Annotated in this window: 53 protein-coding genes (1 of these 53 cut by a window edge); 23 read left to right on the forward strand and 30 right to left on the reverse strand. The window is 59.6% G+C overall.

Going from position 1 to position 57,322, the window contains the following annotated elements:
• Window positions 1–126 precede the first annotated feature (126 nt).
• Window positions 127–924: a Cof-type HAD-IIB family hydrolase gene (locus EKM85_RS05045; protein WP_125585186.1), complete on the reverse strand. Its 798-nt coding sequence runs from the start codon at window positions 922–924 to the stop codon at window positions 127–129.
• 186 nt (window positions 925–1,110) lie between these two features.
• Between EKM85_RS05045 and EKM85_RS05050 the strand changes: the two genes are divergently transcribed.
• The 9 genes from EKM85_RS05050 to phnE (EKM85_RS05090) all read left to right on the forward strand — a co-directional run bounded on the left by EKM85_RS05050 (window position 1,111) and on the right by phnE (EKM85_RS05090) (window position 8,843).
• Window positions 1,111–1,863: a lysophospholipid acyltransferase family protein gene (locus tag EKM85_RS05050; protein WP_125585187.1), complete on the forward strand. Its 753-nt coding sequence runs from the start codon at window positions 1,111–1,113 to the stop codon at window positions 1,861–1,863.
• Window positions 1,860–2,693 (forward strand): glycosyltransferase, encoded by an 834-nt coding sequence (locus EKM85_RS05055; protein ID WP_125585188.1) that lies wholly within the window; start codon window positions 1,860–1,862, stop codon window positions 2,691–2,693. The genes EKM85_RS05050 and EKM85_RS05055 overlap by 4 nt, the downstream gene beginning before the upstream one ends.
• A gap of 9 nt (window positions 2,694–2,702) precedes the next feature.
• Window positions 2,703–3,644, forward strand: a complete 942-nt coding sequence (locus tag EKM85_RS05060; protein ID WP_125585189.1) for a glycosyltransferase family 8 protein — start codon at window positions 2,703–2,705, stop codon at window positions 3,642–3,644.
• A complete protein-coding gene (locus EKM85_RS05065; protein WP_125585190.1) occupies window positions 3,641–4,501 on the forward strand; it encodes a lysophospholipid acyltransferase family protein in 861 nt (286 codons plus the stop codon). The genes EKM85_RS05060 and EKM85_RS05065 overlap by 4 nt, the downstream gene beginning before the upstream one ends.
• Window positions 4,502–4,503: 2 nt before the next feature.
• On the forward strand, window positions 4,504–5,133 hold the full coding sequence (locus tag EKM85_RS05070; RefSeq protein WP_125585191.1) for a TetR/AcrR family transcriptional regulator: 630 nt from the start codon (window positions 4,504–4,506) through the stop codon (window positions 5,131–5,133).
• Between the two features lie 337 nt (window positions 5,134–5,470).
• On the forward strand, window positions 5,471–6,415 hold the full coding sequence (locus EKM85_RS05075) for a phosphate/phosphite/phosphonate ABC transporter substrate-binding protein (protein ID WP_125585192.1): 945 nt from the start codon (window positions 5,471–5,473) through the stop codon (window positions 6,413–6,415).
• Between the two features lie 70 nt (window positions 6,416–6,485).
• Window positions 6,486–7,256, forward strand: coding sequence for a phosphonate ABC transporter ATP-binding protein (gene phnC, locus EKM85_RS05080; RefSeq protein ID WP_125585193.1), 771 nt, complete (start codon window positions 6,486–6,488; stop codon window positions 7,254–7,256).
• 1 nt (window position 7,257) lies between these two features.
• Window positions 7,258–8,043, forward strand: coding sequence for a phosphonate ABC transporter, permease protein PhnE (phnE, locus tag EKM85_RS05085; RefSeq protein WP_125585194.1), 786 nt, complete (start codon window positions 7,258–7,260; stop codon window positions 8,041–8,043).
• Entirely contained in the window at window positions 8,040–8,843 is an 804-nt protein-coding gene (phnE, locus tag EKM85_RS05090) for a phosphonate ABC transporter, permease protein PhnE (protein WP_125585195.1), read from the forward strand. Before phnE (EKM85_RS05085) ends, phnE (EKM85_RS05090) begins: the two co-directional genes overlap by 4 nt.
• Before the next feature lie 92 nt (window positions 8,844–8,935).
• Here the strand turns inward: phnE (EKM85_RS05090) and recA are convergent, their stop codons facing one another.
• Window positions 8,936–10,057, reverse strand: a complete 1,122-nt coding sequence (gene recA / locus EKM85_RS05095; RefSeq protein ID WP_125585196.1) for a recombinase RecA — start codon at window positions 10,055–10,057, stop codon at window positions 8,936–8,938.
• A 163-nt stretch (window positions 10,058–10,220) separates the two neighbouring features.
• Between recA and EKM85_RS05100 the strand changes: the two genes are divergently transcribed.
• The gene (locus tag EKM85_RS05100) at window positions 10,221–11,108 is read left to right on the forward strand and encodes a magnesium transporter CorA family protein (RefSeq protein ID WP_125585197.1); all 888 of its coding nucleotides are present in this window, start codon (window positions 10,221–10,223) and stop codon (window positions 11,106–11,108) included.
• 89 nt (window positions 11,109–11,197) lie between these two features.
• On the opposite strand, the gene EKM85_RS05105 is transcribed toward EKM85_RS05100, so the two are convergent.
• Window positions 11,198–12,136 (reverse strand): diacylglycerol/lipid kinase family protein, encoded by a 939-nt coding sequence (locus tag EKM85_RS05105; protein ID WP_125585198.1) that lies wholly within the window; start codon window positions 12,134–12,136, stop codon window positions 11,198–11,200.
• Window positions 12,137–12,331: 195 nt separating this feature from the next.
• On the opposite strand from EKM85_RS05105, the gene EKM85_RS05110 reads away from it, so the two are divergent.
• Entirely contained in the window at window positions 12,332–12,868 is a 537-nt protein-coding gene (locus tag EKM85_RS05110) for a TetR/AcrR family transcriptional regulator (RefSeq protein ID WP_125585199.1), read from the forward strand.
• A 370-nt stretch (window positions 12,869–13,238) separates the two neighbouring features.
• Here EKM85_RS05110 and EKM85_RS05115 read toward each other — a convergent pair whose 3' ends face one another.
• Complete coding sequence (locus tag EKM85_RS05115) at window positions 13,239–14,216, reverse strand: aldo/keto reductase (RefSeq protein WP_125585200.1); 978 nt, start codon at window positions 14,214–14,216, stop codon at window positions 13,239–13,241.
• A 188-nt stretch (window positions 14,217–14,404) separates the two neighbouring features.
• Here EKM85_RS05115 and dhaS point away from each other — a divergent pair, with 188 nt between their 5' ends.
• From dhaS to asnA, 3 genes are all read left to right on the forward strand, one after another.
• The gene (gene dhaS / locus EKM85_RS05120; protein WP_164510668.1) at window positions 14,405–15,001 is read left to right on the forward strand and encodes a dihydroxyacetone kinase transcriptional activator DhaS; all 597 of its coding nucleotides are present in this window, start codon (window positions 14,405–14,407) and stop codon (window positions 14,999–15,001) included.
• Window positions 15,002–15,037: 36 nt separating this feature from the next.
• Window positions 15,038–15,682, forward strand: coding sequence for an SDR family oxidoreductase (locus EKM85_RS05125; protein ID WP_125585202.1), 645 nt, complete (start codon window positions 15,038–15,040; stop codon window positions 15,680–15,682).
• 492 nt (window positions 15,683–16,174) lie between these two features.
• The gene (gene asnA, locus EKM85_RS05130) at window positions 16,175–17,182 is read left to right on the forward strand and encodes an aspartate--ammonia ligase (protein ID WP_125585203.1); all 1,008 of its coding nucleotides are present in this window, start codon (window positions 16,175–16,177) and stop codon (window positions 17,180–17,182) included.
• 185 nt (window positions 17,183–17,367) lie between these two features.
• On the opposite strand, the gene EKM85_RS05135 is transcribed toward asnA, so the two are convergent.
• A complete protein-coding gene (locus tag EKM85_RS05135) occupies window positions 17,368–17,679 on the reverse strand; it encodes a hypothetical protein (protein ID WP_125585204.1) in 312 nt (103 codons plus the stop codon).
• A 13-nt stretch (window positions 17,680–17,692) separates the two neighbouring features.
• The gene (locus EKM85_RS05140) at window positions 17,693–18,475 is read right to left on the reverse strand and encodes a tyrosine-protein phosphatase (protein WP_125585205.1); all 783 of its coding nucleotides are present in this window, start codon (window positions 18,473–18,475) and stop codon (window positions 17,693–17,695) included.
• A 156-nt stretch (window positions 18,476–18,631) separates the two neighbouring features.
• Between EKM85_RS05140 and EKM85_RS05145 the strand changes: the two genes are divergently transcribed.
• The gene (locus EKM85_RS05145; protein WP_225418937.1) at window positions 18,632–19,975 is read left to right on the forward strand and encodes an MFS transporter; all 1,344 of its coding nucleotides are present in this window, start codon (window positions 18,632–18,634) and stop codon (window positions 19,973–19,975) included.
• Window positions 19,976–19,986: 11 nt separating this feature from the next.
• Here EKM85_RS05145 and EKM85_RS05150 read toward each other — a convergent pair whose 3' ends face one another.
• Window positions 19,987–20,454, reverse strand: a complete 468-nt coding sequence (locus EKM85_RS05150) for a phage tail protein (protein WP_125585207.1) — start codon at window positions 20,452–20,454, stop codon at window positions 19,987–19,989.
• Window positions 20,455–20,576: 122 nt separating this feature from the next.
• On the opposite strand from EKM85_RS05150, the gene EKM85_RS05155 reads away from it, so the two are divergent.
• The 3 genes from EKM85_RS05155 (at window position 20,577) to EKM85_RS05165 (ending at window position 22,440) form a co-directional block, all read left to right on the forward strand.
• Window positions 20,577–20,996 carry a MarR family winged helix-turn-helix transcriptional regulator gene (locus EKM85_RS05155; protein ID WP_125585208.1) on the forward strand — a complete coding sequence of 140 codons (420 nt, stop codon included), beginning with the start codon at window positions 20,577–20,579 and terminating at the stop codon, window positions 20,994–20,996.
• Window positions 20,993–21,871 carry an NmrA family NAD(P)-binding protein gene (locus EKM85_RS05160; protein WP_125585209.1) on the forward strand — a complete coding sequence of 293 codons (879 nt, stop codon included), beginning with the start codon at window positions 20,993–20,995 and terminating at the stop codon, window positions 21,869–21,871. Before EKM85_RS05155 ends, EKM85_RS05160 begins: the two co-directional genes overlap by 4 nt.
• A 65-nt stretch (window positions 21,872–21,936) precedes the next feature.
• Window positions 21,937–22,440, forward strand: coding sequence for a hypothetical protein (locus EKM85_RS05165; RefSeq protein ID WP_125585210.1), 504 nt, complete (start codon window positions 21,937–21,939; stop codon window positions 22,438–22,440).
• A 176-nt stretch (window positions 22,441–22,616) separates the two neighbouring features.
• Here the strand turns inward: EKM85_RS05165 and EKM85_RS05170 are convergent, their stop codons facing one another.
• Window positions 22,617–25,145, reverse strand: a complete 2,529-nt coding sequence (locus EKM85_RS05170; RefSeq protein WP_125585211.1) for a M1 family metallopeptidase — start codon at window positions 25,143–25,145, stop codon at window positions 22,617–22,619.
• A 323-nt stretch (window positions 25,146–25,468) separates the two neighbouring features.
• Between EKM85_RS05170 and EKM85_RS05175 the strand changes: the two genes are divergently transcribed.
• On the forward strand, window positions 25,469–26,089 hold the full coding sequence (locus EKM85_RS05175; protein ID WP_125585212.1) for an ECF transporter S component: 621 nt from the start codon (window positions 25,469–25,471) through the stop codon (window positions 26,087–26,089).
• Window positions 26,090–26,154: 65 nt separating this feature from the next.
• Here the strand turns inward: EKM85_RS05175 and pnuC are convergent, their stop codons facing one another.
• Complete coding sequence (gene pnuC, locus EKM85_RS05180; RefSeq protein ID WP_379882785.1) at window positions 26,155–26,910, reverse strand: nicotinamide riboside transporter PnuC; 756 nt, start codon at window positions 26,908–26,910, stop codon at window positions 26,155–26,157.
• A 293-nt stretch (window positions 26,911–27,203) separates the two neighbouring features.
• Between pnuC and EKM85_RS05185 the strand changes: the two genes are divergently transcribed.
• Both EKM85_RS05185 and EKM85_RS05190 read left to right on the forward strand, forming a co-directional pair.
• A complete protein-coding gene (locus EKM85_RS05185) occupies window positions 27,204–28,415 on the forward strand; it encodes a trypsin-like serine peptidase (RefSeq protein ID WP_164510670.1) in 1,212 nt (403 codons plus the stop codon).
• Between the two features lie 380 nt (window positions 28,416–28,795).
• Window positions 28,796–30,076 (forward strand): trypsin-like serine peptidase, encoded by a 1,281-nt coding sequence (locus tag EKM85_RS05190; RefSeq protein ID WP_125585215.1) that lies wholly within the window; start codon window positions 28,796–28,798, stop codon window positions 30,074–30,076.
• A gap of 284 nt (window positions 30,077–30,360) precedes the next feature.
• On the opposite strand, the gene EKM85_RS05195 is transcribed toward EKM85_RS05190, so the two are convergent.
• Complete coding sequence (locus EKM85_RS05195) at window positions 30,361–30,714, reverse strand: DUF2200 family protein (protein ID WP_125585216.1); 354 nt, start codon at window positions 30,712–30,714, stop codon at window positions 30,361–30,363.
• A gap of 193 nt (window positions 30,715–30,907) precedes the next feature.
• Here EKM85_RS05195 and EKM85_RS05200 point away from each other — a divergent pair, with 193 nt between their 5' ends.
• Entirely contained in the window at window positions 30,908–32,392 is a 1,485-nt protein-coding gene (locus tag EKM85_RS05200) for a glycoside hydrolase family 1 protein (RefSeq protein WP_125585217.1), read from the forward strand.
• 71 nt (window positions 32,393–32,463) lie between these two features.
• Here EKM85_RS05200 and EKM85_RS05205 read toward each other — a convergent pair whose 3' ends face one another.
• The 18 genes from EKM85_RS05205 to EKM85_RS05290 all read right to left on the reverse strand — a co-directional run bounded on the left by EKM85_RS05205 (window position 32,464) and on the right by EKM85_RS05290 (window position 53,190).
• Window positions 32,464–34,971, reverse strand: a complete 2,508-nt coding sequence (locus EKM85_RS05205; RefSeq protein WP_164510671.1) for a TIM-barrel domain-containing protein — start codon at window positions 34,969–34,971, stop codon at window positions 32,464–32,466.
• A gap of 39 nt (window positions 34,972–35,010) precedes the next feature.
• Entirely contained in the window at window positions 35,011–35,688 is a 678-nt protein-coding gene (locus EKM85_RS05210; RefSeq protein ID WP_125585219.1) for a hypothetical protein, read from the reverse strand.
• A gap of 101 nt (window positions 35,689–35,789) precedes the next feature.
• A complete protein-coding gene (locus tag EKM85_RS05215; protein WP_125585220.1) occupies window positions 35,790–37,292 on the reverse strand; it encodes a glycosyltransferase in 1,503 nt (500 codons plus the stop codon).
• Window positions 37,289–38,923 (reverse strand): glycosyltransferase, encoded by a 1,635-nt coding sequence (locus EKM85_RS05220; RefSeq protein ID WP_125585221.1) that lies wholly within the window; start codon window positions 38,921–38,923, stop codon window positions 37,289–37,291. Before EKM85_RS05220 ends, EKM85_RS05215 begins: the two co-directional genes overlap by 4 nt.
• 151 nt (window positions 38,924–39,074) lie before the next feature.
• Entirely contained in the window at window positions 39,075–39,947 is an 873-nt protein-coding gene (locus EKM85_RS05225) for an aldo/keto reductase (protein ID WP_125585222.1), read from the reverse strand.
• Between the two features lie 64 nt (window positions 39,948–40,011).
• The gene (locus EKM85_RS05230; protein ID WP_125585223.1) at window positions 40,012–40,881 is read right to left on the reverse strand and encodes an NAD(P)-dependent oxidoreductase; all 870 of its coding nucleotides are present in this window, start codon (window positions 40,879–40,881) and stop codon (window positions 40,012–40,014) included.
• An 82-nt stretch (window positions 40,882–40,963) separates the two neighbouring features.
• Complete coding sequence (locus EKM85_RS05235; RefSeq protein ID WP_125585224.1) at window positions 40,964–41,608, reverse strand: TetR/AcrR family transcriptional regulator; 645 nt, start codon at window positions 41,606–41,608, stop codon at window positions 40,964–40,966.
• A gap of 9 nt (window positions 41,609–41,617) precedes the next feature.
• Window positions 41,618–43,234, reverse strand: coding sequence for an ABC transporter permease (locus tag EKM85_RS05240; protein ID WP_125585225.1), 1,617 nt, complete (start codon window positions 43,232–43,234; stop codon window positions 41,618–41,620).
• Window positions 43,227–44,132: an ABC transporter ATP-binding protein gene (locus EKM85_RS05245; RefSeq protein ID WP_164510672.1), complete on the reverse strand. Its 906-nt coding sequence runs from the start codon at window positions 44,130–44,132 to the stop codon at window positions 43,227–43,229. Before EKM85_RS05245 ends, EKM85_RS05240 begins: the two co-directional genes overlap by 8 nt.
• 398 nt (window positions 44,133–44,530) lie before the next feature.
• Window positions 44,531–45,532: a tagatose 1,6-diphosphate aldolase gene (locus tag EKM85_RS05250; RefSeq protein WP_125585227.1), complete on the reverse strand. Its 1,002-nt coding sequence runs from the start codon at window positions 45,530–45,532 to the stop codon at window positions 44,531–44,533.
• 44 nt (window positions 45,533–45,576) lie between these two features.
• Window positions 45,577–45,969 carry a PTS sugar transporter subunit IIA gene (locus tag EKM85_RS05255; RefSeq protein WP_125585228.1) on the reverse strand — a complete coding sequence of 131 codons (393 nt, stop codon included), beginning with the start codon at window positions 45,967–45,969 and terminating at the stop codon, window positions 45,577–45,579.
• A 73-nt stretch (window positions 45,970–46,042) separates the two neighbouring features.
• Window positions 46,043–46,864 (reverse strand): PTS system mannose/fructose/sorbose family transporter subunit IID, encoded by an 822-nt coding sequence (locus EKM85_RS05260; protein WP_125585229.1) that lies wholly within the window; start codon window positions 46,862–46,864, stop codon window positions 46,043–46,045.
• Window positions 46,851–47,756, reverse strand: coding sequence for a PTS mannose/fructose/sorbose/N-acetylgalactosamine transporter subunit IIC (locus tag EKM85_RS05265; protein ID WP_125585230.1), 906 nt, complete (start codon window positions 47,754–47,756; stop codon window positions 46,851–46,853). The genes EKM85_RS05260 and EKM85_RS05265 overlap by 14 nt, the downstream gene beginning before the upstream one ends.
• A 2-nt stretch (window positions 47,757–47,758) precedes the next feature.
• Entirely contained in the window at window positions 47,759–48,250 is a 492-nt protein-coding gene (locus EKM85_RS05270) for a PTS system mannose/fructose/N-acetylgalactosamine-transporter subunit IIB (RefSeq protein WP_125585231.1), read from the reverse strand.
• A 3-nt stretch (window positions 48,251–48,253) separates the two neighbouring features.
• Window positions 48,254–50,053 (reverse strand): glycoside hydrolase family 35 protein, encoded by a 1,800-nt coding sequence (locus EKM85_RS05275; RefSeq protein ID WP_125585232.1) that lies wholly within the window; start codon window positions 50,051–50,053, stop codon window positions 48,254–48,256.
• Between the two features lie 34 nt (window positions 50,054–50,087).
• Window positions 50,088–51,248, reverse strand: coding sequence for an N-acetylglucosamine-6-phosphate deacetylase (gene nagA, locus EKM85_RS05280; RefSeq protein ID WP_125585233.1), 1,161 nt, complete (start codon window positions 51,246–51,248; stop codon window positions 50,088–50,090).
• Window positions 51,249–51,266: 18 nt separating this feature from the next.
• A complete protein-coding gene (locus EKM85_RS05285; RefSeq protein ID WP_125585234.1) occupies window positions 51,267–52,448 on the reverse strand; it encodes an SIS domain-containing protein in 1,182 nt (393 codons plus the stop codon).
• A 25-nt stretch (window positions 52,449–52,473) separates the two neighbouring features.
• Entirely contained in the window at window positions 52,474–53,190 is a 717-nt protein-coding gene (locus EKM85_RS05290) for a GntR family transcriptional regulator (protein WP_125585235.1), read from the reverse strand.
• A 363-nt stretch (window positions 53,191–53,553) separates the two neighbouring features.
• Between EKM85_RS05290 and EKM85_RS05295 the strand changes: the two genes are divergently transcribed.
• Window positions 53,554–53,898 (forward strand): acetyl-CoA carboxylase, encoded by a 345-nt coding sequence (locus EKM85_RS05295; protein ID WP_125585236.1) that lies wholly within the window; start codon window positions 53,554–53,556, stop codon window positions 53,896–53,898.
• A gap of 264 nt (window positions 53,899–54,162) precedes the next feature.
• Here EKM85_RS05295 and EKM85_RS05300 read toward each other — a convergent pair whose 3' ends face one another.
• A complete protein-coding gene (locus EKM85_RS05300; protein WP_164510673.1) occupies window positions 54,163–55,779 on the reverse strand; it encodes a helix-turn-helix domain-containing protein in 1,617 nt (538 codons plus the stop codon).
• A gap of 285 nt (window positions 55,780–56,064) precedes the next feature.
• Window positions 56,065–57,322 carry the 3' portion of an ABC transporter permease subunit gene (locus EKM85_RS05305; RefSeq protein ID WP_125585238.1) on the reverse strand. Its footprint extends 392 nt past the window's final position, so only the last 1,258 of its 1,650 coding nucleotides appear in the window; its start codon lies off the right edge, out of view — the gene reads right to left on this strand; the stop codon is at window positions 56,065–56,067.

A 57,322-nucleotide genomic window follows, 5' to 3' on the forward strand; every position in this document is an offset into this window, starting at 1 on the left:
TGAAGCTTGTTGGTGCCAGCGATGATATCGAAAATTGAAAGTTGGAGTTGACACGGGTCACTTCATAACAGGCTACCCATTCCCCTAAGTACGCGGCCCCTGCGCACCCTCCCCTGCGCACCTTTCCTATAAGTACTTCAGCATGCCATACCCGACGCCGTCTTCCACGTTGCTCTTGGTGATGAACTTGGCCACCGCCTTGATCTGCGGGGCCGCATTTGCCATCACGATCGGGGTCCCGACCATGGTCAACATTGGCAGATCGTTTTGCCCATCCCCAAACGCGGCAACCTCCGCGCGCGTCAGGCGCTCCTGGTCCAGGACGTGCTGAATCCCGCTCGCCTTATCCGCCTCACTGCTGGTGATCTCCAGCCAGGCGGCGTTAGACGTGTTCGCCGTGATCCCCGGGAAGTGGTGCGTTTGGAAAAATTCGCGGATTTGCGCCATCACGTCAGCATCAAAGTCGATCAGCATGATTTTCATGATCTGGCGCGGCTGCTTGAACACCTCCTGGTACGGGGCAAACGTCGGCATCAGCCGGGACACCGCCACCTCGCCTTTCAGGTTGTCATCCATGCGCTCCGCGTACCAGTCCGCGCCGTCGTAATAGCTGACGGATGTGCTGGGAAACTGCTGCAAAATTGCGCCGACAATGGTCCGCGCCGAGTCTGTCGGCATCGGCAGGGCAGACAGCACCTTGATGCCAGCACTTTGCGGTTCAAAAATCATCCCGCCGTTGTACGCGATCTGCGGCCCGCGCAAGTCCAGCGCGGCGATTGCCTCGGCCATTTCCTTCGGCGAGCGCGCCGAAACCAGCGTCAATGGTAACCCGCTTTGCTTGATCTTAGCCGCATTACTCGCCCGCACCCGGCCGGTCTCGTCCAGAAGCGTACCGTCCATATCGGTGAATACCCATGCTGTCATTGTCTCTCCCCTTTTCAGTCACTCTTGCTTATTTTAAGCCCTTCCCCCCGGCGGCGTGAAGCCTCGTTTGCAATCCCCGTCCAACGCGCCCTTTACCCATGCTTTTGAGCGGGTGATGGCTTGACTCACCACCTATTTTCTTTATACTTAGCAGAATAAAGTGAGTGCTCACTTAAAGGAGGTGGGATGGTGAAACCCCGCGTTCAAGAATACACCGACTTTGACACTGACCTGGTGACCAACCGGCGCCAACACACCCCGCTGCCAGCCACCTACCAGTGGGCGCACAGCGGTCCGTGGTACCGCCTGAAAAGTGCCGCGGTCTACCACACCATGAAACAAGTGGGCCGGCTCTATTGGTATGGCCGCCTGCACGTGCGGTTCGTCGGCCGTGAGAAACTGGCACCGTTTCGCCATCAGGCCTACTTTTTGTACGGCAACCACACGCAACCGTTTGGGGATCCGTTCATGCCGATGCTGCTGGCCGGCCCGCAGCGCGCTTCAACGCTCGGAGCGGCCGCGAACCTCGGCGTCCCAGTGTTTGGCCCCCTGCTTCAACTCGGCGGTGGCGTGATCCTACCGGAAACCGCCGCGCAAACGAGGCGCTTTTTAGCCTACCTGAAGACACTGGTCGCCCGCGGCCACCCAGTCGCGGTGTACCCAGAGGCCCACGTCTGGCCTTATGCCACTCAGATCCGCCCGTTTGCGCTTGGCGCCTTCCATTACCCAGTGGCCTTCAGCTGCCCCGTCTTTGCTTTCACCACCACCTATCAGCGCGGCCGCACGACCGTGTACGTCGACGGGCCGTTCCAACCGGATCGCACCCGCCCTGCCGCCGAGCAGCGGGCCGCGCTTGCAACGCAGGTGCACGAGGCGATGGCCCAGCGCGCTAAGGCCAGCACCGAGCACCACGTCATCTACCGGAGGCGACCCTCATGAACATTCTCTACTGCGGCGACGCGCGGATGCAAGACGGGGTCCTCTTATCAGTCCTGTCATTGACCCGGCAGACCCGCCAGCCCCTTCACGTCTACCTGCTGACGGCCGCTTTGACCGTCGATCACATCACCTACGCCGCGCTGCCGCAAGCGGCCGTCGCCGAGCTGCGGGCGGTGGTTTTGGCCCACAATTCCCAAGGCTCGGTCACGGTATTTGACGTGACCGACTTGGTCAACCAGGCGCCGCCCACCGCCAATTGGCACACCCGCTTCACCCCCTACTGCATGCTGCGCCTGTACGCCGATCTGCTCTCCGCCCTGCCAGAGCGGGTGTTATACCTTGACGCCGACGTCCTTGCCGTCAGCGATCCCCGCCCATTCTACGAACAGTCCTTGGCCGGAACGGAACTGGTCGGCGTCCTTGACCATTACGGCCAGTGGTACTTTCACCACGGCCCCCACCTGCGCGACTACCTGAATTCCGGCGTTCTCCTGCTTAATTTGCCGGAGATCCGGCGCACTGGCCTCTTTGCGCGCTGTCGCAAGCGCGTCGCGGAAAAGCGCATGTTCATGCCAGACCAAAGTGCCCTGAACAAGCTCGCCCGCGAAAAAAAGCTGGCGCCGCGGCGCTTCAATGACCAGCACGGACCCCATGCCGATACCGTGTTTCTCCACTTCTCAACGCGGCTGCGCTTTTGGCCCTGGTTTCACGCCGTGACCATCAAGCCATGGCAGCCCGCTGCGGCCCAGACGCTCCTCGGCCCTGCCGCTCCCCAAACTCACGCGGTGTACGAAGCCTACCAAACGCTTCGCGCCGCAAGAAAAGGATGATCCTACTCAATGACCTATTCAATTTTTTACGCGGTTGACGATCACTACGTCGACCCTTTGACCGTCTCCCTGCATTCGCTGGTCGCAAACGCCGATCCGCACAGCCACTACCAAGTGACCATCTTGACGGAGCACCTCACCCCGGCTCACCAAGCCCAGCTGACCAGCCAGGCCACCGCCAACGTGACGGTGGCCTTCGAGTCCATTGCTAAGCGCCTGAAAGCTCAAATCACCGACAAGAACAACAAGCTGCGCGCAGACTATTTCACCTTCACGATCTACTTCCGGCTGTTCATTGCGGAGCTCTTCCCTGACCTTGAGCGGGCCGTTTACCTAGACGCAGACACCGTCGTTCTCACCGACATCGCCAACCTATTTGCCGAAGACTTGGCCGGCGATCTGCTCGGCGCAGTGCGCGACCCCTTCATGGCAGCCAATCCCGAAACCACATCGTACACGACGGCCGCCGTGGGGGTGGACGTGCAGCGTTACTGCAACTCCGGCGTTCTCTTGATGGACCTTGCCGCCATGCGGCAGGCCAAGTTTGCACAGCATTTCCTCACGCTGCTCAACCAGTACCACTTCCACAGCTTGGCGCCTGATCAGGACTACATCAACGCGATCGCGCGGGACCGCTTGAGGCACCTTGACGAGTCGTGGAACGTCCAGGGCGACCGGCCGGTCAGCGCGCCCAAGATCATTCATTACAATCTTTTTGATAAGCCGTGGCACTATTCTCAGGTGCCAAACGGCGACTATTTCTGGCATTATGCCGCCGCATTACCGGCGCTGGCAGCTAGCCTGCACGCGACTCAAGCCGACTTCACGGCCAAGGAGCGCCGCGCGGACGAGACCCACAAGACCGAGCTGATGCGGCTGGCGGCCACGACTGGTGCTGAACCGGTCACGTTTGCCAGCGTCGCAGCCCAAGGGGGGCACGTGCAACTATGACCGCAACTGAACAATCCGATCCCCACACGCCGGTGATCCGCAACATTGAACAGGCGGTCCACGATGGCCGCTTCAACGATAAGGTCGAAGTGAATGATCCCACTTTGCCGCCCGCCGCAGAAAAAGGCGTCATTGACAATTACCTTGTGCGCCAGCACACCTGGCGCCATCACGTGAACAACGTTATCGTGCGCACGGGGATGAACCTGGGCGCACGCTGGATCGGCCACGGGATTCAAGTGACGGGCCAAGAACACCTTCAGGCCGTCCAGGGGGCTGCCATCGTCACCTCTAATCACTTCAGCCCGGTGGAAAATCTGATCGTGCGCAAAGCGCTGGGGCTGCCGCGGCTGTACATCGTCAGTCAGACCACCAATTTGGCGATGCCAGGCACACTCGGCTACGTGTTTAACAACGCTGACATTTTGCCGATCACGGCGGACATCGACTACCTCGCCCACGAGTTCCCGCACTTGCTTGAAAGCGTGTTAAAGCGCCGCCGCAAAGTGTTGATCTATCCTGAACAGGAAATGTGGTACAACTATCGTAAGCCCCGGCCCCCAAAGCGCGGCGCATACTACTACGCCGCCCGGTTCAACGTGCCGGTCATTTCCTGCTTTGTGGCGATCCACACCCTGGATAAGCAGGTCAGCCCGGCCTTCAACAAGGTCGGCTACAGCATGCAGATCCTCCCTCCGCTTTTCCCCGATCCGGCAAAATCGGTGCGAGAAAACTCACTAACCATGATGCAGCAGGATTACCTGCAGAAATGCGCCGCTTACGAGCGGGCGTACCAGCGCAAGCTCACGTATCAATTTGCCCCTGAGGACATCGCCGGCTGGCGCGGAAAGGAATAACCATGGCCGATCTCAGTTTGTTTGACTCCACCAACGCCTTAGGTAATCTGACCGCCAAGCAGCGCAAGATCCTCGAAAGCGCGATCGACGTGTTCGCCGAAAAAGGCTACGCCAACGCAAGTACCAACGAAATTGCCAAGCGGGCCGGGGTGGCAGAAGGCAATCTCTTCGCCCGCTTTGGCTCGAAACGGGGGCTGCTCAAGGCCATTATCCAGCCTGTGGCCAAGCGCGTCTTTCCCTTCGCGGTATCGGACCTGATCGATCGCGAGCTCGCGATCCCTTACGAAACGCGAGAAGCGTTTTGTGCCGGGCTGATCACCCGCCGGCTGGTCCTGCTGCGGGATAACTCCGCCCTGATCAAAGTCTTTATTACCGAACTGCTAACGCAGGAGGAGGTCCGGCAGCTGGTGCTGACGCAGATGACCACAGAGTACTGGGCGGCGCTTGACGAGGCACTCGATCGCCTGCGCGACCAAGGCCAGCTGATCGCCTGGGACAACCACACCGTGATCAAGTACCTCTGGTCGCTTGTTGGTGGCGTCGCCGCGTCGTTTCTGTACTTTAATCAGCCACTCGACGACACGGTGATCAAGCAAACGATCACGGCGGCCGACAAGGTCCTTGCGCCATAACCACTTCCCGGAAGACGCCCAACCGCCTTCCGGGTTTTTATTACCCTCAACCAGCACCTGCTAGTCTCATTGCATACAAATTTATTGTTCGTATATAATCACTATCAAGAATACAGAACGGTTTCTGAAAATCATCTGAAATTTTCAGGACAAAGCCGAACTTTTTGGTGATAATGTGAGGAGTCTGCATTGAATTTGAGAACTTTCTCGCCTATACTACACATTGGCTGGTAGGAACCGACTCATTGCTTGGTCGGCATCGGCACCTCAGATTGACCAGTAATGTTCGGGTTTCACCGGTAGGACAACCGACACTCACACTATGGGGGAGATATTGATGAAGCTCTGGAAGAAAATGGCAGCAGTCACTCTGACTGCCGTGGCAACCTTGGCGCTGGTCGCTTGCGGCAGCAGCAAAACCAGCACCAGCAGTTCCAGCAAGGATGGCTACACACCAAAGTCCTTGAACATCCAGTTCGTACCATCAAGCAACGCTGACACCATTGAGGCGAAAGCGAAGCCACTTGAGAGCCTGCTGAAAAAGCAGCTCGGGATCCCGGTCAAGGTTACGGTTTCGACCGACTATAACTCGATCGTTGAAGCCATGAAGTCCAAGCAGGTCGACGTGGGCTTCCTGCCACCTGACGGCTACGTCCAAGCGCACAAGCAAGGCGCTGCGGACGTTCTGCTGCAGGCTCAGCGTTACGGCATCAAGCAGCCAGGCGGCAAGAATACCGACAAACTGGTCGACTCTTACCGCTCTGAGATCTTGGTCAAGAAAGGCAGCAGCATCAAGTCTTACAAGGATCTGAAGGGCAAGAAGATCGCGGTCCAGGACGTCACCAGTTCCGCCGGCTACATCTGGCCCGTCGCAGAACTTTCCCAGAAGGGCATCGACATTCCTAAAGACGATACGCTCGTGACCGTCAAAGGCCACGACCAAGGCGTCATGTCCGTCCTGAACGGCGACACCGATGCGGCCTTCGTCTTCGAAGACGCCCGCAACGTGGTCAAGAAAGACGTGCCGAACATCATGACGGAAGTGCTGCCGGTCTACTTCACCAAGCCGATCCCGAACGATACGATCTCTGTTCGCACCGATATGAGCAAAGCCTTCCGCAACAAGCTCAGCAAGGCGTTCATCACCATTGCTAAGAGCAAGAAAGGCCACGAGATCATTTCCAGCATTTACACCCATGAGGGTTACGTCAAGGCGAAGGATTCTAACTTTGACATTGTTCGGAAATACGATAAGATTGCTAATGGTGAAACCAACAAGTAATGGATCGCACGCAGAAGCGCTAGCCCTCTAGCGCTTTTGCTGTACGTAGCGGGAATTGTGGAGGAAAGTTATGGCAGAAACTGTTAAACCGGTCATTGAGTTTGACCATGTGTCCAAGATCTACCCCAATGGGGTCGTGGGCCTCAAGGATATTAACCTGACCATTCAACCAGGCGAATTCGTGGTGGTCGTTGGGCTCTCAGGCGCGGGTAAAAGCACGCTGATGCGGGCCATCAACCGGCTGCACGACATCAGCGAAGGCGACGTGCGCATCGATGGCACCTCGATCACCAAGGCCAAGGGCAAGCAATTGCTGCACATTCGGCGGCAGATCGGCATGATCTTTCAGAACTTCAACCTGGTCAACCGGGCAACCGTCCTGAAAAACGTGCTGACCGGCCGGGTGGGCTACTACCCGACCTGGAAGATGATCTTTGGACTCTTTTCTGCCGAAGATAAGCAGCGTGCGTACGAGGCGCTGGGCACGGTGGATCTGCAAGACAAGGTTTACACCCGTGCTGACCAACTGTCCGGGGGCCAGCAGCAGCGCGTCTCGATTGCCCGCGCTCTGACCCAGACGCCGCAGATCATCTTGGCCGACGAACCGATCGCCAGCTTGGATCCGCAGACCACCAAGCGGGTCATGGATGATTTGCGCCGGATCAACCAGGAAATGGGGATCACGGTCGTCGCCAACCTGCATTCGGTTGAGCTTGCGCAGGAATATGCAACCCGCATTATCGGCATCCGCGCCGGCGAGAAGGTCTTTGACGGCCCTGTGGCCGAAGCGACCGACGAAGCCATCGCCGAGATTTACAGCGGCGAAGAACAGGAGGTCTGAGATGACGGCGCCAAGTTCTCTGCCTAAACGTAAACTGCAGTGGCGCAAATGGGCCCTTTCGGCGTTCATGGTCGTTGGCCTGATTTGGTCAGCCTGGATCACCCAAGCGCACATGGGCATGTTCTTCCAAAACATTGGCCAATTCACGGTGATTTTTCAGGAGATGGCCCATGTTGACTGGAGTTACACGTACTACACCGTTGACCCGATGATCCAGACGCTCAAGATGTCGATCATCGGCACCCTGATCGGTTCGGCCCTGGCCTTTCCCTACGCGCTGCTGGTGTCGCGCAACATCGTCACCAACAAGGTGGTCGTCGGGATCTTCCGGTTCATTTTAAACATCGTGCGGACGATCCCCGACTTGATGCTGGCCGCCTTGTTCGTGGCAGTGGTCGGCATCGGTCCCATCGCCGGGATCTTCGCTTTGGCCATCTTCACCTTCGGGATGGTCGGCAAACTGTTCTACGAAGCCATCGAAACCATTGACCCCGGCCCGCTTGAGGCGCTGCGGGCGGCAGGCGCTGGGCGCATCGAGATCATTCGCTTCGCCGTCGTGCCCCAAATCGCGAACTACTTCATCAGCTACGTGCTTTACGCCTTCGAGATCAACGTCCGGGCCTCCACGGTACTCGGGTACATGGGTGCCGGCGGGATCGGGATCTACCTGCAGCAGGCACTTTCAATGTTCCGTTACGACCGGGTGGGCCTTATTGTCTTGGTCATCTTCGCCGTCGTGCTGGTGATCGACTACATCTCGGGTAAAGCAAGGGAGGCGCTGCTATGACCAACTCAACCATGCTGCCGAAAGCACCGCTGACCCACCGCTACCGCAACCTATTTTTCACCGCGGCGGTCCTGGTGATCATCGGCTGGTCGTTCACGGGCATGCCGAGTTTTGACATCAAGCAAAACGCCTGGCTCGTCACCAAGTCTATCGTCAACGGGCTGGTCCACCCAGACTTTAGCTACGTCTGGACCGGTGACGGCGAAGACCTGACCTCTACCCTGCTGCAGACCTTGGGGATCGCCTTTTTAGGGACCTTCATCTCGGCCATCATTTCGCTACCGTTTGCCTTTTGGGCCGCAAATACGAAAAACAAGTTCTGGCTGACCACCCGCTCCGGCAAATTCCTGCTGACGGCGATTCGGACGTTCCCAGAAATTGTGCTGGCCCTGATGTTCATCAAGGCCGTCGGGCCCGGCTCCTTTGCCGGGGTCCTCGCCGTCGGGTTCCACTCCGTCGGCATGCTCGCCAAGCTATTTTCCGAAGCCATTGAAAACATGGATGGCGGGGCTGGCGAAGCGGTCACTGCCGCGGGCGGCAGTCGCCTGGAGGTCACGCTGATCGCCAGCTTGCCGCAACTGATGCCAGAATTCGTGTCCAACACCCTGTACCGCTTTGAACTGGCGATCCGGTCGGCGTCCATCCTCGGGATGGTCGGCGCCGGTGGGGTCGGCACCCCGCTGATCTTTGCCATTCAGACGCGGTCCTGGAGCCGGGTGGGGATCATCCTGTACGGGATCATCATCCTGGTCACCCTGACCGATTTCATTTCTGGTTCCTTGCGCAAGCGCCTGATCTAGGCCACTTATCGGGCCTGGCAGTCAACGCAAGCCTAGCCAGCATCCGGAGTAAAAAAATAGCGTTGCGCACCCGCGCAACGCTATTTTTTTACTCATTTGTCGCTACTGTCAATGTCCAGCGTCGTGGGGTCAGCTGTTTTGGTCGCGGCCCCTGCTTCGTCCTTGTCTTTGTCCTTATCCTTTGCGTCATCATCCCCGAAGAGGGTCTCCTGAAGCTGCTTGCGCAAGGTCTCGGTGATGTCGGGGTGAGCGATCAGGTACTGCGTCGCGTTGTCCGCCCCTTGGCCGATCCGCTCGCCGTTATAGGAGTACCATGAGCCGGCCTTCTCAACGATGTCGTGGTCCACGCCCAAGTTCAGCATGTCGGCCTCAGGGGAGATCCCGTGGCCGTAGCTCATGGTCGTTTCCACTGTCTTGAACGGCGGTGCGACCTTGTTCTTCGTGACCTTGATCTTCACGATGTTCCCCACCACGTCGGTCCCGTTTTTGACCTGCTGGGCCCGGCGCACCTCAAGGCGGATCGTGGCGTAGAACTTCAGTGCGCGCCCGCCTGGCGTAGTTTCAGGATTACCGAACATCACGCCGATCTTCTCGCGCAGCTGGTTGATGAAGATCACGATCGTTTGCGTCTTGAAAATCGTTGACGTGAGCTTCCGCAGCGCCTGCGACATCATCCGCGCCTGAAGCCCCACGTGTGAATCGCCGATCTCGCCTTCGATTTCGGCCTGCGGCACCAGGGCCGCCACCGAGTCGATGACCACGATGTTGACGGCCCCGGACTGGACCAAGGCATCGGCGATCTCAAGGCCCTGCTCACCGGTGTCTGGTTGCGAAAGCAAAAGGTCATCGATGTTGACGCCCAGTGCTTCGGCATACTTCGGGTCCATCGCGTTTTCCGCGTCAATGTACGCCGCGGTCCCGCCGTTCTTCTGCACGCTGGCCACCGCCTGCAGCGCAATGGTCGTCTTCCCTGAACTTTCAGGTCCGTAGATCTCGACCACGCGGCCCTTCGGAAAGCCACCGACGCCCAGTGCCAGATCCAGGGATAAGATCCCGGTCGAAATGACCGAGATGTTGGTCAGCGACTTGTCGCCCATCTTCATGACCGCGCCGTCGCCGAACTGTTTCTTGATCTTCTTCAGCGCCGCATCGAGCGCCTGTTCGCGGGCCCCGCCATCTAGTGACGTTTGCCCATTCGCAGTTTTTTTAACCATAGTGTCCGTCCTCTCTTTTTCGTAGCTTCAGTATACACCAAAACATACGTTCGGTGCCAACCCTCACCACTAATTAATTCCGCAAATGAACCACTTTATTCCTCACTGACGGCGCCTGGCGAAAGCAGTATGATAGAACCAATCGGAACTAGGGAGGTAAAGCATGCAGCAGCGCTGGACTTGGCACCATATTAATTTAGACGACCCCGCAGCGGTCAGAGCGGCCACTGCGCGCTACCAGCTTTCCACCGAGCAGACCGGTTACGCAGTCGACCGGCACGAGCGCGCCCACGTCGAGTACGACGGACTGGCAGAAAGCTTCCTACTGGTCTTTAACATCCCCGACGCCGATCAGGATGCCGCCCAGGCCGAGACCCACCAGATGACATTCGTGATCAAAAATGATGACCTGCTCACCTTTGGCCACCCCGACGCCGCCGGCTTGGTGCAACAGCTGACGCGCCGCTTTGATGCCCCGCAGACGTTGAGCGCCTACCAGTTTCTGCTGGAAAGCCTCTACCTGATCACCCAGCGCTTCATGCCCCTGATGGAGAAGGCCGATAACGAGCGGCACCACATTGCGCAGGTGCTGCGGGAAAAAACCACCCGCAAACGGCTGCTTGAACTGTCTGACCTGGAGACCAATGCGTTATATCTCGGCAACGCGACCCGCCAGAATCAAAGCGTGCTCGAGCAGCTCAAGGGGCTGTCGGTCTACCACGGCTTTTCGGTCCAAGAAAAGGAGCGCCTGGAGGACGTACTGATCGAAGCGCGGCAGCTGGTGGACATGACCAGCCTGGGCAGCCAGAACCTCGCCCAGCTCGAGGGGACGTACAATAACATCCTCAACAACAACCTGAATGACACCATGAAGTTTCTGACGATCTGGTCCATCGTCCTCACCGCCCCGACCATTGTCTCCGGCTTCTTCGGGCAAAACGTGCCGTTGCCGTTCATGCACACCCCCGGCGGCTGGGGCATCACCATTTTGCTGTCCGTTGCGCTCGCGGGACTGTTTGCCGTCTGGATGAATCACTACGTCAATAAATAAGGTACGTCAGCCAAAAGCCGGCCCCTCGCCATTGTTTCGTGCGGGGAGCCGGCTTTTAAAGTGGCGGGGCGCTCGGCCAGGCAGTGCCCCTAATGCGTGGGGCGCGGCAGCAGCATGCTTTGGTCCGTCTGACTGAGCGTGCCGTGGACTGGTGCGTTGTACTCCTCGCCATCAAGCTGAACGTGCTCATGGGCCGCGGTTTCAAACCGAAAGCGTTGACCAGTGAGGTGAGCCAGCTTAGGGTGCACCGATTGGCCGCTGAGGATCTTCGCCAGGACCTGAATCAGGATGCGCCATTTCTCCTTGCGGACCAGCACAAAGCTCAGCTGATGCCAGTCCTGCGCAGCATCGGGGAACAGGCGCAGACCGCCGCCCAGGAAGGGGTGGTTCGTGAAAACGCAAAGAAACGCATTATCGATGACCGCCTCATGCTGCACTGTGATCGCGGCCCGAAAGGCGTGCTGGGTCGCCACCGCCCGCAGAATATTGGCCGTGTAGGAAAGCTGGCCGAGGTGCATGGCATTGAGCATGGCCTTAGCCCGTGAATGGTTGGTGTCGTAGACAATGCGCGCGTCGACCCCGATCCCGAAGTTATTGATGAAGTACAGGGTCCCAAACTCCTCGGTTTCGGCCTTGCCGATTCGCGCCAGGCGCGGCCGAGCGTCCCTTAAGGCCGCAATTGCCGCAAACGGCTCAAGCGGGATCCCGTGGGCGCGCGCAAAGTCATTGCCCGTGCCGTTTGGGACATAGCCAACCGGAATGTCAGGGCGGCCCAGGTCCTGCAGGCCGTTGATCACATCGTGCAGCGTCCCGTCGCCGCCGATCACCACGATCTGCGGCTGCGGTGCGCTGGGCCCAACTACCGCCACGATGCGTTCGATCGCCTTCCGGGCATCCCCCGCCTCATGCGTGTAGGTGGTGGTGGCAAACGTGTACTGCTCGCCCAGCGCCGCGATCAGGCGCGGGATCATTTTTTTCGTCCGGGCATTGCCGGCATACTCGTTGACGATCAGTTCAATTGCTTTCACGGTTTACCCCCACCAGTGGCTGTCATCGCTGACATGAATTAGGTCTATTGTACCAAAAAGTGGCGAGTAAGCGGACCAATTGAGCCCGATTCTCCCCTCACTTTGTTGCGATAAAAAGGCTGCTGGCGCATCAGCCCGGTTGGCGTTACAATTGTCACGGCTAGGGGAATCAATGACACGAAGCGAGGTTAAACCATGACCAATCCGATCAATCAGACAATGGAACAACAAAGTTGCGAGCGTTTACGCCACGCCATGGCGGAACTGATCCGCACCGAGCCGTTTGCCGAGATCTCGATCACTGCCCTCACCAGGCGCGCTGGTCTTTCACGCATGGCCTTCTACCGGCACTACGCCAGCAAAGAGGCGGTGCTCATCGCCTACATGGCCGAACGGCTTGAACCCCTTTACGACTTCATGGGCCGCCTGCCGCACAAAGGCCCGCTGTTTCTCAGCCAGGCGTACTTCGAATATATTGACGCTCACAGCGACTTTCTCGCCGACCTGATCCACGCTCAGGCCGAGCTGATCCCCGCGGCGTGCTTTCGGGAGTATGTCGTCCGCTTCTACGCGGAACACGTCGAACAGGTCCCCTTCACTCCGCATTTCAAACGGTACTTCAACAGTTACGTTGGCGCAGGCTTGTACCAGATGACGCTGGACTGGATCCGCGACGGCAAAAAGGCCCCCGTGACGCTGATCGCCCAGATCGCCGCCAAGCAGGCCGTCTGATTGATACCCCGCTTTTACCCCTTATATATAAACAATGGGGTGGGCCAAGAGCGCCCATAATTGCCTTGTTTTCCCCTTTTTAGCAGCTTATACGCGTTTTTCGCGGCAGTACCAATGGGAATCAATACCAACCATCATGACGCCGCTGGGGCGCTGCACCGACCTAATATAAGTTTTTTTATCGCTGCATGCATGCCCTCGGGCCCCTCATCACCAGCCTGTGCGGCGACGCTGAGTCAAGCCGGCTTCGCCCTACTCAACCCGTCAAACCACGCAAAAAGCCCCCACCCGGCGACGCCAAAACTGGATCGTCACGCAGGGGCCAAGGGAAAATCAGCCAATCCCGCCTGATCACGCCAGGCGACAAGGGTTACCAGAGATAGTCCACAGGCTTTTTGATGTACTCGTCATACACGTCCTTGACGATCGCCATCTGGGCGGCCGTGAACGCAGGCAGTGCGGACGCGCGCGTGTTGCGCGCGATCTGCGTCGGGTTGCTGGCCCCAGGGATCACCGCGGATACGGCGTCGGCCATGAGGATGTACCGCAGCGCCATGCCGGCCAGATCCTCGGTCCCCAGCCGGCGTTTGAGCTCAGCGGCGGCTTTGACCCCCGTCAGGTAATCAACCCCGGAGAACGTCTCCCCCTTGTCGAAAAGCTCACCGTGGCGGTTGTTAGCGCGCTGATCAGTCGGCGCAAACTGCGTCTCTGCCGTATATTTGCCGGACAGCAGACCAGAGGCGAGCGGGACCCTAGCTAAGATCCCAACGTTGGCCTGCTTCGCCGCTTCAAAGAAGTGCTGGGCCGGCCGCAACCGAAACATGTTGTAAATGATTTCAACCGCGCTGATGTCGTACTGCAGCGCCTTCAGCCCTTCCTCGACCCGCTCCACCGAGACCCCGTAGTTGCGGATCTTGCCGGCCTTTTTGAGCTGGTCCAAGTGCCAAAACATCTCAGGGTCGTAGTAGGTCATCATCGGCGGGCAATGCAACAGGACCATGTCCAACGCGTCAAGCTTCATGTTCTTCAGCGACTCGTCCACGTAGCGGTCCAAGTGCGCGTTGTCGAAGTGGTCAACGCTCAGCGGCGACTCCTTGCGGCCCATCTTCGTGGTGAAATGCACGTCCGGATGACTGCGCACAAAATTACCCACGGTGCGTTCCGAATTGCCGCCCTGGTACCCATCCGCAGTGTCAAAGAAGTTGACACCTTGGGCGTAGGCCTCTGCCAGCGTGTCGTCGGCGTCCTTTTGATTGAACGGCGCGCCCCACTTACCGCCCAGCTGCCAAGTCCCGAGTGACACTTCGCTGATCTTAAAACCAGTCTTACCTAAAGTACGGTATTTCATGAATTAATACCTCCGTTTTCACTGTTCAGTATAACGAATATTATGAGTCAAGGAAACGCAGATCACCAGTCTGTGGCCGCTGCGCTGATCTTGCGCGAACCTGCCAGCGATCATGATCGCGGTTTTTGGCCGCGGCAAGCCGCAAGCTTCTCCTCGGGTGTTATCCTGAAACATGAGGAGGGATCCAGTTGTCAACAACCAAAACCGAAATCGCACAAGCGGCGAAACGGCTAGTCAGCACCGTGCCGTTTAAAACCATCACCGTCACCACCATCATGGCCGCCGCCCACCTGCGCCGGCAGACCTTCTACGACTACTTCCGGGACAAATACGAGGTCCTGGGCGACATCTATCGCACCGAAATCGACGCCCGCGTGTGGTACTGCGGCGATTACTTGCGCTGGCCGGAAACCCTCCACCGCATGCTCGCATACTTCACGGAGAACCGGTCGTTCTACCAAAAAGCGCTGGCCATCGACGATCAAAACGCCCCCAGTGACTACATCCACGGCCACCTGCAAGCGATGATCGACCAGATCCTGACTGACCTTGAAGCACACGAAAAGATCCTGGTCTCTGCCGCCTACCACCGCTACCTGACGCAAATGCTGGCGACCAATGCCTTTGCGACGATCCAACTGCTGCTCGCCGAACCGGAAGCAGACGCCGCCCAGATCGAAGACCACCTGCACCTGTTCCTGGCCGACGCCCTGGCTGGCCTGCTGGACCGCTTTCGCGTAACGGACAATCAGCCCAAAGTGTCCGGTTTGCTTACTAAACCATAGTGCTAAACTGGTCTTGTATCATTAAGGAGTGAGCACATGAGTAACGTATTAATACTTGGGGCGAACGGGCAAATTGCCCGCCTCGCCGAACAGCAACTGCTGGCAGAAACGAAGCATCACCTGACGCTGTTTCTGCGTAACGCCAAGCGCCTGCCAATCGCAGATGCCACCCGCGAGACGGTGATCGAGGGCGACGCCACCGATCCTGCCGCATTGAGCAAGGCCATGGTGGGCATCGATATCGTTTACGCCAACCTGGGCGGCGGCAAGACCATCGAGACGCAGGCCAAGGCGGTCGTTCAGGCCATGGATCTGGCCAAAGTGCAACGGCTGATTTGGATCTCCACGCTGGGCATTTACAATGAGGTCCCTGGGGCCTTTGGCAAATGGAATCACGAACAGCTGGACGGCGGCTACCTGGAGCCTTACACAGCCGCAGCGCGCGTGATCGAGCATTCCAATCTGGACTACACGATCATTCGGCCCGCTTGGCTATCCAACAACGACACGGTCGATTATGAGCTGACCCACCGCGACGACCTGTTTAAAGGCACAGAAGTTTCGCGCAAGAGTGTCGCCGATCTGGTCACCAAGTTGATCAACGACCCCAAGCAGGCCGTCAAAGATTCACTGGGCGTCAACCAGCCGCACACTGACGGGGCGAAGCCGTCATTCTATTGATGGCCTTTAGCAGTCAGCACGCTGCAAAGCGGTCGGCCAAGCGCCGGCCGTTTTCCGTCGCCTAATTTGCTGGCGCGCAACTGGCCCTGGCACCAAGAACATGAAAGTTTTTGGCGTTAGCCCCTTTTCAAACCGCAGCGCGCGTGCTAAAGTGGACCCAATCAATAATCGAAGACCTGCAAGACCAGTAACCAACGGCGCTCTGACAGTGAGGCGGGACCAGTGAAAACCCGCTCAGACCAAGCCCTTGGCGAATAACCCTTGCTCATGTCTCTGCCCCAAATGGCCCAAGCCAAAGTAGGCGCAGACGCGACCGGTGCGTTATTATCCGGAGCCGCATGTTAGTGCGGATTGAGGTGGCCTATTTCGGATAGGCAACTAGGGTGGTACCGCGAAAAGTCTTTCGTCCCTTGCGTTGGGGACGAAGGGCTTTTTTTGCGTCTGGCCTGGCGCCGGGGCAAGTCATTGAATAGAAACTCGGAGATGAAAACGATGCATTTAATTATTCCGGAACACTACGATCCAAAACTGTCCGTTAAAGAGACAGAAGCCGCGATTCGCTACATTCGTGAAACCTTCCAAGACGAGTTTGGCAAGCAACTCGGTCTGCAGCGTATGAGTGCGCCGATGATGGTCGAACGGTCCACTGGGCTCAACGACAACCTGAACGGCGTTGAACAGCCGGTGTCCTTCACCATGAAGGACCTGCCGGGCGAGCAGCTCGAAATTGTGCATTCCCTGGCTAAGTGGAAGCGGATGGCGCTTTACCGCTACGGCTTTGGCATGCACGAAGGCTTGTACACCAACATGAACGCGATCCGCAAAGACGAGGACCTCGACAACTTCCATTCGATCTACGTTGACCAGTGGGACTGGGAGAAGATCATCGCCAAGGAAGAGCGCACCGAGGCCACACTAAAAGACACCGTACGGCAGATCTTCAAGGTGATCAAGCACATGGAAGATGAGGTCTGGTACAAGTATCCCCAGGCCGTCCACCATCTGCCCAAGGATATCCACTTCCACACCACCCAGGAGCTGGAAGACCGCTGGCCGGACCTCACCCCCAAGCAGCGCGAAGACGCCATTTGTAAGGAAGACGGCGCGGTGTTTTTGATGCAGATCGGCGGGCTGTTGAAGTCCGGCAAGCGCCACGACGGCCGTGCCCCCGACTACGACGACTGGAAGCTGAACGGCGACATCCTCTTTTGGTACGAACCGCTTAACTGTGCGATGGAGATCTCCTCGATGGGCATTCGCGTCGACAAGCAGGCCATGCGCGAGCAGCTCAAGGCCGCCGGCGCCGAAGCGCGCGCCGCTTTGCCGTTCCACCAGCTTCTGCTTGCGGGCAAGCTGCCATACACGATCGGCGGCGGCATCGGCCAAAGCCGGCTGTGCATGCTGCTGCTGGGCAAGGCCCATGTGGGTGAAGTGCAGGCCGCTGTTTGGCCGCAAGCCATGCTCGATCAGTGCGAAGCGGCAAACATTCACATTCTCTAGCCAACAGCTAGGCCACGGCATCAAGTGGTTCTAGCGTAAAGTACAAGTGCCTCTGCAACGCGATCCTAAACCGGATCGCGCTGCAGAGGCACTTTTGGCCTTGGGCGGCGTTTGATGGAAAGCGGAGAAGGTATTTGGCCTACTCACCGAGCGTCAGCGGGCGCACCAGTCGCCCACCAGTGCGCTTATTCATCCTGGTCGGCACCGGGCTTGACCACGGCTTCAGGGTGCGCCGCTTTAAACTCTTGCCACTGCGCCCGCGGGACACTCACAAAGGTGTTGGCCGTCACGTCCAGCAGCTCGGCGGTGGGCAGTTTGCGGGTGTACACCTGAAACCAGATCAGTGCCACCGGCACGATCACCAGGAGCCACCACCAGGCGGTGAACGCGACCACCGCCAAAACGATCAAGGCCACTGACACTGAGAGTTTAAACGCGCGCTCAGTTTTTTCGCCCGCCTGCTGCGAGTAGCGGTGCGACGCGTCTAGTTTTGCCATCCCGATGCCTCCTTTAGGCCAAGTATAACTGGCGCAGCGTTGTCAGCTGATGATCCGTCAGCCGCAGCGCCTCCTGCAGGTACCGCTGCATGTCGCCGTACGTCTCGTTAATGGCGGCCAGTGCAGTATCCAGGTACTCGGGGTAAACCGTCCAAATGTCGGTTAACCCCTGCAGCATGTTCTGGTTGCCGCCTTCCTTTTTGGCCTGGGTCAGCACCTCATCAAGCGCCGGCTGAATGAACTGATTGGTCGCGAGGTAGTCTTTCCGGATGGTGGCCTGATCGACCCCCAGGGCGGCCAGCACGTAGACCGCCGCCATGCCAGTGCGGTCCTTGCCGGCCGAGCAGTGAAACAGCAGGGTGTGGTCGGCTTCACCGAGGGCCAGGTCGAAGAACTCGCGGTAGGCCTTTTGCGCCGAATCGCTCAACGCCAAGTCTCGATAGGTCCGCAGCATGTTGTGATACCCCGCTTTTGCATCCTTTGAGAACAGCCGCTGTTCCTCCGCCCACGTCTTTGAGACCTGGGTCTTGTCTTCGCTGAACACCGGATCGGCCACGTACTGGGCTGACGCTGGCAGGCGGTCCGGCTTTTCCTGACGCTCATCCTGAGTGCGAAAATCCACGTCGACGCGCACCCCATATTCGTGAAGAAAGGCCACGTCGCGATCGGACAGGCGATCCAGCCCCCCGGAGCGAACCAGCCGGTGCGGCCGCACCCGGCGCCCATCGGCCGTCTGGTAGCCGCCAAGGTCCCGAAAGTTGTACCCGTGATGAATATTTAATAAGGTCGGTTCCATGTTTTCACTCATTTCGTTAAGGATTGTCCTTTCATTTTAGCGCAAACCGCTTCCAAAGTCGCCAGGTATCGGTGCTGAAAATAGTCTATAATGATCATATCCATTTTTCTGAAAGAAGCGATTGTCTTGTCAACTCCTCGCCCGCACGAAAACCCGATGCTGGTCGTCTCGATCGTCGCGCTCATGTCTTTTCTGGGCGTACTGACTGAAACGGCCATGAATACGACCTTTCCGACCTTGATGAAAAACTTTGGGGTCTCCTTGGCCACGGTCCAATGGGTGACGTCCGGGTACCTGCTCACGGCCGCCTTGGTGATGCTCACGTCCGCTTACATGAAACGCCGCTTCACGAATCGCCAGCTTTTCACAGCGGCCGGCCTCTTATTTATGCTCGGTGATGTGCTCTGCGCGACTGCCGGCGTCTTTGCTCAACTGCTCGCCGGGCGCATTATTCAAGCCGGCTGCGTGGGGCTGTGCACCCCGCTCATGGTCAACATTATCTTAGAAGTGGTGCCCCGCAAGAAGTTGGGCCTGTACATTGGCTTGGCCAACGTGATCGTGCTGATCGCCCCGGCCCTAGGCCCGACGTTCGGCGGGGCGGTGACCGCCTTTGCCAGCTGGCGCGTCATTTTCTGGTCAACGCTGCCCGTCGCTGGTCTGCTCATGCTTGGCGCCGGCCACATTCATCAGTACTCAAGGCCGCACCGCCTGGCTTTCGACTGGCTTCGCTTCGGCCTTTTGGGCACGGCCCTGGTCGCACTCAACCTTGGCCTCACCGCCATCGGCGCGCGGCAGTGGGGCGAGGCCGCTGCCATGCTGCTAGGTGCAAGCGTCAGTTTTCTCTGGTTCTTACGCCGGTCGCGCACCAGCCGCCGCTACCTGTTCGCCTTGACGGTGTTCAAGCAGCCCGCCTTCGTGTTCAGTTTTCTGCCCTACCTGGGCCTTCAGTTTGCCAACGTTGGGCTCAACTTTCTGCTCCCCAATTACGTGCAAGACGTGTTCGGCGCAACGGCCCTGATCGGCGGGTTGATCCTGCTCCCAGGCTCTGTGTTCAACGGCCTCGGCCAACCGGTGTACGGCTGGATGCTCGACCGGTTCGGCGGTGGGCTGCCTTTACTGCTCGGCGCAGGCCTATTCACCCTCGGGGACATCATCATGGCGGGACTGGGGCCGCGCCTGGGGGTCTTAGGCATCACGCTGGCTTACCTGCTCTTCGCCATTGGCCGCTCCATGGCCTTCAGCAACTCTGTGGCCTACGGGCTTAAAGCCCTGCCCAAGGACTTGCAAACCGACGCCAACGCGCTTTACAACATGGGGCAGCAGGCCATCGGGGGGATCGGCACGACGGTCCTCTCGCTCCTCATGACCGCCGTGCACCACCCCGGCTGGAGCCAGGCCCAAAACGCGGCCGCCGGCAGTCGCCTGGCCTTTCTGCTCGTTGGCGGCTTAGGAATTGCCATCTTTGCCCTCTACTGCCGCCTGCTGAAGCCGCAGCCCTAGACCAGCTTCGGTCAGAACTGGTACTCACCCTTGATCACAAAGTACGACCCCCGGATGGTCCCGGCCAGCTTTGATTTTTGGCGGGCAAACTTGAACTTGGCTGCCAGCTCCTGCGGCACGGCCATGCCGTCGGCCAACTTGATGCCGACTGCCCGCTTGCCCCCGGCTACCAGCGTGTACATCACGTTGATCACCAGCCCGTTTTGGTAGAAGACGTAAATCATCGCGATGCCGTCAACAGTGAACGTCGAGGTCTCGAGTACCGGGTAAGGTAAAACGAAGTCCTTCTCCTTCAGGATCTGCGCCACTAACGCGATACTGGCGCGGCTTTTTGCGGCCGGGACCGTGGTAAAGACGTGCTTGTACTTATTGGCAAAATAGCGCGCCTCGTTCGCCCGCAGTCCGGCCAAAGCGGCCGGGTCTGCGGCTTTTTCTAGGCCTTGAGGGGAAACCGTCTGATAGTCGACTTGATATGCCATAATGAGCCTCCTTAGTGATTGGCGTCAGTATACCGCAACCGCCAGGGCTTGACACCTCCGAAATAATCAGTACACTTACAGATGATTGTCAGTGCACTGATTATTTTTTCAGGAGGCGCAAAATGAACACCGCTTATCTGTTGTTAGAGGCCGCAAAACGGCTCAAACATCAGCTTAACCTCGCGTTAAGCCAGCACAACACCACCGCCCAGCAGTGGGCCATTTTAGAAGCCCTCACCCGCCTTGAGGGCACCGAAGAACCCGTCACTGCCGCCCGCCTGGCCGCTGCGATCGACAGCGATCGGCAGACGACCGCGGCCGTCGTGCTGCGCTTGGCCAAGAAGGGATGGCTTGAACGCACGCGCTTAAAGGCGGACAAGCGCGCGGTGGCGCTCACGCTGTCCCCGACTGGCCGCAAGCAGGTGACCGCCCTTCAGCAGGTCGCCAGCGCCACCCTGACCGCCTTTTTGGCCACCCTGCCGCCGGCTCAGCAGCAGCAGTTAGCACAAGCACTCACCAAACTAGTGGAGGCAAATTCATGACCAATTCAATTCTGATTATTGGCGGCACCGGCAACATCGGCTTCCCCTTAGTGCAGCTGCTTGCCCAAGACGAAACGGTCGAGCTCGTCGCCGGCGCCTATGATCTCGCCAAGGATCGCCAAAAGTACGGGGCGCTGCCGATCACGCTGCGCCCGTTTAATTTTCTCGATCCGGCGACCTTCGACGCTGCGCTCGCCGGCATTGATCGCGTCTTTTTCATCCGGCCCCCTCAGCTGGCCAAGCCCAAGGAAGACATGCTGCCCTTCTTGACGCGGGTCAAGGCCCACCAGATCAAGCAGACCGTCTTCGTTTCCCTAATCGGCGTGGAGAAAAATCCGGTCACCCCGCACCATAAAATTGAGCAGATGATCGAAGGCCTCGCCCTGCCGCACACGTTTATCAGGCCGAGCTTCTTCATGCAGAACCTGACCACCACTCACCGCGCCGACATCTGCCAACGCAGCGACCTCTTCATCCCGGCCGGCCACGCCAAAACCAGCTTCATTGACACTGCGGACATCGCAGCGGTCGCGGCCAAGGTCCTGACCACCCCGGTCCAGACCGCGCAAAAGCTTAACATTACGGGGCCAGAAGCGGTGACCTACGATGAGGTCGCCCGCACGATGACCACCCTTCTCGGCCGGCCCATCACTTACTCCAAGCCAAGCCTTTGGAAATTTCGGCGCACCATGCTCGCCCGGGGCATGAAGAAGGAATTCGTCAACGTCATGGTCATGCTGTATCTCATCACGCAGATGGGTAACGCCAAGCAAGTCACCGCCGACCTGCCGGATTACCTGGGCCGGCCAGCCCATTCAGTGGCCGACTTTATTGCCGCTAACCGAGACCTCCTTGCTGCTCGCTCACAGGCATAATCGACTGGTGACCGTGCTTCCGCTCTCGAAATAGGCTAAACTATGGCGGTAAAGGAGTGATTTGTGTGACTGATTCGCAACCTGAGCAAAATGTGCTACTGACCACCCTATTGGCCAAGGCCGCAAACGCAGATCAATTTGCGGCAACCTGGGACTTTGGCACCAGCAAGGACCCGCTACCTGCCCCGCTCATTCGGCGGGTCTTGATGCACACCGGCGTCATCACCGCCGAAGCCGCACTGACGGCGGATTGGCTCACCCAAGTCGCTGCGGCACGCGGTGATTCCTGGGCCAAATTAGTCGCCGCAACAGCAGAATTCTGCCGCTTGTTCGCCGCCGGCGCTGACGTCACCGCCGAACTGCCCAGTTATCGCCGCTTTGAGGGCATGACCCTGCGCGAGCTGGCGTGGCAAATGAGCATTGACATCGAGGACCTCGAACTGCCGGAAGCACGGGCGGCCGCACTTGCGGATCCCAGCCAAGTCCCGCTTTACGCAGAAGCGCAGCGCCAGTTCTCCGCGCAGTATCCGGGCTTTCGCTTTGAACCCGTGGCGCGAGAAGCGCTGTAACGCCATTCAGGCGCGCCCGCGGTTTAGGCCAGCAATGGTCGGCAGCGCGCCCCTAGGCCAGCAATGGCGCCGGCAGCGCGGCCGGCTGTTTTGGCTCAGGCTAAGCCCATCGGCCACGCAAAAGGACGCCAAGCAATCGCAACTGCGACTGCCTGGCGTCCTTTTAATTTTGCCTTTTACTTGATCGCGTCTTTGACCGCCTGGTTGACGGCCTGCTGCTGGCTTTGGATCAGGGCGACCCGGCTTTCGATCACGCTGGTGTCCATCTTGATCTCGCGGCCAAGCCCCGGCACGGCGACTTTCGGCTCAAAGAAGGCTTTGAACTCGTCCAACCGCTGCTGAGTCCGGAAAACGCTGGCCACCACGGTGATGTACGTGGTGAATTCCATGTCGCCACCAACGGTCTCGTTCAGCCAGCCCCAGTTGTCGCGCAGCCAGTCCCAGGCCAGCTGTTCGCCCTTAGGATTGGCCAGCACGCCGCGGAACCAGCTCCGCAGATCCTGCGGCTTAATGGTGTCAGGGTCTTTGTAGGTCGCAATGATCTGCTTCAAGACGGCCTCATCATCGCTGGCCGGCAGCGCGTTGGCCAAGGCGCTCTTGGCGCTCGGGTCAGTCGCCTGCCGATATGCGGCAAACAGCTGATCGGCCAGGCGCGCGGTGCTGAAGTGCCGAGTCTCGTTGACCAGCACCGCCGGGCGGGCCACTGCGGGCAGGCTGGCCAAGTCATCGGCATGCTGCTGGAACAGGGCGTGCTCCTGCGCGATCGCGTCAGGGTTTTCTGCGTAAGCGGCCGCACCCAAGATCCAGTTGCGGGTCAGCTGGTCGTCGGTGGACTCGCCGACTTTTTCAGTCAGGCCAAGGCGCGCAAACTGCTTGGCCGACAGCTCACTGTAAAAGGCCTTGAGGGTCTTTTCTTCCGGTGAGTCCGGATCCACGAACTTGCGCAGCTGCTGTGCGGCCTGGTAGATCGCCGTGTTGACGATGTGCGACGAGCTGTCCTTGAAGCGTACCAGCAGCGGGACAACGGCCGCGTACGTGGTGAGGCCGGCTTCCGCCTGGAGCCGCGTGTCTTGAATCAGTTGCAGCTGCGCGATTGGGTCCAGCTGGTCCGCATCCTTCAAGATATCGGCCATCAGCTGGTCATCGTACTTCACGATGAAGTGGGAGTTGTTCCCCACGTTCAACCGGATTGGCTTGCCTGCCTGAGCGCGCAGCTCGGCGTAATCGCCCAGAACGATTTCTTTATCCTTCATGATCTGCGGAGCCGCGCTGTAATTGCTTTCCAGCGGGATCTGCCACTGCCGCCCGACGTCCTTGCCGGCGCCGATGAAGAACTGCTGCTGGCTCAAGGTAAGCTTGCCATCGACCACCTTGGCGGAGACCAGCGGGTAGCCCGGCTGCTCAAGCCATGAGTTCATGATGGCCCCGACGTCGAGCCCAGACGCGTCGCCAAGCGCTTGCCAGAGGTCTGCGCCCTTGGCGTTGCCGAATTTGTGCGCGTCAAAGTAAGCTTTCAGGCCCTTGCGCAGCTTGTCATCGCCAAGCAGCGCCCGGACCATGACGAGCATTCGGGACCCCTTTGCGTACACGATCGCGCCGTCAAACACGGAATCGATGTCAGCCGGGTCCTCGACGGCCACGTGGACGGACTGCACGCCATCGGTCGCATCACGCTGCAGTGCGGCAGGCACCTCGGAAACTTGGTACAGTTCCCAAATGCGCCAGTCCGGCTGCAGGGCATCAACGCTCAGGTACTCCATCATGTTGGCAAAGGACTCGTTGAGCCACAGGTCATCCCACCACTTCATGGTGACCAGGTCGCCAAACCACTGGTGCGCCAGTTCGTGCGTGATGACAGTCGCAACGTACTGCTTGACGGACAGCGCCGTGTTATCCGGATCGATCAGGATCGCGGCTTCACGGTAGGTGACCAGCCCCCAGTTCTCCATCGCCCCGGCGGAAAAGTCCGGCAGCCCCAACTGGTAAGAGTGTGGCAGTGGGTATGGGGTCTGGTAGAAGTCTTCATAGAATTCGATCGCCCGCTTGGCAATGTCCAAGGCAAAGTCGAGCTCCTTGGCCTGGTGAGCCTTGGTCGCAAAGACGCCGATCTCAACGCCGGACTTGGTCTTGGTCAGCTTCTTTTGCATGTCGCCAAACGCAAAGGCGATCAGGTAGGTGGACATGCGCATCGTCGTGGCAAAGTAATGCACACCGTTTTCGACTTTCGTCTCTGGCATGTTGGCGATGATGGTGTCTTCCGGCTTCTCGTCAAACTTAATGGCCACGTCGAAGGTCGCCTTGGCTTCTGGCTCGTCGACGCCTGGAAAGGCCTGCCGGGCAGCGGTCGATTCGAATTGGGTGCCGATCAATTCCTTCTTTTCGCCGTCAACCGTGTAGTAGGACGGGTAGATCCCCATCATGGTGTCGGTCAGAGGCGCACTGTAGTCGACAGTGATCGTCGTCTCGCCTGGCTTGGCCAAGGTAATGTCAATTTTCTCGTTGGCATCATCAACGGTGAACGGCACGGCTTGACCGTCCGCCTTGACCGCGCTGACGCTAAGATACTTCTGGTTCAGGCCAATTGTTGACTCGAGCGCCTGCCCCTTAATGGTGGTCGTGCCTGTGATCGTCTTCTTCGCGCGATCGATCGCGATGAACAGATCGTAGTGAGAAGGTTGAAACATTTCGTATAAGTGTTTTGCCATTATTTACCCTCCGAAATTTTAGTGTAATGTCATTATAGCCTATTCATGCGCCTGATTCACGGACCGTGGCCACTTCTGGCCAAAACCGCGCAAAAAAACTGCGGTCAATCGCGCACCGGCTGCAGCGGCTGAACCAACGGCACCAGCGGCCGGCGCGCCAACGCGGGCCCTGATCGCCACTGGGCACCAATCTTCCCTCACGCTTTCGCCCGCTGACAGGGCTTGGCCGATAAATGCTGGTGAACTGACCGCCTGTAATGACAGGCGGCGGCTGACAAGGTATACTCACTCTGAATAATCAGTTTTCGAATGGAGGAGAGACTATGGGCAATCATTCCCGTGCCTACCGCGTCAGCATGCAGGCGCTGTTTTTGGCACTGATCGCGGTGCAAACCATGGTGCCGATGCTGGGGTACCTGCCGCTGGGGTTCGTCAACCTCACCATCATCCACATTACCGTGATCATTGGGGCGATCATGTTCGGCCCCGGCGAAGGGCTGCTGATTGGGACCGTCTGGGGCGCCTTGACCATCGTGCGTGCCTACACCGCCCCGACCAGTCCCCTGGACACCCTGGTGTTCACCAACCCCTTAGTGTCGGTGGTGCCGCGCATGCTGGTCGGCGTGTTTGCCGCCTTGGCCTTCTGGGGCGCTTATAAGGTGGTCAAGAAAGTCGCGGTGGCCAGCGTGATCGCTGGTGCGGTCGGGTCCTTGACCAACACCGTTTTGGTCCTGCTGGCCATGGGGACCCTTTACACCGGCCCGGTTGCCTCGGCCTACAAGGTCTCGACGGGGGCGCTGGGCAAAGTGCTGGGCGCCATCGTCGTCACCAACGGCCTGCCGGAAATGATCGGGGCGATGGTCCTGACACCGCTGGTCATTGGGGCGCTGGTCGCGGCCACGCACATGCGGCCGTGGCGAACGGCCGCACCAACCCCTAAATAAAGCGTGATTGACACTTTCCAGAAAAAATGAGGTCCTTGCCGCAGCGCGGCAAGGACCTCATTTTTTTAGTGTTCGTGGGCAGCCAGATAGTTCTGTTTGTGGAACCAGACCACACCTTTGTCAAACAGCGATACCATGTCGTTAGCAAAGTACAGCATGTATGTGAAGAACAGCGTGAGGTTGGCGTCCCCTTGAAGCGCCGTGACGCCCCACAGGACGATCGACATGACGCTTTGAATGATCCAGAAGTAATACTGATCGGAAAAGCGGAGCGTGGCCAACAGCGACCCGGTCACGCCGATCGTGCCGGTCAGCGCATCGATCACCGGCCGCGGCGAGATGAACAAGTGGGTGTCCATGAAGTAGAGCAGCGCGAAGACGATGACGAAGAACCCGGCCGTGCCCAGAAACCCACGCCAGCCCACATCCTTGAGCTTGCGCACCCGGGCGCCCACATTTTTCGCCCAGCTGGGCATCAGCAGCACCGGAATGTCGAGCAGGACAATGTAGGAAAACTGCAGCACCACATCGGCGAAATTGCGCGCGCGGGCCGCCACCAGAATGTAAATAATGGCGGACGTCAGGCCGAAGACACCGTTGAGCGGCCGCACGTTGGTGATGGAGATGGTGCAGGTGAAACCGAGCATCCCCGCCAGCATCGTCAGCACACTCCACATCGTCAGCTTGTTGACGATCGTGGTCCCGACAATGATGCCCAGCCCAAACATGAGTAGGACGTAGCTGGAAAACGTCCAGCCACGCATCTGTTCGACGTACCAGCGCGGGTCAAAAATACTCGTGATTGCCTTGTCTTGATCCAGTGAATTGTTCATTGAAAAGCTCCCATCTTTTTGAAAAGTCAAAGACCAGTATAGGCAGAACCTGGATAGTGATTCAACGTTGACATCGCTGGCGGCCGGTGCTAGCCACTACGGACGCTGCCCTTTTTTTGAAAACTTCCCTAATTTCGGGAAAAGTGTCACCACTTGCGGAATTTAGGGTGAAGGGAAAAGTGAAGAGCAGCTCGTGTCGTGGCCGTCATGACAAAAATTGGGGGAACTAAAGATGAACCGCCTTACTCGCTTCAGCCTGCTCGCTGCCTTCTGGCTGGCATTTGGCCTCGCCGGTCGGCATCCCTGTTCAGGCAGTTAATGCACCAACTGATAACACTGCAGAATCGCAATCGGTAACCTCCAGCACACTCAGCCCCATCCCCTCGCCTGACGATCAGGCCATCATCGGGACTGACAACCGCATCCACATCGCCGGCACGACTGCCTGGCCGTACCGGGCGATCGTGTACATTCGGGCCTATTTTCCGAAACTGGCCGCCGGCTTTTACGTTCAAGGTACCGGCACGCTGATCGCCGCCGATACTGTCCTGACCGCCGGCCACGTCTTGTACGAAGCGCAGTACGGCGGCTACGCTGATCGGGTGACCGTCACCCCGGCCTACAGTCAGGGCACCGCCCCGTACGGCACAGCCACCGGTGTGCGGCTGTACACCGCCCCTGGCTACACGGCCGCTCCTGCCAGCGGCAGCGACTTTGGGGTCATCAAACTTAATTCGCCGCTTGGCACGAAGACCGGCTGGATGGGCCTCGGCGTGGGCGTCACAGTCGGTGAGTGGCTCACCCTCAGCGGATATTCAGGCGACCTGAACGGGACACTCGACACCATGGCCGGGCCAGTTTCGGCAATTGACGGCACGCTGGGCCTGTACGCGATGGATTCGGCGCCCGGCGCTTCCGGGAGCCCGGTCTACGACGCCGCCGCTAAAGTTCACATTGTGCACGCGTTTGGCAGCCCGACCGCCAACGGTGGGATCATCATCACCCCAGAGCGCAGCAGTCTGATCCTCGGCTGTCGGAACGCCTGGACGCCACTTCAGACCATGAGTCGCCTGGTCTACGTCGTCGCCAACAACTCCCTGCGCTACAGCAATACTGTCTTCACCGCCAGCGGCAAGAACACCATTAATGCCGTGTACCAAGTCCGGCGCACCTACCTCGGCTGGAACGGCCAGACCTACTACACGGTGTATAACGCCAAGGGCCAGTACCTCGGCTACTCGAACGTGGGCAACTTCCGTGCGGTCACGGCCTCCAACGTCAAGCGCAGCATGACCGTCCGCAGCCGCACGGCGCTGCGCTATTCTAGCCTGTACCTGACCGCCACTAAAGGAACGACTGCCGCCTACTACGGCCGGCAAGTGTATGTCACCACCAAGAACGTTAACGGCGTCAATGGCCGCGCCTACTACTCCATTTACACCAAAAAGGGCGGAACGTGGCTCGGGTACGTGAGTGCGTCTGCGCTACGTTGAGCCTCGCACATTTTCTGAAAACGTCTCTAGACGAGCTGGCCTTTCCATTTTAAGGTCAGCTTTTTCATTGGCTAAAATCACTCGTACCCGACTGCGAACCGCGGCGAAAGATGACCCGTTGTCAAGGACGTGATGCGCTTACAATTTATCGGCGGGTGAGGCGCTAAAAGCCCAATTAATAAGGCTTTGTACAACGCAATCAGTGATCTATTTATTTTTATCATTGACTATTAGTTATACAAAGCGCAAAATGAAACTCTTGTGCCGTCTTCTGATTCACACGATAATATCCAAAAATTTGGGGGATAACTGTCCGGCTCAAGTGAATGAAAACTTGATGGAAAAAGGTCTTAGGCATTTCTGCTTGGGCCGTGCTTTTTATGGGGGAACTGAATATTAATACCAAACGTCTTACACGCCTGAGCGTGATCGCTGCTCTGTTGCTGGGTTTTGGCATGACCAGTGCGGTTCATGTTCAGGCGGCCGATTCTACTGCCGCTAGCAGTGCTGCGCCAGTCGCGCAATTGCCGCAACCCGTCGTGACTAGCCCGACGCGCACACCGCAGGCCATTCTCGGCACCGACAGTCGGGTCCGCATTCCTGGAACAACCGGCTGGCCGTACCGGACGATCGTCTTTATCCGGGCATACTTTCCAAAACTGGCCCGAGGCCTATACGTCCAGGGCACAGGCACGCTGATCGCCGCCGATACCGTCGTGACGGCGGCCCATGTGATCTATGATGCGCGCTACGGCGGCTATGCCAGCCGCGTGGAGGCAGTCCCAGCGTACAGCCGTGGCACCTCGCCTTACGGCACCGCGCGGGCCTCACGCTTGTTCACCGCTCCCGGTTACACGGCTCACCCATCCAGCAGCACCGACGTGGGCGCGTTCAAGCTCAGCTCACCGATCGGCAAAAAAACCGGCTGGATGAGCCTAGGCCGCGGCGCAGCCGTCGGCCAGCGCCTCACGTTAAGCGGCTATTCCGCCGATAAGAACGGCGCTTTGGCCACCATGGCCGGACCTGTGGCGAAGGTCTCCGGGAGTGTGGGCCTTTACGGGATGGATTCCGCTGCCGGCGCTTCTGGCAGCCCAGTTTATGATTCGAGCAACCACATCCGCATCGTCCATTCATTCGGCAGCGCAAGCTACAACGGCGGGGCCATCATGACCCCTGAGCGCAGCAACATGATCATGGGCTGGCGCAATTCATGGACCCAACTACAGTCCATGCACCGCCTCGTGTACGTGACCGCCAACAATTCGTTGAACTACCGCAACACGGTCTTTGCCGTCAGCGGCAAGAACCGCACCAACACGGTTTACCAAGTGCGCAAGTCGTACCTGGGCTGGAACGGCGCGACCTATTACACCGTTTATAACGCCCGCGGTCAGTACCTTGGTTATTCCAACGTCGGCAACTTCCGATCGGTGACCACCACCAACGTCACCCGTTACATGACGGTGCGCAGCCGCACCGCCGCCCGTTACAGCAACCTGTACCTGTCGGGCACCAAGGGTACCACGGCTGCGTACAACAACCGCCGCGTGTACGTGACCACCCGCAACGTCAACGGGACGCGCAACCGCGCCTACTACTCCATCTACACCAAAAAAGGCGGCAGCTGGCTTGGTTACGTCAGCACTGCCGCCGTCCGTTGAGTATTGCGGGTGATCATTACCGCCGTCACTGGTCATCAGCGGCCACACGCCTAGGCAGCGATCCCTGGCCTGAGGCCGCCTGCCAATTTAACGCTTAAGAAGCCATCCTTCAGCCTGCACAACCGCAGCTGGAGGATGGCTTCTTTTGGCCCAAGCACCGCAAAAAAAGCATCATCGCGCGGCCGCCACCTGCTCCCGGTGACGCCGCCGATGACTGGGCACCAGCCCCGTGTAGAACGTCAGCGCCGCGCGATCTTCACCCAGAAAACTGGTGATCGGGTCCATCACGGGGCCACCGGCTGGCGAATAATTTTGGCCACGGCTTTGCCTTTCGCCAGCTCGTCGACCACCTTGTCCATCTGGCGCACGCGGCGCATCAGCGGGTCGGCCACCGCTTCCACCCGGACGCCGCACACGACGCCAGTGATCTGCGCCGCCGCCTGCGGCCACTGGACCCGCCCGCAGAACGCTTGGACGGTCTCGGCAGGCGCCAAAGTGTGCAGGGCGGCTGCCGGCAGGTTCGTCAGCCAGCCCAGCACCGCGTCCAGCTCCGCCTGGCTGCGGCCCTTGCGCGTCACTTTTTGCAGGTACAACTGATAGATCTGCGCGATTTTCATTTCGCCAATTGCCTTGGCCATTGGCCCACCTCCCATTTGCTCTAGCCCTAGTATACCCGGCCGCCGCGGCGCCGCCTAGCTTCGACCGCCGCTTTGTCACCAAAATGGTACTGGTCCCAAAAAGTGACAGGTGCTGACCCTGACCGCGGTAGTTTGGTACAATGAAAACGGTTAATAAATTTGTAGGAACAACTACATCAAATGGAGGTTCACCATGAGTTTTCCGAAGGGATTTTTGTGGGGCGGCGCCACTGCCGCTAACCAGTACGAAGGCGGCTTTGACGAGGGCGGCAAAGGGCTGACCGCCGTCGACGTCACGACCAACGGTTCAAACACTGAACCGCGCAAAGTGACTTGGCGAAAAGCGGACGGGACGACCGGGTATTCACCGATGGTGTGGGGCGCCGACTTTGCCGTGCCTAAAGACGCCACGCCAGCAGTCCTGCCAGACTATTACTACCCGAGCCACGGCGGCACCGATTTTTATCACCACTACCAAGAGGACATCGAACTGCTGGCCAAGATCGGCTTTACGACCTTCCGCTTTTCGATCGCCTGGAGCCGGATCTTTCCCACCGGCGAGGAAAAGGCGCCCAACGAAGCGGGGCTGGCCTTCTACGACAAGGTGATCGACCTGTGCGTTCAGCACCACATCGAGCCTTGCATCACCCTGCAGCACTACGACACCCCGCTGGCCCTGGTTCAAAAGTACGGCGGCTGGCAGGACCGGCGGCTGATCGATCTATTCGAAAAGTACGCGACCGTCGTCTTCAAGCGCTACGCCGGGAAGGTCCACTACTACACGACCTTCAATGAGATCAACGCGATGGACGAAGCGCCATACCTTGGCGGCGGGCTGACTGACCCGACCCCGCAAAACCGGGCACAGGGCGCGCACAATCAGTTCGTAGCCTCAGCGAAGGCCGTGCGGGCGGCGCACCAGATCGGCAGCGGCATTCAGGTCGGCATGATGCTAGCCTATCAGCCGGTGTACGCCGAGACCTGCAACCCCAAGGACCAAGTCGCGGCCATGCTGAACATGGAGCGCGGCCTCTTCTACGCCGACGTGCAGGCCGGCGGTGAATACCCCAAGGCGCGGCTGATCCAGTACCAGCGCGCCGGCATCAAGCTAGCGGACACGCCTGAGGACTATGCACTGCTCAAACAGTACCCGGCCGATTTTCTCAGCTTCTCTTGCTACACCTCCTCGGTCGTCACCGCGGACCCCACCCGTAATGAAAATGCCCAGGGCAACCTGGGCGGCGGCACGGTGAAGAATCCGTACCTCGAGACCAACGCCTGGGGCTGGGCCACTGACCCCGCCGTCCTGCGCCTCGCGCTGAACAACCTCTGGCACCGCTACCACAAGCCGCTGTTCATCGTTGAAAACGGGCTAGGCTGGGCCGATGAGATTGCGGCAGACGGCAAAGTGCACGACGATTACCGCATCAACTACCTGCGCTACGCCGTGCAGTCGATGAAGGACGCCATCACCGAGGACGGCGTGGACCTGATTGGCTACGCCTTGTGGAGCGCGATCGACCTCGTGTCCAACGGCACCGGTGAAATGAAGAAGCGTTACGGCCTGGTTTACGTGGACCGCGACGACTGGGGCAATGGCAGCTTGAAGCGCATCCCCAAGGACTCTTACGACTGGTATGCAAAAGTGATCAAATCAAACGGTGAGGACCTCGCTTAACACCTCCTGACCGCACAAAAACGGGCTGTCATCAGAAGATGACAGTCCGTTTTTGGGTGGCGGCCGCCTGCTTACCCTTCAGCCAATGGCTCCTTCAGGCGGATCACCACGGTCAGTGGCTCCGTCAGCGTGCGGCAGTCGCCCAGCGCCACCGTGACCCCAGTTTGCGTCCGCGCCGCGGCCAGGGGATCGCCAAGGCGCGGGCCGACTGTCACCTGCACCGGCCGCCCCTTGCCCAAGACCGCGGCAGCCACCTCAACTGGCGCTTCGGTCAGCGGGACAAACAGCGCCAGCGGCTGCGGCTGCTCACTGCCCGCATAGGCCCCGCGCTGGGGGTGGATCGTCACTGTGATCTCGCGGCCACGCGTTTGGCCCGCGATCACTCTGGTCGCGTAGGCCCCCTGCTGATAGCTGAGGCTGGCGCCGTCGTCTTGGTACCAAGTCAGCTGCCCATTCTGGCCTGGGTAGTACGCGATCACGCGGTCCGGCTTTTCCGCTTGCGGCGTTAGCGCCGGCTGCTGTAAGACGATAATGCTGCCGGCTTTGACGAACACCGGCAGCTGCGCCAGCGGCGTTTTCACGTCGGCATAGGTGCGGCCCCCAGTCAGCTGCGCATTGGTCCAGAAGTCAAACCACTGGCCCGCAGGCAAGTAGAGGCTTGGCCGCCAATCGCTGCCGTCTGGCTGCAGCCGGTACGCGTCCATGATGGGCGCGACCAGGAAGGCATCGCCCAGCGCAAACTGATCGTCCAGCGCACGGCCCAGCGTGTATGGGCTTTGCTCCTGCCAAAAAGTCGGCCGCACGAGCGGCGCCCCGCTGACCTGTGCCTGGTGAGCCAGCGTGTACAGATAGGGGATCAGGGCCACATGGTAGCGCACGAAGGCCCGGCAAAGGTCGGCGTAGGGCTGGCCAAACTGCAGCCCCAGCTGCTTGGGCCGCTCACCCCAGCCGTCCATCGCCAAAAAGCTCGCGGTGAAAGTCTTCCACTCCAGGTCCCGCACGTAGATCACGGGGTCGGTGCCGGCATAAATGCCATCCACGTCGGCGGTCACGTTGGGATTACCCGACAGGCCTGTGCTCAGGTAGGTGCCGATGTGCGCCCGCAAATTAGCCCAGTGGCTGCCGGCCTGATCACCGGACCACACCGTGGCACTGCGCTGCGTGCCGGCCCACCCGTCGACGGTGAGCAGATCCGGCCGCAGCCCCCGCTGGCGCATTAGCGCGCCCACCCGTTCCGTGGCGTTCAGGCCAAACGTGTAGCCTTCACCGACCCAGGCCACGTCCGTTTTTGCGGCCAGGACCCCGGCGGCCAGCTCACGGGCAAAATCCCGCTCCCCTTTTCGCGGCCGCGCAGGGTTTGCCGGCGTCAGCCCCTTTTGCGTCCACAGCCCGGTGCGGACCCCTTGTTGCTTTGCCCAGCGCACAAAGGCCGCCAGATTGGCGAGGTCGCCGTCAAAAGAGGCCGTCTGCCCATAGCCGGCCCCGTAGCCATCGTTGGGGTAAATCGTCCCCAGCGGCATCCCCGCCTGCTGGTAGCGCAGGACCGCCGTCCGCGCGGAAAATGCCGGGTCGTGCTCCCCATTGAGGCTTTCGTGGATCGCCTGTTTGGGCATGCCATCCGGCCCGGCAGCCAAAAAAGTCACGCGTCCTGACCCGTAAACGTTGGGCACCAGTTGCTGGCCCTGCACGGTGATCGTGCCCGGCCGCTTTGCGGTATTGAACGACTCCTTGGCGATTGGCTGGTACTCCTTGTAGAATTGCCCCGGCAGCATCTCAACGCTGCCGGCCGAATCCGCCGTGACCTTGACCCAGTAATCACGATTGTAAGCGTTAAGGTGGGTCGGGTAATAGCTGGCCCACGGCAGCAGGTTCGGCGCGCCCGTCAGCTCGTGATAGCCGTGGATCAGGGCCTGCGGGGTGGCCCCTAAGATAAGATAGACGTCAAAGACCGGATCGGCGTGGTGAATGCGCACCCCGTGGTGCAGGTTGGAGAAATCATACTCGCCGGGAGTGAAGGTGTTGGCCAGCAGGCCAAACCCAGCCGTGCTCCAGAAAAATGGCACCGGACTGGTGACCCCGCCCTGCGTCCACACGTTCTCGTTTGCGATCTTGATGATCCGATCGGTCAGCGCGACGATCCCGTTTTGGGTGCCGCCGCCAAAAAAGGCCGCATCGCTCGCGGTCCGCACGACTTGGGTCCAGCCGGCCGCGTCAAAAGTCGGCAAGGCCAGCGTGAACGGCTCAGCACTGCCGACTGCCCTCAGGCGCTCGGTGGCCGCGGCCAGCACCAGGCGGTACTGCCCCAGCTGCAGCGCTAGCGGCGCCCGGACCTCGTCGAAGTCGCGGCGGCCCTGGTTGATGACCAGTGGCGCGTCGTAGCGCTGCCCCGTGCCGCCCGTAGCCACCGTTTCGTCGGCGTGTTTTGCGAGCTTTAACTGGCTGGCAACGGTCGGGTGCGCCGGCCGCTCGCCGGCATAGGCCAGCAGGTGCACGAGGTGGTCGTTGACCGCCGTCAGTTCATAGTGGTGGCCAGCGTGGTCAAAGCTCACTGCCGCCGGCGTTAGGTTGATATTTTCCATGTCGTTCCCCTTCCAAAAAAGCGACTGCATAAGCAATCGCTAAACGTCCAAATGCCGGTGCTTCAACTTGGGAAAAACCAGCCGGTCCGCTGCGCCGATCACAAAGCCCTGGCACGTCAGCGAAAACAGGGTGCCGATGTTAATCGCGTACAGCTGGCGGGTGACCGCAAAGCAAAGCAGGCTGATCATGATCGGCGGGATGAAGGACACGGGCTGCGCGACCCCCGCGCGGCCATGCAGCCACTTGAAGCGAATGATCTGCATAAAGTCATCGTTGGGGTGCATGATCACGTTGACCCGCTGGTACACCGAGATCGCCACGCCAATGCAGGCCAACCCGAAAATGTCCAACGCGACGCGGACGGCCAGCGGCCAGTGCGTGATCGGGGTCAGCGCTAGGACATCGGCGAAAAAGGCCACCACGTACGCAAACAGGAACATGTAAATCAAGTTGCCTAACACGCGCCGCCACTGGAAGCGGCCGAGAAATAAAACGTTGGTCCCCGTGACTGCCACCCCTTCGACCAGCAGCACGACCAGTAGCGACCAGTGCAGGGTGTGGCTCAGGTTGACCGCCGAGGCCGTCCAAAGCGCCGACCCCAGGTTCATGCAGACCGTCAGGCCATTACCAAACCCATTGAGTAAGATCGAAAAAACGAGAAAGAAGGCGAGCTCCGCAACAGAACTGTCTTCCTCGTTAGAATGTGCAGACAACATGCAACCGGTCTCCTTTTTCCCACGATGCCTTCAGTATAGCGAGCTGGCCAGGCGTTGGAAACCCTTTTCACCAGGTCGCCCGCGCCCAGCGGCCAAGCCCCTTAGACCACCGGATGCGCCTTCAGGAAGGCTTGCCACTGCTTGCCCACCTCGGCCGGGCGATAGCGGCTAGCCGTCGCCAGCGCGCCGCGGTGCAACTGGCGCCACAGGATCGGCGAACGCAGGAGCTTGATCACCTTTGCCGCTGCGTCCGCCTCAGCGCCGGGCCGCACCAGGTCGCCATTGACGCCTGGTGAAACCACACTGGCCGGCCCAAACTCGCAGTCGTAGGCAATGACCGGGGTGCCGGCACTCAGCGCCTCGATCAACTGCATCCCCAGCCCCTCATGGCGCGAAGGCGCCAGCAAAACGTGCGCGCCGGCATAGGTCTGCGTCAGCTTTGACCCGGTGACGTACGGGGCAAAGGTCACCGCCGCCGCCACTTTAAGCGCGGCGGCCTGCTGCTTCAGCTGCGTCAAGTACGCCGCGCTTTGGGCGTAACCGCGCAGCACGAGAGTCGCGTCTGGCACAGCGGCTCGGACCCGGGCGAAAATGCGCAGCGCAGCCTCGACCCCCTTCTCCGGCGCCAAGCGGCCGACCATGATCAGCACGTGCCCTGGCCGCGGGGCGTCAGCGAGCGGCGCCCTGACCGGCACTGCTGCAGTGTCGGGCACCACCACCGCTTGCACGCGCGGGTACTGCTGCATCAAGGCCGCCTGCTGCGCCTTGGTCGCCACCAGCACGCCGGTGAACTGCTCGGGATGCTCAGTCAAGACCGCGCGGTAGGCGGCGAGCAGCTGGCCCTGGACGGCGTGCGCGTCGTGGAAGACGACCCACTTCTGCTTGGCCGCCACCGCCCCCACCACGCGATCAAGGCTGCGCCGTTCGCAGAACAACCGCGCCTGGGGGTCTTTTGCCACCAGCTGGTCCAGGAAAAACTGGAACAGCTCGTCTTCGCTTGCAAACCGGTAGTTCTTGCCGTGGTAGTCAAGCAGCTGCACTAACGTCGGCGCGACTTGCCCGCCGCGGTTCATGCACACCACCACCAGCTTCGGCTTGCCGGCCGGATCCAGGTAAACGGTTCGCGCCCGGGCTCCTTGGGGATGGAAATAATCGACCGACGACTTGAAGCCGCGCCAGTCAAAATTCTCGCGGACCAACAGGTGCCCACTGCGATCCTGGTAATTAATGTCGCCCACTAACCCCACCGTGCCCGGCATGATGTTCGCGCGGGCCAGCGGCTCTCCGTTTGCCAAAAGCAGTGAGTAGTTCGGACCAAAGCCCTGGATCTTGTAGGCTGCCAGCGGGATTTGCGCAAGTCCTCGCAGCGGCTGCTCACGGCGGGGGAACCGCGTCGCCTGCTGGAAGTAATCGTACATGTTCAGGACCTGGTCTTGCCGCAGCCCCAGCGTCTGCCGGTCGCGGTCCAAAAACCGGTTGTAGTTACGCGTCACGTAAAGGGCCGCCTCGCCCGGCAGCGCGGCGAAGACCTTTACGCGCCGCGCCTGGGCGTGCTCGGTGCCGGAGTTTAAGGCGAATATATTTTCACTGATGAAATAGTTCATGGCCGGTCCTCCTTCGGCTGGTCCTTCGGCTGGTCCTTCGGCTGGTCCTTCGGCTGGCGAAACCGCGAAGCGACCAGCTTGGCCGGCCAGTGGGCCTGCGCATCTTGGATCAGCTGCTGCCACTGGGTCCACACGGCGGCCGGGGCAAAGCGCCGGGCCGACGCGTACGCCCCGGTCGAATAGCGCTGCGCCAGGGCCGGATCTTGAAGGACCGCGATCATGGCCGCTGCCAGCGCCTGGTAATCACCGGCGGGCACCACCCGGCCGTTGACGCCGTCTTGCACGATCTCGTTGGGGCCGTAGTTCACGTCATAGGTAAACGCGATCAGCCCGTGAGCGATGGCCTCCATCACCGCCAAGTTGAAGCCTTCCATCCGGGAGGTCACCCCAAACAGCATTGCCTGGTTCTCCACCTGATCGATGTGAGTGGTGTAACCTTTAAGGTGCACCACGGCTTCCAAGTGTTCTGCGGCGATCACCGCCTCGACGGCGCGGCGCGCTTGATAGTCGTCGGCCGCATCGGCGTACCCGTATAGATCCAGGGTCACCTGAGGCACGCGGCGGTGCACGATGGCCACCGCGCGCACTAGGTCATCAAGGTGCTTTTCCCAGGCGATGCGGGCAAACGCGACGATTTTACCAAACTGCCGCTGCGCCACCGGCACGCGAGGCGCGGTGAGCTGGCGCTCCGCCACGATGCCCACCGGAATCGTGAAGGCCGCGGCGCGGGCGGCAAAGCGGGCCACGACATCGCGGGTCTGCTTTGCCGTCGCCGCCACCACCGCGTCAAAGGCATCCAGGTCGTTTAGGGCGAACTCGTAATGATTGTTGAGCAGCGGGGCGGCAGGGTCTTGAGCGTTAGCCGTGTGGGCGTTGTGCAGATACAGCACGGTGTAGGCCGGGCGGCGCAGGCGCGTGATGCCCCACTCGGCAAGCTCCGCGCGGTCCAGCACAAACACGTTGGGCCGCGCTTCATCCCAATAGGCCGCGTTCAGGTCATCGAGAAAATGCTGGGTCAGCGCCTCAAGCGAGGCAAACTGAAAGACTTGGCCGCGCCGGTCGGTCAGCCGCCAGCTCGCCAGGTGGTGACCGCCCGCATCACTGCGGCGGTATTTTTCCAGCACCGGCAGGCCATCCGGCGTCAGCCATGTCTCCATGCCAATGTGATTATCCGGCGTGTACCACTGCTGCAGGCTGACAAACCCGCGGCGGTCGTACTGCTCGACTAAGTAAAGGTTGCCAAAGTCGTCAAATTGCTCGGTCGAGTGGACCTGCCGCGTTCCCGGCCAGAAGTTGACGCGCGCCACCAGCCGGCCGGCCGCGCTCAAAAGGGCGCGCTGCTTTTCTGGTTCCATTGTGCGCGTCAACGGGCCGGCGCCGAAATCAAGGTCGGCCAGCGACACCGCTTGTTCGGATACCGCCTCGGCCCGCTGATAGTAATCAAACAGACTGATCACCTGCGCGTCCTGGACCCCCGCCGCCCGCGTGTTCACGTGCAGCATCGGGTCCCAGTCGCGAATCACCAGCCGGCAGGGCTCGCGGTGAGCATTGAACAACGCCAGCCGCTTGAGTTCGGCGTGCTCGATCCCAGACTTTTCCGCGTGCATGTTTTGATTGATGAAGAAAAACATAGCCGGCTCCCTTCATGGTCCATCTTGGCCCAATTATAGGCTATTTTCCGACTGCTTTCCGCCCCAAGCGCGGGCCGGCCCGTTTTGACTTGACCGCCCCACGAAAAAACGGGCCCCGGCCACTTGGCCAGCTCCCGCTTGCGTGTATTATTTAAAAATTGGTGGTGTCCGGGTCGGTTGCCAAACCGGCAATGCCCCGCATGCCATCGAGCGCCTTCATGTCGCCGTCATCGATGCTGAAGTCGAACAGTTCAGTGTTTTCCTTAATGCGCTCATCATGGACCGACTTGGCCAGCGGCAGGAAGCCGTGTTGCAGCGACCAGCGCAGCAGCACCTGGGCCACGCCCTTGTGATACTTGGCGGCAATGGCGGCCAGCTGCGGATCGCCCAGCAGTTTGCCGGTGCCCAGTGGGCTGTATGCTTCATTTAAGATGTGGTGATCGGTGTTCATCTTAGTCACCGCCGGCTGGAGATCGGACGGGTTCAAGAAGACCTGGTTGACCATCGGGGCGACCGTGGCGTCCGCCAAGATCGCATCGAGGTGCGCCTGCCGGAAGTTAGAGATCCCGATGGCCCGCGCTTTACCATCCTTGTAGACCTGCTCCATGCCGCGCCAGGTGTCCTTCAGGCTGTCCGGGTAGGAGTCGCGGAAGGCCACTGGGTTCGGCCAGTGGATCAGGTACAGGTCCACGTGATCGAGCCCCAGTTTGCGCAAGGAGTCGTCAATGGCCTTTTGGACCAAGTCAAAGCTGTGCGCATTGTTGTTGAGCTTGGTCGTGACGAACAGCTCATCGCGGCTCAGTCCAGTGGCAGCTAGCCCCGCTTTAATGCCCTCGCCAACGCTGTCCTCGTTTTGGTACATGGCCGCGGTGTCAATGTGCCGATACCCCGCCGCGATGGCCACTTCAACGCTGTGCTTGGCGACTTCGCCATCCGGCGTCTGCCAGGTGCCAAAGCCCACGATGGGGATCTTGACCCCGTTTTGCAACGTGTACGTGTCACTCATTTTGTTAAAGTCAGACATGATATTCTCCTTTGAAAGTTGATTAGCCGTTCTTGATCATTTTACCAGTCGCACCGCCGCAGCGTCACTTCTGCCACCCCGGATAACGGGTGATCAGCGCCTGCGTCCCCAGATCACCTTGGCCAGCATCAAGCAGCTCCTCATAAAGCGCCTTGGCCTGCTCAGTCGCGGGCAGCGCCAGCCCCATGCGGTCCGCCTCTTCTAACGCAATGCGCAGGTCTTTGACGAAGTGCTTAATGAAAAAGCCCGGCGTATAGTCCCCGGCCAGGATCCGCGGCCCGTAGTTGGTGAGGCTCCAGTTCGCGCCGCCGCCTTCGCCGACTGTGGCCAGCACCGTCTGCAGGTCCAGGCCAGCCGCCTTGGCGTACACCAGCATTTCAGCCAGGCCGGTCATGGTGCCAGCGATCATGATCTGATTGGCCATTTTGGCGTGCTGCCCCGCACCAGCTTGGCCGAAGTAGTGGCGTGTGTTGCCCATCACCGCAAACACCTTCTGCAGCTCATCGTACGCGCTGCGGTCACCGCCGACCATGATGGTCAAAGTGCCCTTTTGGGCGCCGATGTCGCCGCCTGAAACCGGGGCGTCCAGTTCACGCACCTGCGCTTTGGCCGCAGCCTGCGCAATGCGGACAGCCAGGCGCGGCTGGCTGGTGGTCATGTCCACCACGACGCTGCCGGATTTGGCTCCGGCCAGGACCCCGTTTGCCCCAAAGTAGACTTGCTCAACGTCCTGCGGAAACCCCACCATCGTGAACGTCACGTCCGCGGCCGCGGCGACCGCGCGCGGCGAGTCCGCCCACTTTGCATTATCGTCAAGCACCGCCTGCGCGTGAGCCGGCGTCCGGTTATACACCGTCACGTCATAGCCGCTTTTCAACAGATTCTTGATGATCCCGGTCCCCATGATGCCAGTCCCAATGAATCCGAGTTTCATGTGCTCACCTCCTGCGTTGATCACTCTTAGTATAGCGCCACCAAAAAAAGTCTTCCATTTTCTGGAAGACTTCTTCATTGGCTCATGACGCCAAAAACCCGTGTTCGAGCACATCGACGTACTGCAGCACTTCGTCCACTAACCAATTGAGGTCCGCCACTTGGGCGTTCGGATGCGCGTCCAAAAACGGCTGCGCCTTTTCGCTAACGAAGCTGAGCATGCCTTGAATCAAGTCCAAGACCAGCGCGGGCGAAACGTCCGGCCGCAGCGGCATCCGGGCCAGCACCGGGGTGACCAGATCGGTGCTGGCCATCTTCATCTCGGCTTGAAGCAGCGCCTGCAGCTGCGGCTGCACCGCCTTGGGCAAATCGTGGCCGCCGTAGAGGGTCATGCCAAACCGCATCTCGTCTTTGAACTTGAGCTGCAACTGGATCTTGTAGCGCAGCGCCCGCCCGATCATGGTCTTGAGGTCTGGCGCATTTTGCCACACCGAAAAGTCCGCTGCCGCGTTTAAGCGGTCAAACACCCAGTGCGCAACGGCCAAGTAGAGGTTGGCCTTGCTGCCAAAATAGTGGAACACCAGCCCCTTAGACACTTGTGCCGCCCGGGCGATCACCTCGGTCTTGGCCGCCCGGTAGCCTTCCTCGGCGAATTCGTGCATGGCGGCGGCAAGGATCCGGGCCACTTTTGCTGGATCACGCGGCCCGGTTTTTTCAGAAGAGCGCATGGACTCACCTCAATTCATGGTCAGGTCGCGCCGCCGATAGCCCAGATAGGCGACCACAAACAGCACCACCCCAAGGCCGGTCATCCACGCGAAGGGGCCCCAGGCCACGGCGTGCTGCGGCACCTTATTGACCCAGCCAAACGGCGTTAAGCGCTGCGCCCACTTTGGAAAATCAAGCATTGGGCCAAGGAACATGGATAAAACGCCGTAGACTGGCACGATCCAGATCACGGCCTGCAGCCGCGGCAGTAGCGCGGCCAGCACTGCCGCCGCGCCGCAAACGATGAGCAAAGCCGGCCAGTAACCAACAAACCCGCGCATGAAGCGCGCCACACTGATCGGGGTGCTCATCGCCGCATTACCGGCGACCGCCATCCCCAGCACCCCGAGCGCCAGGGCCGCGGTGCCGACCGCCAAGGCGTGGGCCGCAAAGCTGAGAAACAGCCGCAGCCTAGAGACCGGCGCAGCGTGCAGCAGCTCCAGGTAACTTTTACGCTCGTCGCTGTTGAGCCGCAGCAGGGTCGAAATCGCCGGTACGACCGCCACCACCGCGAAGATCACGACCAAGGTGTTGGCCAGTCCCATCACGACGGCTCGGTTGGCCGCATTGACCCCACTGCTGCCCAGCAGCTTTGCCATCATCGGGTTGGTTTTCACCAAATCGCCCACGGTGCCGAAAATTGAGCCGTATGAGGCGCCGAGCAAGAACAGCCCGATGAGCCAAATCGTCGTACTCATGCGCTCTAGGCGGGCAAGCAGCATCAGTGGCCCGCGCAGCAGTGCGCTTCCGGTCTGGCGCCCGGACCGCGGTTCAACAAGGCCGGCGCCGATGTCCCGCAGTGCGGCGACGGACACAGTCATCGCCAAGACGATCACACTCAGCCCCGCCATCATCAGCACCGGCGTCCACACGTTAGCGGTGTACAGTGCCATCTTCTCGATCCACCCGAAAATAGTCCACCAGGTCAGATCCGGATCCTTCACATCCGTCCCCATCCGGGCGACAAAGAGGACCCCGAGCCAGGCGTAACTCAAAATAGTGGCCGTGCGCGCGGAGCTGGCGACTTGCGCAAACAGCAGCGCGAAGGTCCCAAACATGAATCCGAAGACGCCAAGGCCCAGGCCGAACAGCCAGCTGCCCGCCGCATTGGCGCCTGGCATGTTCGCCGCTTGCAGGCCCACCGCCTCCAGCACGCCAGCGCCCCCGTTAATGACGATCAGCTCAATGATGGCCGCCAGCAGTGGGCTTTGGCGCCCCACCGCGTGGGCCAAGATCAGCTCTGAGGTCCCGGTGTCCTCCTCGTCCCGGGTGGCATGAACGGCGAAGAAGACGTTCATCATCGCGGCAAAGAGGCCCATGAAGACCATCATCTCCGCGCCGTAGATCACCGCCGTGGTGTACGGCGGCTTAGCGGTGAACGGCCCGAGGAGCGAAACCATGGCCGGCGTCTTCAGGGTCTTGGCGATCGAGGCCATCGCGTGCTGGGAGCCATAGATTCCCTCAAACTTCGCGGCGGCACTGGCCATCAGCCCGGCTAACCCGGCGATCCACAAGGCAATCTTCAGCCAGTCGTGGCGCAGGTTGAGGCGCACCAGTGCCCAAGTGTTCGCATACCGGTTAGTCATGACTGCCACCTTCTTGGTTGTAATAGCGCAAGAAGAGATCCTCCAGCGTTGGCGGCGTGGTCGTCAGCTGGGTGATGCCCAGCCGACTAAGGGCGGCCACCACGTCGCCAATCGCCTCGGCGTCAACGGAAAAGACCGCCTGAGTCGGCGTTTTCGCCTCAAACTGGTGCACCGCCGGCAGCGCCTGAATGGCCGCAAGCGGCTGCTGGGTCGCCGCGCGCACGGTGCTGCGGCTGAGCTGCCGCATCTCCGCCAGGGTCCCCACTTCGATGATCTCACCTTGGCGAATGATGGCGATCCGGTCGCACATCCGCTCCACCTCACTGAGGATGTGCGAAGACAGTAAGACGCTCTTACCCGCCGCCTTCAGGGCTAAGACCTGCTGCTGGAAGACCTCTTCCATCAGCGGATCCAGGCCGCTGGTTGGCTCGTCGAAGATGTACAAGTCGGCACGACTGGAAAACGCCGCGATCAGCGCCACCTTTTGGCGATTACCTTTGGAATACGTCCGCGCCTTTTTGGTCGCGTCCAGATCGAACTGCTTGATCAGCTCGTCTGTGCGTGGCGTGTGCGTTTGGCCGTTCAGCCGCAGCAGAAAATCGATCACTTCGCCGCCGCTGAGGTTCGGCCAGAGGTTGACATCCCCTGGCACGTAGGCGATGCGCTTGTGAATACTGACGGCATCACGCCAGGCGTCAAGGCCAAAGATCGTTGCCTGGCCGCCAGTCGGCCGGAGGATCCCCAGCAGCGTGCGGATCGTGGTCGACTTGCCGGCACCATTGGGGCCAATGAAGCCAAACACCTCGCCCGGCTCAATGCTAAACGTAATATCTTTCAACGCCTCAAATTTGCCAAAGCGTTTTTGCAGATGATCAATGCTTAAAACTGCCGCCATCATCATCGCCTCCCTGATTGATGAGGCAAGTGTAAAGCCGCATGACTGGCCGGTCAATGACTTTCGAGTCAATGAAGGCTGACCCCTATTCCTTGCGGCCCAGCGGCTTTGCCGCCCGCCTGCAAGCGAGTCAACCAAGGCTGCGTGCGCGGCCCGGAATCACGCACCTTGCTGTAATCGGGCTAAGACCGTCGAGCCTACACACCTTAATGTAATCGGGTTTCGGCTCGACAACGCCCGAGCGGCTAGTTACGCCCGCGCCCTCGTCGGCTAAGTGCGCCGACAATGACGCGGGCTAGACTAGCCGTCGGGCTAAGACCGTCGAGCCTACACACCTTACTAAAAAAGGCCCTCCAAGCGAAAGCTTCCGCTTGGAGGGTTGATGGTTTCTGGAAAAGTGCCTAATCTTCGACGGTGACCTTGCTGTCCCACGGGGTGGCAGTGTCGGCCAGGACCGCGTTCAGGCGCTCAATGTTGGCCTTGCCTTCGGTCTGCAGCCACTGTTTGCCGGCCGCTTCGCCGTCCTTGGCAAACGGCACCACCCCGTTCTTCCAGGTAGCGCGGCCGCAAAGGACCCCGTTGAAGGTGGAGCCTGCCTCCTTGGCAAACTTCAGCTCCGCCAAGAACAGCTCATTGGACACGCCGGCGCTCAAGAAAATGAACGGTAGCGCCGTGGCCTCAGCCTGCTGCTTGTAGTAGCCCGCGGCCTCAGCCTGCGAGTAAACCACGTTCTCATCGGCGGCAAACCCTTCGACGAATTGCTGGTTCACGGGCACTTCAACCTTCAGGACCGACACGTTGTACCGTGGGTCACTGAACTCACGCGTCGTCTCGATGACCTTGTGCGGCTTTACTTTGGCGTAGGCCGCGTCTGCCACTGAATCCTGGTCCGCCGCGTAGGTGACGAGTTCCAGGAAGAACGGCAGCCCGTTTGCCTTGGCTTCAGCCCCGACCCGCTCGACAAAGGCCCGCTTGCGGTCATTGACCGCATCGCCTTCATCCACATCGTAATACAGGAGAAACTTGACCGCGTCGCCGCCTTCCTCGGCGATCCGCAGCGCGCTTTGGTTCTCGATCAGATCCGGGAACCGGCCGGGCTCAGATGCATCATAGCCGGTCTTTTCGTAGGACAAGAGCAGCCCCGCATTGGCCGCGCGGGCGTGCGCTGCCGGCAGCCCAAATTCCGGGTCAAGCAGGATGGCACTGGCGTACTTGGTCAACTCCTCAGACACGATCTTCTTGTACTCGGTGATGGCCGTCGCGCTCGCCTCCCCAGGCGTTGCGGCCGCGATCATCTTGTGGAGTGAACCGCGCTGGTCGATGGCCAAAGCGGCGATCACATCCTGCTCATTCGAAAGCTGTTTCAAGTGTTCATACTGACTGGTCGTTAATTTGACAGACATTGTCAACCCCCCGTGTGCTTCGTAACTTCTACCCCAACGATTGCTTAGTGGTGAGCCGGCTTGTTCACCAGGTCGTTGATGTAAACGACCCCGGCCTGGCCGTCTTTGATCAGCTCGGGTTTCATCCCGAGCATCTCGGCGTTCAGGTAACTGATGACCATCGGCAGATTGGCGCCGGCATACAGGTCGAAGTTCCCGGTTTCGGCCAACACCGCAGCGGCCACGTTGCTCGGCGTGCCGCCCTTTAAATCAGCCAAGACGGTGACGTCGGTGCTGCCCGCGATCGCCGCTTCAAACTTCTTGCGAAAATCCTCGGGTCCCTCGCTGGGCTCCAGGCTCACGGTCGCGATCTCAGGCTGCGGACCCATAATCATCTCGGCGCTGCTTTTAAGCGCCGCACTAAAACTGCCATGGCTGATCAAAACCAATTTGCTCATTAAACTTCGGCTCCTTATTCATTGAATTTGACAAAACGTTTCAAAACGCCGTTCTGGTGGCGTCATCAGGCAACTAACCCTTCGCGATGAGGCCAAGCGCTGACAGCAGGACTGAGACGATCAGCACGATGAAGATCGCGCGCGTCGAAGTCATGTGCTTGCGGCCAAGCAGCCAGTAGATGCCGCCCACGATCAAGGCTGGCAGGAGCTTCGGCAAGATCATGTCAAGGCTGTTTTGAATATCCAGCGGAACGGTGCCAACTTTAGGCGCCCAAGCGAACTTGACGTTGATCATGGTCGCAACCAAGGCGCCGACCATGAAGACCCCCATGATAGTCGCAGCGTTGGTCAAAGCGGCCAAGCGGTGCGACATCGTGGTGACCAACGCGACCCCTTCGTTGTACGCGACGCGGAGCTGCTTCCAACGGAAGACCATGACTGCGATCTGCGCCACGATCCAGATGAAGACCCCGATCGGGTTGCCTTTTTCCGCCATGTTCGCGGCAATCGCCCCAAAAATCGCGGGGATCAAGGCAGCGAAGATCGAGTCCCCGATGGAGGCAAACGAACCCATGAGCCCGGCTTTCATCCCGGCAACAGTTTCCTCACCATTGATACCTTCTTTTTCTTCGACCGCCAGATCGATCCCGGTGATGATGGTGTTAAAGAAGTTTGAGGTGTTGAAGAACTGCGTGTGGGTCTTCATGATCTTCTTCAGCTCAGGCGTGCCGTCGCCGTAGATCTTGCGCAGCTGCGGCAGGATCGTGTACAGGTAGCCTGACCCCTGCATCCGTTCGTAGTTCCAGCCCAGCTGGAAGCCGAAGAGACTGCGCCGGTTGATCTGCCGGAAATCTTGATCGGTCAGTTTATATGTCGGTGTTTTAGAGTTCGTCATCTTCGATTTCTCCTTTCTCGTCAGTTGCCTTGGCACTTGAACCACTGCCTGCGTTTGCGCCGCCGCCAGCGCTGCCACTAGTCGTTTGCTGGTAAGCAATTGCGGCAAAGGCGAACCCGATCAACGCGATCGCCAACATGGACAGGCCGTTGAACGAGGTCGTGAAGCCCTTCGCCACGCCGGCCAGCGTCGTCCCCAGCAGCTGCACGTTGCCGAAAACGGTGCTGAACAGCATCGTGAAGGTGAACCCGAGGATCAGGTAAGCAAAGTGTTTCTTGACCGGCAGGTAGTGAAGCAGGATCGCAAACCCGACGGCAGGCAGGACCGCCCCCGCGGTGGCCAGACCGTCGCCCAGCCACTTCCAGCTGGTATTCAGGATCTTCGCCAGATTTGTAACGAAGCCGCCCCCAAATGCCAGCGCCAAGCCGACGGGGATCATCCGCGACAGTGCCCATGGCAGCGCCCCGGCAATGAAGTAACGCTCGATGCCTTTGTAGTTGTACTGGTCCACCATCTTATCGATCTTGTGGGCGAAGAACGTGTTGGTGGACCGGGCCAGAATATCGGTTTGGATCATGATGCTGTCTACGGGCACCGCGATCGCGGCAACCGCTGCGGCCGGCTTCATCCCCGAACTGATCGAAAACGCCGTGGCCAGAATCGTCCCGGAGTTCGCGTCGATACGCGATGCGCCCCCGAAAGTCCCGACCCCGAGCACGGTCAGCTGCATCGCCGCCCCAATCAGCAGTCCGGCCTTCATGTCGCCCATGACAAGCCCAGTCACGAAACCCGCAAATACGGGAGAGCTCATCGCGGAATAGATCTGCAGTTCGTCAAGAATTTGATAACCGGCGTATAAAGTTAAAAGTGCAATTTGCCACCATGCGATCATGTTTAGCCCCTCCTATCTTTTTTCAGCAGCGGCATAAAGTCTGCGGCCGCATCCCCTGGCACCATCTGAGCGATCAGGTGAACGCCCAAGTCATTCAGTTGCTGGAAAGTTTCGACGTCCTTGTCGACCACGTTGATCGACTTCGTAATGGAACGCGTCTCGTCTGTTTGCGACATGTTGCCCACGTTCAGTTCCTTGATCGGGACCCCGGCCTGAACCAAGGCCAGATAGGTCTCTGGCCGCTTGGCCACCAGAAAGACTTTCTGGGAGTCATAGCGGTGGTCAAGGAGCTGCTGGGCGGCACGCTGCGTATCTAAGACCGAAAGTCGCACGCTTTCCGGCGTGGCCATGCGCAGGCCACTCTTTTCAACATCACTCTTCGCAGCGGCGTCATCCACCACAATAATGCGGCTGGCCCCAAGCTTGGTCGTCCAAAGGTTGGCGACCTGGCCGTGAACAAGCCGGCCATCAATTCGTGCTGCAATAATTGCCATAAATTATTCCTCCTTTTTCCCTGTTCCCTCATAGATTGGGTGGTCGACCCGGTGTAGCTCCTCCTGAAACCGGCCCTCGGTCTCAAAGACGATCACCTCGTTGACGCCTTGGTGCAGCATTCCTGCCGGCACGTACAGCGACAACGTGGGACCGCGGTCCCAGAACCTGCCAACATTGACCCCATTGACCAACATCACCCCCTTACCAAAACCACGCGTATCAAGATACGTATCCAACGGCTCCGCTAACTCAAACTGGTACCGATAAAAACCCGGCTCGCCCGCCCGCCACGCCTTGGTGAAAGCGACCTGTGAGGCTCGCTTCAGATCTAGCACGTACTGCGTAAAGCCGGTGATAAAATGCAGATCCACCATTACGCCGGTGCGGATCCCCTTCTGTTGCGTGATCGCCCCGAGCTTGGGGCCGTAATTCACGCGGCCCATGTTCTCGACTAACAGATCCAGCTGGTGCCGGCCGGCCGCCGCCGGCAGCGGCAAGGGTGCGCCGATCGCCTCTTGGTACTGAGTGCCCACCGGCTGCCGGTCCAAGAAGACCTGGACCCGGTCGCGCGCATCGATGACGCGCAGTCCGGCCGGCTCGCCCTTATCCGTCCCAGCGATCAGCGGGTGCGCGCGGTAAAGCGTGTAGCCCACAGTTTGCCCCAGCGCCTCCTGCGGCTGAGGGTATGCGGCGCTGATCGGCGCGGCTAACTGGTCGAGCACTTCAAGCAACGAGACCTTCGCGGTCAGCTTGGCACCCCCTGGCGGCAAGGTCGCCTTCACTAGCGGCGCCTTTTGCGGCAGCAGCGGCATCACCTCATGCACCATTTGCTGAATGGCAAAGTACTTCGGCGTGGGATTCCCCTGTTCGTTCAGCGGTGCGTCGTAGTCGTAGGACGTCACCTGCGGCAGGTCGTGCGCCAGGCGCGCGGAGGTGCCATTCATGAACCCAAAGTTGGTGCCACCGTGAAACATGTACAAGTTCACGCTGCCGCGGTTGATCACCTCCCGCAGCGCGGCGGCAGTGTCCGCCGGCGCGCGGCGAACGACGGGCTCGCCCCACCGGCTGAACCACCCGTCCCAGAACTCCATGCACATCAGGGGCCAATCGCGGCCGTGGGCGTGGTGAAACGCCGCCAGCCGCGCAAAGTTATGCGCCGCCGCGGAGCCAAAATTACCCGTGGCCAAGACGCCCTCGTCGATGAGACTGCCGGCGTTCAGCGCCGCCGGCCACGGCCCATCGGCAGTGAAAAGCGGCACGTCCACGCCGTGTTTTCGCATCAACGCGCGCAAAGCCTTCAGGTAGGCGTGATCCTCGCCGTAAGACCCGTACTCGTTTTCCACCTGCATCATGAGGATGTTGCCACCATGGGTCACCTGATGAGCGACCAGCTCGGGCATCAGATGCGCATAGTACTGGTCAATCGCCTCAAGGTACCGCGGATCGTTGGTGCGCAGCCGCACCTGCTTAGGCAACAGCCACGCGGGCAGGCCGCCAAACTCCCACTCCGCACAGATGTAGGGCGCCGGACGCACAATGGCGTACAGCCCCAGGCCCTGCGCCATGGCCAGGAATTTTTGCACCGCCAACATGCCCGTGAAATCGAACTCGCCTTCGCGCGGCTCGTGAAGGTTCCACGGCACGTAGGTCTCGACGGTGTTGAACCCAAGGGCCTTCAGGTTGTACAGGCTGTGGTACCAGGCCGCGGGATGAACGCGAAAGTAGTGGATCGCCCCAGAGAGGATCTTGAAGGGCCGGCCGTCGAGCAGAAAGTCGTGATCGATCGCAAACGTGGTCGTCATCGCCGTCCTCCTTTGCTTAACGCCGCAGCGCGGGCTACTCTGCCCGCTGGTAGGCGACCTGGCCGTCTAGGTAGGTCGCCTGCAGCTGCAGGTGGTCGTCTAAAATCAGGTAATCCGCCGCCCGGCCCGGCAAAATGCTGCCGCACCGATCAGCGATCCCGCATGAGGCCGCCGGGGTCTGCGTCGCCATTTTCACAATGTCTGTCGGCGTTGCCGCTTCCCACCTCAGCAAGTTGACCAGCGCATCCTTCAGCTGCAAGACCGAACCGGCCAAGCTGTCCCCGTCCTTGAGGCGGGCCATCCCGTCTTTGACGTACACGGCAAACTCGCCCAGGGTGTAATCGCCATCCGGCATCATCCCGGCCCGCATGCAGTCCGTGATCAGTGCGACGTGCTCGGGCCCCACCAGCCTGATCAGCGTCTTGACCACCTCGGGGTGCACGTGGTGGCCGTCGCAGATCAGCTCATCGCAGACCCCTGCCAGCGCCATCGCCGCCCCGACCATGCCTGGCGCCCGGTGGCTGAGCGGGCTCATCCCGTTGAAGGTGTGGGTGAACACCGTGGCCCCGGCGTCAACGCAAGCTTTGGCCTGAGCAAACGTCGCGTCGCTGTGGCCGAGCGCAACCACCGTGCTCGCGCTTGCCACGTGCTCGGCGAACGCTGCGGCACCGGCGCGTTCAGGGGCGATCGCGATTTTCCTGATGAGACCGTTTGCCGCCGCTTGCCACTGCTCAAACTCGGCCACGCTGGGATTCTTAAAGTACTTCGGGTTCTGGGCCCCCTTGTGCTTGGTCGTGAAGTACGGCCCTTCAAAATAGAGCCCCTGAATTTTCGCCCCGGGTTCTTCTCCGGCGTGAGCCGCAATCGTGGTGCAAACATCCTTCAGCTGGGCAAACGAGCCCGTCAGCGTCGTCGGCAGCCAGCTGGTGACGCCCGCCTTGACCAAGTTGCGGCTCATTTCGGCGATCCCGGCCCAGTCGTTGTCCATCACATCGTGGCCGAGCAGGCCATGGATGTGGGTGTCGACCAGCCCCGGCGCGACCCACCGGCCCGGCAGTTCCACGACCTGACCAGTCGGCCGCGCGCCTTCCGGCAGGTACGCGCCGAACTTGCCGCCTGAGGTGATCTCCAGAAACCCGCCTACTTCCGTCGCGTGCGGCAGGAAAAACTTTGCTGCGTGAATGTACTCGCTCATTTCAGTTCCCCCCATGGCTTAATTGGTCGCCGGAAAATCGTGCAGGATCACGCCTTTGACCACCCGATTCACCGTCCCGGTTGGAGAGGGCGTGTCCGGCAGATTGCCGATCTTCACTGAGGCCAGCAGCGCCAGCATCTGGGCGAAGATGAGGTCAGGCAGCGCCTGGTACGCATCGGGCAAGGCCGGGTCACCATGGTCAAAGGAGAACGCGGTGCCGGAGAAGTTCTCAGCTTGTCGCGTCCCGATGGCCAAGACGGTCTCGGCGATGCCGTCGCCTTTGATCTCCTCCAGCACGTCAAGGTCGTACTGGCGGGTGTAGGCATCGTTGCTGAGAAAATCAAACAGAAGCGTCTTACCGTTCACAAAGCTCTTCGGCCCGTGCCGGAACCCCATCGAGGTGTCAAACATCGTGGCAAAGCGCCCAGCGGTCAGCTCAAGCACCTTCAGCTGCGCCTCACGGGTCAGCCCGCCCAGACTGCCGCTGCCGAGGTAAACGATCCGCTCGAAGTCCTGATCAACGACGGCCTGGACCGCTTCTTCACGCGCCAGCGCTTCGTGCCCCATCGCCGCAATCGTCTGGACCCACTGCCGCTTTGCTTCCAGGGAAGCGGTGTCAAATACCAGCAGCGCACTCAGCAGCATGCAGGAGAAACTACCAGTCATGGCAAAGCCCTTGTCGTTGGACCGGGCCGGCTGCATCAGCAGCAAGGTTTGCGGCTCCGTTTTGGCCTTCTCTGCCAGTCGGCCGTCCGGCGCACAGGTAATGCTGAGCTGGTGGAGGTTTGAAACCAGCTGCTCGGCCAGCTCGACCGTCTTCAGGCTCTCCGGCGAATTCCCGCTTCTGGCAAAAGAAACCAGCAGCGTCGGCGTATCCGCCTTGAGAAAATCCGTCGGGGCGGAGACGATGTCCGTCGTGCCAATGGACTCAAAGCTAAACTTGGTCCGGTCGCCATGGGCCTGCAGGTACGGTGCCGCAGTATCCCCAACGTACTGAGAGCTCCCGGCACCGGCGAAGATCACCCGCACCACCTGGCCGGCCGCCGCTGCTTCGACCTGCTTCAGGAAAGCGGTAATAGCTTGCTGCTCGCGCTCATAGTTCGTGAACGCTTCCTGCCACAACTCCGGCTCCTGCTTGATCTCCGCCGTCGTGATCTGGGCGCCTAATTTCGTGAGTGCTTCTGTAGTGAGTTCAAACAATCTTGTCCCCTCCAATAGTTGACTGTTAATGATTAACGTGATGAACGTGGTAAACGAACTTATCGGCGCGCGCAACGCTTTCGGTGTACTCAATGATCTCGCCTGTGTCCGTGAAGGTCGTGCGCTGGATCTTCAAACAGGGTGAATTGAGCCCAACTGCCAGCAGTGCAGCATCTTCGGCCGCCATCAGATCCGCGTAGAAGGATTCATCCACCGACGCAATGCGGATCCCATAATGGTGTGCAAACAAGTCGTACAGCGCAGTGCCTTGCAAAAGTTTGACGTCAAACCCTGGGAGTAAGGCCGCCGGTAAGTAGCTCCGCTCGACCATCAGCGGCTGCCGATCAGCCAGCCTCAGTCGGTCGAGCACGAACACTGCCGCACCGTGGTTGACCTCCAAGCGGTCGGCCACGTGAGGAGAGGCTGGGACCCGTTTAAAGCCCTCCACGCGGCTTTCCGGATGGCGGTTCATCGCCCCCATCTGCCTGGTGAAACTAAATGAACCCGCGACGTCGATTCGATTCTCCAACCGCTCGGCCACAAACGTGCCCTTCCCCGTACTGCGATAGATCAAGCCGCGCAGAAACAGTTGGTTCAGCGCCGCTCGCACCGTATTGCGGCTCACGTGGTACTGCTCGCTGATCGAGCGCTCCGAGGGCAGTTTGTCGTTTGGCTTCAACTGCTGCTTGATCAACTGCTCAAGTTCCGCCGTTAATTTCTCGGCCAGCGATATTCGCCCCATGCGATCACCTCCTGTGGTCCCTACCACGCGAACTTAAGCCCTAATGAAACCGCCGTCAAACAAGAACCCTCGAATTTCAGCATGATATTTTCGTTTTTTAATTCATTTGCCATAAAGTGCCCTTTTAAAACTGAATTTGGCTAGTTGTGGGCTTTAAATATGGTACCAGGTACTATAATTGGTCCCCTATATAACAATCATAATTATGAATATTAGTTATTTAATTTGACGTGCTGTTTTCCGTGTGGGCAATCTAATCAGCCAGTCGGCAAAGCAGCTTGCCCGTTAAAGAACAGGTGAATCACCCCCCCAACGGTTGCAAAATACAAACACATGTTCGATAATCTTGATGAGGTGATCATCATGGCTGTTGCCCAGGATGTACGGATTTTAAATGAGCGGATCGACGCCGCATTCCGCCGGCGCCACCAGACTCGCTACGTCCTGATGGCCAGCAAGGAGCCTGACGGGACCATTTCGTTTTTCATGAACATCTCGCCTAAGGACCGGCGGCGCCGCTCAGTGCCGCTCCACAGCCTGAAAACTGCCGATCTGACCTACTTTGAGCAGGTCATTGCGGGGATTCAGCGCCACACCCACCTGTCGATCGACTACTGCGGGTTTGGCCCCAAGGACTACTGGCCCCAGTCCGGCCGACGCATCGAGTCCAAGCCGCATCACCTTGAACACAGCGCGTTTGACTGGTGATCGGGCGAGCGAGGGTTGCCACCACTGCATGGCCGTCTGCGGCTTGCTTTGCGCGAACAGGATGACGGGCGGAGTCCCCTAATCGGGCTGCAGGGCCGCAACGGGGAAGTGGGTAGCTACGCCCAGGGCCTCGCCGGCAAAAAACGCCAGCAATGCCCTGGGCTAGGCTACCCATTCCCCTAAGTACGCGGCCCCTTCGCACCTTACAAAAAAAGGAGCATCGCCGCGTTGGGCAACACTCCTGGTTTCATTAACCGTTATTCGTTATGACTTGCTTCCTGATACCTGCGCCAATCCACTCCGGTACTGCGTCGGGGAACTGCCGAAATGCTTTTTGAAGACGGAACTGAAGTAGTTCGGATCTGCGTACCCGACCTGATGGCCGATCGCCTGGCTCTTTTCGGTCGTCTCCAGCAGCAGCCGCGCCGCGCGATCCATCCGAAAATCCGTGAGGTACGTAATGAACGACTGCCCCACCTCCCGCTTAAACAAGGTGGAGAAATACGAGTTAGACACCCCCAGCGCATGGCAGACATCGTTGAGCGAGAGCTGCTCATCGCTGAAATGGGCACGGACAAAGTCCTTCGCGCTTTGGATCAGCATGGTGGACGAGTTATCACGGGCGGCAGCCAGCCGCCGGTTCAACGTCGTGCAGAGGTCAAGCAGCCATTCGCGCAGGGTCTGCGGGGACAGTTCTGGCAACCCGGCATAAAGCTCCTTAACGTTGTCCGTCAGCTCTGGCAGGTGCAAATGGTTATTGACCGCAAACCGGAACAACGCAGAGATCAAATCGTTGATGATGACGGTGTGATGCGCCATACAGGTGGCCGTCTGGTTGATGTTCTCAAGGTACTCGTCAACTGCCGCGGCAATTGCTTCGTCAGAGCCGGCATGCACGACCTTGAACAGCTGCGACAGCGCCGCATCGGATAACGGGGTGAAATCGGTGATCTCCGTAGGCGCGATTTCCCGAATGTTGATCACCTTGCTGGCGCCGTAGAGACTGCGGTAAGATACCGCCGTGCGCGCCCCTTGGTAGGCCCGCGGCAGTTCCAACAAGTCATCGATCACCGCGCCGACGCCGATCGTGATCACCGCCCCGAGTTGATTTTTGACCAGCTTGCAGAAGCGATCGGCGTTATCGGTCACGGCTGCGGATTCTGCCTCGTCTGGCAGCTGAATCACCATGACGTTGTTGCGCAAATAAGTGAAGGTCACAAGCGAATATAGCGCACCAAAAAAGTCCCCCGCCTGCTTATCGACCTGCGCTTGCAGCGCCAGTCCGTCCATCCTTGCTGGTACCTGCGCCGCTGAAGTATGCAGGACTAAACAGACGTAGTAAGGACCACTCAGTGCCACCTGATAGTCATGCAGGTAGGCCTCCAGCGTCTGCCGCTCCACTTGACCATCCACTAGCGCGGCGTAAAAGTTAGCCTGCATCAAAGGCAGCGAATCCCGGTAATACTGCTGCATGGCGCGCCAGTTCTGCGCCGTGTTGCGCCGCTGATTCAGCCGCTGGCACAGCCTGGCAAAGGCGCGGTGCACCTCGCCCGCATCCGCGGGCAGGCTGAGGTAATCCGTGACCCCAAGGCGCAGCGCCGCTTGGGCACACTCAAAATCGGCGCAGTCCGTCAAAATGACGAACTCCGTTTCCGGTGAAATGGCTTTGCCGCGGCGGACCAAGTCCAACCCATCGACATCGGCGACCCTCACCTCGGTCAGTACCACATCTGGCCGCGCCGATTGAATCATCTTTAGCGCCGACGCGGTCGAAAAGACGGTGCCGATCACGCTGAAGCCAAGTCCTTCCCACTGGACTGTCTCCTTCAAGCCCGAGGCAACCGCCGCGTCTTGCACAAATAGTACGCTGTACTTCCCCATCGTCATGCTCCTGTCTGGTCCTCAACCCAATGTAATCGCATTTACTAAAACACACAGCGCCTTTATCAATCGATTTTAGTATATCATGCAAGCGCTTAACTTCAATCAAAAGCACTTCCCTTAAGATTATATTCTCGTGGCATAATCATTAGGATATCATCATCAATGGCAGCCGCTCGATCCATTAAAAAAGCCGCGGCCCTGATTGCAGGCCGCGGCAACTCAACAAAGTGCACCGGCGATGATCAAGTCGCCGCCGAGTTAGTGATCAAGACTAATGCCACGTCACTTCTTCTGGACGTACTTCAGGGAATCAAGGGTCACCGCGACCAGAATGATGATCCCGGAGAAGACAAACTGCAGGTTCGTATCGATCCCGAGGATGGTCAGCGCGTAGGTCAACGCGGTGAAAATGGTGACCCCGACAACGACCCCGGAGATTTTACCAATCCCACCGGTGAAGGAAACCCCACCGACCACGCAGGCCGCGATGGCGTTCATTTCCCAGCCTTGCCCGTACGCCGCGGACCCTGACCCGACCATGCGGGCACATTCAAGCCACGACCCAAAGCCATACAGGACCCCGGCCAGCACGAAGGCGCCCAGGGTGACGGCGAAGACGGAGATCCCGGAAACGGAAGCGGCTTCGGGGTTGCCCCCAACCGCGTACAGGTTCTTACCAAAACGCGTCTTGTTCCAGATAAACCAGACGATGGCAATCGCCGCGATCGCCCAGATGATGATGGATGGGAAGCCGCCGATCTGCGGGATGATCATCCCTGGAATGGCCGGATCGATCGCCCCGAAAGACACCCCTTTGGTCGCGTAGGTGACCAAGCCGAAGATGATCAGCGTGTTGGCCATGGTTGAAATGAACGGGTGCATCCCAAACCGGGCGGTGAAGAACCCGGCAATCGCGCTCAGCACGGTCGACAGGACAATGCAGACGGCCAATGCCAGAATGACACGCGGCCACAGGCCCATTTTGGAAAAGTCGAAGAGGTGGCCGAACACCTCCCCAGTGTTGGGGCCTTGGTGCATGATGATGGTGGAGGCGGTCATCCCCATCCCGACCATCCGGCCGATGGACAGGTCGGTCCCAGTCAGCAGGATGAGCCCTGCCACCCCGAGGGCCAGGAACATCTGCGGCGAAGCCTGTTGCAGGATGTTCAGGATGTTATTGTAGGTCAACAGGGACGTCCCTTTGATGATCGGCGTGATGATTGCCAAGATGATGAAGACCACGATGATGGCAAAGTACAGCCCGTTGCGCAGCAGGAAGTCGCGGCGGTTAAATGTGTACTTGTAGTTCTCCCACTTTTGCTTCATCTCCTCGGCGAAGGTAAACTTCGACATCCGCAGCAGATCAAGCAAATGGTACTGGTAGTTGAACGCTTCGTGCTGGCGATCCTTGATCTGACTCTGCCGCGCCTGGAGCGTGACCTTGGCGTCGAACAGTTTGTTCTTGTGGACGTAATTTTCTTCCTTGATCTCACTGCGATCAGACAGCTTGGCCACCGTCGCCTTGTGCTCGCTTTCCAGC

The organism is Lacticaseibacillus jixianensis (assembly GCF_003946485.1).
Lineage (GTDB): Bacteria > Bacillota > Bacilli > Lactobacillales > Lactobacillaceae > Lacticaseibacillus > Lacticaseibacillus jixianensis.

Coding starts and splice junctions, on each gene's coding strand:
- EKM85_RS05045 (WP_125585186.1), bottom strand. CDS start 924: ATGACAGCATGGGTATTCACCGATATGGACGGTACGCTTCTGGACGAG.
- EKM85_RS05050 (WP_125585187.1), top strand. CDS start 1,111: ATGGTGAAACCCCGCGTTCAAGAATACACCGACTTTGACACTGACCTG.
- EKM85_RS05055 (WP_125585188.1), top strand. CDS start 1,860: ATGAACATTCTCTACTGCGGCGACGCGCGGATGCAAGACGGGGTCCTC.
- EKM85_RS05060 (WP_125585189.1), top strand. CDS start 2,703: ATGACCTATTCAATTTTTTACGCGGTTGACGATCACTACGTCGACCCT.
- EKM85_RS05065 (WP_125585190.1), top strand. CDS start 3,641: ATGACCGCAACTGAACAATCCGATCCCCACACGCCGGTGATCCGCAAC.
- EKM85_RS05070 (WP_125585191.1), top strand. CDS start 4,504: ATGGCCGATCTCAGTTTGTTTGACTCCACCAACGCCTTAGGTAATCTG.
- EKM85_RS05075 (WP_125585192.1), top strand. CDS start 5,471: ATGAAGCTCTGGAAGAAAATGGCAGCAGTCACTCTGACTGCCGTGGCA.
- phnC (WP_125585193.1), top strand. CDS start 6,486: ATGGCAGAAACTGTTAAACCGGTCATTGAGTTTGACCATGTGTCCAAG.
- phnE (WP_125585194.1), top strand. CDS start 7,258: ATGACGGCGCCAAGTTCTCTGCCTAAACGTAAACTGCAGTGGCGCAAA.
- phnE (WP_125585195.1), top strand. CDS start 8,040: ATGACCAACTCAACCATGCTGCCGAAAGCACCGCTGACCCACCGCTAC.
- recA (WP_125585196.1), bottom strand. CDS start 10,057: ATGGTTAAAAAAACTGCGAATGGGCAAACGTCACTAGATGGCGGGGCC.
- EKM85_RS05100 (WP_125585197.1), top strand. CDS start 10,221: ATGCAGCAGCGCTGGACTTGGCACCATATTAATTTAGACGACCCCGCA.
- EKM85_RS05110 (WP_125585199.1), top strand. CDS start 12,332: ATGACCAATCCGATCAATCAGACAATGGAACAACAAAGTTGCGAGCGT.
- EKM85_RS05115 (WP_125585200.1), bottom strand. CDS start 14,216: ATGAAATACCGTACTTTAGGTAAGACTGGTTTTAAGATCAGCGAAGTG.
- EKM85_RS05125 (WP_125585202.1), top strand. CDS start 15,038: ATGAGTAACGTATTAATACTTGGGGCGAACGGGCAAATTGCCCGCCTC.
- asnA (WP_125585203.1), top strand. CDS start 16,175: ATGCATTTAATTATTCCGGAACACTACGATCCAAAACTGTCCGTTAAA.
- EKM85_RS05135 (WP_125585204.1), bottom strand. CDS start 17,679: ATGGCAAAACTAGACGCGTCGCACCGCTACTCGCAGCAGGCGGGCGAA.
- EKM85_RS05140 (WP_125585205.1), bottom strand. CDS start 18,475: ATGGAACCGACCTTATTAAATATTCATCACGGGTACAACTTTCGGGAC.
- EKM85_RS05145 (WP_225418937.1), top strand. CDS start 18,632: ATGCTGGTCGTCTCGATCGTCGCGCTCATGTCTTTTCTGGGCGTACTG.
- EKM85_RS05150 (WP_125585207.1), bottom strand. CDS start 20,454: ATGGCATATCAAGTCGACTATCAGACGGTTTCCCCTCAAGGCCTAGAA.
- EKM85_RS05155 (WP_125585208.1), top strand. CDS start 20,577: ATGAACACCGCTTATCTGTTGTTAGAGGCCGCAAAACGGCTCAAACAT.
- EKM85_RS05160 (WP_125585209.1), top strand. CDS start 20,993: ATGACCAATTCAATTCTGATTATTGGCGGCACCGGCAACATCGGCTTC.
- EKM85_RS05170 (WP_125585211.1), bottom strand. CDS start 25,145: ATGGCAAAACACTTATACGAAATGTTTCAACCTTCTCACTACGATCTG.
- EKM85_RS05175 (WP_125585212.1), top strand. CDS start 25,469: ATGGGCAATCATTCCCGTGCCTACCGCGTCAGCATGCAGGCGCTGTTT.
- EKM85_RS05190 (WP_125585215.1), top strand. CDS start 28,796: ATGGGGGAACTGAATATTAATACCAAACGTCTTACACGCCTGAGCGTG.
- EKM85_RS05195 (WP_125585216.1), bottom strand. CDS start 30,714: ATGGCCAAGGCAATTGGCGAAATGAAAATCGCGCAGATCTATCAGTTG.
- EKM85_RS05200 (WP_125585217.1), top strand. CDS start 30,908: ATGAGTTTTCCGAAGGGATTTTTGTGGGGCGGCGCCACTGCCGCTAAC.
- EKM85_RS05205 (WP_164510671.1), bottom strand. CDS start 34,971: ATGGAAAATATCAACCTAACGCCGGCGGCAGTGAGCTTTGACCACGCT.
- EKM85_RS05210 (WP_125585219.1), bottom strand. CDS start 35,688: ATGTTGTCTGCACATTCTAACGAGGAAGACAGTTCTGTTGCGGAGCTC.
- EKM85_RS05215 (WP_125585220.1), bottom strand. CDS start 37,292: ATGAACTATTTCATCAGTGAAAATATATTCGCCTTAAACTCCGGCACC.
- EKM85_RS05220 (WP_125585221.1), bottom strand. CDS start 38,923: ATGTTTTTCTTCATCAATCAAAACATGCACGCGGAAAAGTCTGGGATC.
- EKM85_RS05225 (WP_125585222.1), bottom strand. CDS start 39,947: ATGTCTGACTTTAACAAAATGAGTGACACGTACACGTTGCAAAACGGG.
- EKM85_RS05230 (WP_125585223.1), bottom strand. CDS start 40,881: ATGAAACTCGGATTCATTGGGACTGGCATCATGGGGACCGGGATCATC.
- EKM85_RS05235 (WP_125585224.1), bottom strand. CDS start 41,608: ATGCGCTCTTCTGAAAAAACCGGGCCGCGTGATCCAGCAAAAGTGGCC.
- EKM85_RS05240 (WP_125585225.1), bottom strand. CDS start 43,234: ATGACTAACCGGTATGCGAACACTTGGGCACTGGTGCGCCTCAACCTG.
- EKM85_RS05245 (WP_164510672.1), bottom strand. CDS start 44,132: ATGATGGCGGCAGTTTTAAGCATTGATCATCTGCAAAAACGCTTTGGC.
- EKM85_RS05250 (WP_125585227.1), bottom strand. CDS start 45,532: ATGTCTGTCAAATTAACGACCAGTCAGTATGAACACTTGAAACAGCTT.
- EKM85_RS05255 (WP_125585228.1), bottom strand. CDS start 45,969: ATGAGCAAATTGGTTTTGATCAGCCATGGCAGTTTTAGTGCGGCGCTT.
- EKM85_RS05260 (WP_125585229.1), bottom strand. CDS start 46,864: ATGACGAACTCTAAAACACCGACATATAAACTGACCGATCAAGATTTC.
- EKM85_RS05265 (WP_125585230.1), bottom strand. CDS start 47,756: ATGATCGCATGGTGGCAAATTGCACTTTTAACTTTATACGCCGGTTAT.
- EKM85_RS05270 (WP_125585231.1), bottom strand. CDS start 48,250: ATGGCAATTATTGCAGCACGAATTGATGGCCGGCTTGTTCACGGCCAG.
- EKM85_RS05275 (WP_125585232.1), bottom strand. CDS start 50,053: ATGACGACCACGTTTGCGATCGATCACGACTTTCTGCTCGACGGCCGG.
- nagA (WP_125585233.1), bottom strand. CDS start 51,248: ATGAGCGAGTACATTCACGCAGCAAAGTTTTTCCTGCCGCACGCGACG.
- EKM85_RS05290 (WP_125585235.1), bottom strand. CDS start 53,190: ATGGGGCGAATATCGCTGGCCGAGAAATTAACGGCGGAACTTGAGCAG.
- EKM85_RS05295 (WP_125585236.1), top strand. CDS start 53,554: ATGGCTGTTGCCCAGGATGTACGGATTTTAAATGAGCGGATCGACGCC.
- EKM85_RS05300 (WP_164510673.1), bottom strand. CDS start 55,779: ATGGGGAAGTACAGCGTACTATTTGTGCAAGACGCGGCGGTTGCCTCG.